The organism is Phragmitibacter flavus, from assembly GCF_005780165.1.
Lineage (GTDB): Bacteria > Verrucomicrobiota > Verrucomicrobiia > Verrucomicrobiales > Verrucomicrobiaceae > Phragmitibacter > Phragmitibacter flavus.
Genome location: NZ_VAUV01000015.1, coordinates 1 through 55,787, shown reverse-complemented (window position 1 = coordinate 55,787; position 55,787 = coordinate 1). Strand labels below are relative to the sequence as shown.

General features: G+C 57.9%; 61 protein-coding genes (1 of these 61 running past the window's edge). 23 read left to right on the top strand and 38 right to left on the bottom strand.

The window, feature by feature from the left end; genetic code table 11:
- From FEM03_RS18865 to FEM03_RS18810, 12 genes are all read left to right on the top strand, one after another.
- Window positions 1-816: the 3' portion of an efflux RND transporter periplasmic adaptor subunit gene (locus FEM03_RS18865; protein ID WP_138087851.1), read on the top strand. It extends 264 nt beyond the left edge of the window; only the last 816 of its 1,080 coding nucleotides appear in the window; its start codon lies beyond the left edge, outside the window; it ends in the stop codon at window positions 814-816.
- A gap of 45 nt (window positions 817-861) precedes the next feature.
- A complete protein-coding gene (locus FEM03_RS18860) occupies window positions 862-4,023 on the top strand; it encodes an efflux RND transporter permease subunit (protein WP_138087850.1) in 3,162 nt (1,053 codons plus the stop codon).
- A gap of 152 nt (window positions 4,024-4,175) precedes the next feature.
- On the top strand, window positions 4,176-6,512 hold the full coding sequence (locus FEM03_RS18855) for a putative monovalent cation/H+ antiporter subunit A (protein ID WP_138087849.1): 2,337 nt from the start codon (window positions 4,176-4,178) through the stop codon (window positions 6,510-6,512).
- A gap of 8 nt (window positions 6,513-6,520) precedes the next feature.
- Window positions 6,521-6,976, top strand: coding sequence for a Na+/H+ antiporter subunit B (locus tag FEM03_RS18850; protein WP_138087848.1), 456 nt, complete (start codon window positions 6,521-6,523; stop codon window positions 6,974-6,976).
- Between the two features lie 6 nt (window positions 6,977-6,982).
- Window positions 6,983-7,330, top strand: coding sequence for a Na+/H+ antiporter subunit C (locus FEM03_RS18845; protein ID WP_138087847.1), 348 nt, complete (start codon window positions 6,983-6,985; stop codon window positions 7,328-7,330).
- A complete protein-coding gene (locus FEM03_RS18840) occupies window positions 7,327-8,850 on the top strand; it encodes a Na+/H+ antiporter subunit D (protein ID WP_206171077.1) in 1,524 nt (507 codons plus the stop codon). The genes FEM03_RS18845 and FEM03_RS18840 overlap by 4 nt, the downstream gene beginning before the upstream one ends.
- A complete protein-coding gene (locus tag FEM03_RS18835) occupies window positions 8,847-9,182 on the top strand; it encodes a Na+/H+ antiporter subunit E (protein ID WP_138087846.1) in 336 nt (111 codons plus the stop codon). Before FEM03_RS18840 ends, FEM03_RS18835 begins: the two co-directional genes overlap by 4 nt.
- 41 nt (window positions 9,183-9,223) lie before the next feature.
- Window positions 9,224-9,499: an MrpF/PhaF family protein gene (locus FEM03_RS18830; RefSeq protein ID WP_138087845.1), complete on the top strand. Its 276-nt coding sequence runs from the start codon at window positions 9,224-9,226 to the stop codon at window positions 9,497-9,499.
- A complete protein-coding gene (gene mnhG, locus FEM03_RS18825) occupies window positions 9,492-9,842 on the top strand; it encodes a monovalent cation/H(+) antiporter subunit G (protein ID WP_138087844.1) in 351 nt (116 codons plus the stop codon). Before FEM03_RS18830 ends, mnhG begins: the two co-directional genes overlap by 8 nt.
- A 45-nt stretch (window positions 9,843-9,887) precedes the next feature.
- Window positions 9,888-10,310, top strand: coding sequence for a hypothetical protein (locus FEM03_RS18820; protein ID WP_138087843.1), 423 nt, complete (start codon window positions 9,888-9,890; stop codon window positions 10,308-10,310).
- A gap of 150 nt (window positions 10,311-10,460) precedes the next feature.
- Window positions 10,461-12,623, top strand: coding sequence for a TonB-dependent receptor family protein (locus FEM03_RS18815; RefSeq protein ID WP_138087842.1), 2,163 nt, complete (start codon window positions 10,461-10,463; stop codon window positions 12,621-12,623).
- Between the two features lie 97 nt (window positions 12,624-12,720).
- Window positions 12,721-13,923 (top strand): sialidase family protein, encoded by a 1,203-nt coding sequence (locus FEM03_RS18810; protein ID WP_138087841.1) that lies wholly within the window; start codon window positions 12,721-12,723, stop codon window positions 13,921-13,923.
- 62 nt (window positions 13,924-13,985) lie between these two features.
- Here the strand turns inward: FEM03_RS18810 and FEM03_RS18805 are convergent, their stop codons facing one another.
- A complete protein-coding gene (locus tag FEM03_RS18805; RefSeq protein ID WP_166442994.1) occupies window positions 13,986-14,867 on the bottom strand; it encodes a peptidylprolyl isomerase in 882 nt (293 codons plus the stop codon).
- 116 nt (window positions 14,868-14,983) lie between these two features.
- Between FEM03_RS18805 and FEM03_RS18800 the strand changes: the two genes are divergently transcribed.
- Complete coding sequence (locus FEM03_RS18800) at window positions 14,984-15,958, top strand: D-alanyl-D-alanine carboxypeptidase family protein (protein ID WP_138087839.1); 975 nt, start codon at window positions 14,984-14,986, stop codon at window positions 15,956-15,958.
- Between the two features lie 272 nt (window positions 15,959-16,230).
- On the opposite strand, the gene FEM03_RS18795 is transcribed toward FEM03_RS18800, so the two are convergent.
- On the bottom strand, window positions 16,231-16,911 hold the full coding sequence (locus FEM03_RS18795) for a YggS family pyridoxal phosphate-dependent enzyme (protein WP_138087838.1): 681 nt from the start codon (window positions 16,909-16,911) through the stop codon (window positions 16,231-16,233).
- An 88-nt stretch (window positions 16,912-16,999) separates the two neighbouring features.
- Between FEM03_RS18795 and FEM03_RS18790 the strand changes: the two genes are divergently transcribed.
- Complete coding sequence (locus FEM03_RS18790) at window positions 17,000-17,896, top strand: LysR family transcriptional regulator (RefSeq protein ID WP_138087837.1); 897 nt, start codon at window positions 17,000-17,002, stop codon at window positions 17,894-17,896.
- Window positions 17,897-17,966: 70 nt separating this feature from the next.
- On the opposite strand, the gene rtcR is transcribed toward FEM03_RS18790, so the two are convergent.
- Window positions 17,967-19,592 carry an RNA repair transcriptional activator RtcR gene (gene rtcR / locus FEM03_RS18785; RefSeq protein WP_138087836.1) on the bottom strand — a complete coding sequence of 542 codons (1,626 nt, stop codon included), beginning with the start codon at window positions 19,590-19,592 and terminating at the stop codon, window positions 17,967-17,969.
- 463 nt (window positions 19,593-20,055) lie between these two features.
- Here rtcR and FEM03_RS18780 point away from each other — a divergent pair, with 463 nt between their 5' ends.
- The 7 genes from FEM03_RS18780 to FEM03_RS18750 all read left to right on the top strand — a co-directional run bounded on the left by FEM03_RS18780 (window position 20,056) and on the right by FEM03_RS18750 (window position 25,960).
- Entirely contained in the window at window positions 20,056-20,781 is a 726-nt protein-coding gene (locus FEM03_RS18780) for a slipin family protein (protein ID WP_138087835.1), read from the top strand.
- Window positions 20,782-20,793: 12 nt separating this feature from the next.
- Complete coding sequence (locus FEM03_RS18775) at window positions 20,794-21,492, top strand: hypothetical protein (RefSeq protein WP_138087834.1); 699 nt, start codon at window positions 20,794-20,796, stop codon at window positions 21,490-21,492.
- On the top strand, window positions 21,489-22,985 hold the full coding sequence (locus FEM03_RS18770) for an RtcB family protein (protein ID WP_138087833.1): 1,497 nt from the start codon (window positions 21,489-21,491) through the stop codon (window positions 22,983-22,985). Before FEM03_RS18775 ends, FEM03_RS18770 begins: the two co-directional genes overlap by 4 nt.
- A gap of 16 nt (window positions 22,986-23,001) precedes the next feature.
- Window positions 23,002-24,027, top strand: coding sequence for an RNA 3'-terminal phosphate cyclase (gene rtcA / locus FEM03_RS18765; RefSeq protein WP_138087832.1), 1,026 nt, complete (start codon window positions 23,002-23,004; stop codon window positions 24,025-24,027).
- 47 nt (window positions 24,028-24,074) lie between these two features.
- The gene (gene rsgA / locus FEM03_RS18760; RefSeq protein WP_138087831.1) at window positions 24,075-25,163 is read left to right on the top strand and encodes a ribosome small subunit-dependent GTPase A; all 1,089 of its coding nucleotides are present in this window, start codon (window positions 24,075-24,077) and stop codon (window positions 25,161-25,163) included.
- Between the two features lie 102 nt (window positions 25,164-25,265).
- Complete coding sequence (locus FEM03_RS18755; RefSeq protein ID WP_138087830.1) at window positions 25,266-25,553, top strand: ribbon-helix-helix domain-containing protein; 288 nt, start codon at window positions 25,266-25,268, stop codon at window positions 25,551-25,553.
- Between the two features lie 17 nt (window positions 25,554-25,570).
- Window positions 25,571-25,960, top strand: coding sequence for a type II toxin-antitoxin system VapC family toxin (locus FEM03_RS18750; protein ID WP_138087829.1), 390 nt, complete (start codon window positions 25,571-25,573; stop codon window positions 25,958-25,960).
- Between the two features lie 68 nt (window positions 25,961-26,028).
- Here FEM03_RS18750 and FEM03_RS18745 read toward each other — a convergent pair whose 3' ends face one another.
- From FEM03_RS18745 to rpsL, 27 genes are all read right to left on the bottom strand, one after another.
- Entirely contained in the window at window positions 26,029-28,173 is a 2,145-nt protein-coding gene (locus FEM03_RS18745; protein ID WP_138087828.1) for a RecQ family ATP-dependent DNA helicase, read from the bottom strand.
- A gap of 70 nt (window positions 28,174-28,243) precedes the next feature.
- Entirely contained in the window at window positions 28,244-29,344 is a 1,101-nt protein-coding gene (gene ald, locus FEM03_RS18740; RefSeq protein WP_138087827.1) for an alanine dehydrogenase, read from the bottom strand.
- A 145-nt stretch (window positions 29,345-29,489) separates the two neighbouring features.
- A complete protein-coding gene (gene map, locus FEM03_RS18735; RefSeq protein WP_138087826.1) occupies window positions 29,490-30,317 on the bottom strand; it encodes a type I methionyl aminopeptidase in 828 nt (275 codons plus the stop codon).
- A gap of 29 nt (window positions 30,318-30,346) precedes the next feature.
- Entirely contained in the window at window positions 30,347-31,846 is a 1,500-nt protein-coding gene (gene secY / locus FEM03_RS18730; protein ID WP_138087825.1) for a preprotein translocase subunit SecY, read from the bottom strand.
- A gap of 86 nt (window positions 31,847-31,932) precedes the next feature.
- Window positions 31,933-32,385 (bottom strand): 50S ribosomal protein L15, encoded by a 453-nt coding sequence (rplO, locus tag FEM03_RS18725; RefSeq protein ID WP_138087824.1) that lies wholly within the window; start codon window positions 32,383-32,385, stop codon window positions 31,933-31,935.
- Window positions 32,386-32,424: 39 nt separating this feature from the next.
- Window positions 32,425-32,952: a 30S ribosomal protein S5 gene (gene rpsE / locus FEM03_RS18720; RefSeq protein ID WP_138087823.1), complete on the bottom strand. Its 528-nt coding sequence runs from the start codon at window positions 32,950-32,952 to the stop codon at window positions 32,425-32,427.
- Between the two features lie 17 nt (window positions 32,953-32,969).
- Window positions 32,970-33,326, bottom strand: a complete 357-nt coding sequence (gene rplR / locus FEM03_RS18715) for a 50S ribosomal protein L18 (protein ID WP_276609663.1) — start codon at window positions 33,324-33,326, stop codon at window positions 32,970-32,972.
- A 31-nt stretch (window positions 33,327-33,357) separates the two neighbouring features.
- Window positions 33,358-33,897 carry a 50S ribosomal protein L6 gene (gene rplF / locus FEM03_RS18710; RefSeq protein ID WP_138087821.1) on the bottom strand — a complete coding sequence of 180 codons (540 nt, stop codon included), beginning with the start codon at window positions 33,895-33,897 and terminating at the stop codon, window positions 33,358-33,360.
- A gap of 18 nt (window positions 33,898-33,915) precedes the next feature.
- On the bottom strand, window positions 33,916-34,314 hold the full coding sequence (gene rpsH / locus FEM03_RS18705; RefSeq protein ID WP_138087820.1) for a 30S ribosomal protein S8: 399 nt from the start codon (window positions 34,312-34,314) through the stop codon (window positions 33,916-33,918).
- 41 nt (window positions 34,315-34,355) lie between these two features.
- Window positions 34,356-34,943, bottom strand: a complete 588-nt coding sequence (gene rplE / locus FEM03_RS18700; RefSeq protein ID WP_138087819.1) for a 50S ribosomal protein L5 — start codon at window positions 34,941-34,943, stop codon at window positions 34,356-34,358.
- Between the two features lie 70 nt (window positions 34,944-35,013).
- Complete coding sequence (gene rplX / locus FEM03_RS18695) at window positions 35,014-35,277, bottom strand: 50S ribosomal protein L24 (protein WP_138087818.1); 264 nt, start codon at window positions 35,275-35,277, stop codon at window positions 35,014-35,016.
- A gap of 148 nt (window positions 35,278-35,425) precedes the next feature.
- Window positions 35,426-35,794, bottom strand: coding sequence for a 50S ribosomal protein L14 (gene rplN / locus FEM03_RS18690; RefSeq protein ID WP_138087817.1), 369 nt, complete (start codon window positions 35,792-35,794; stop codon window positions 35,426-35,428).
- A gap of 73 nt (window positions 35,795-35,867) precedes the next feature.
- The gene (rpsQ, locus tag FEM03_RS18685; RefSeq protein ID WP_138087816.1) at window positions 35,868-36,173 is read right to left on the bottom strand and encodes a 30S ribosomal protein S17; all 306 of its coding nucleotides are present in this window, start codon (window positions 36,171-36,173) and stop codon (window positions 35,868-35,870) included.
- Window positions 36,174-36,207: 34 nt separating this feature from the next.
- A complete protein-coding gene (gene rpmC, locus FEM03_RS18680; RefSeq protein WP_138087815.1) occupies window positions 36,208-36,537 on the bottom strand; it encodes a 50S ribosomal protein L29 in 330 nt (109 codons plus the stop codon).
- Window positions 36,538-36,585: 48 nt separating this feature from the next.
- Window positions 36,586-37,008 (bottom strand): 50S ribosomal protein L16, encoded by a 423-nt coding sequence (gene rplP / locus FEM03_RS18675; RefSeq protein WP_166442993.1) that lies wholly within the window; start codon window positions 37,006-37,008, stop codon window positions 36,586-36,588.
- Window positions 37,009-37,055: 47 nt separating this feature from the next.
- Window positions 37,056-37,859, bottom strand: a complete 804-nt coding sequence (rpsC, locus tag FEM03_RS18670) for a 30S ribosomal protein S3 (protein ID WP_138087814.1) — start codon at window positions 37,857-37,859, stop codon at window positions 37,056-37,058.
- Between the two features lie 33 nt (window positions 37,860-37,892).
- Window positions 37,893-38,333 (bottom strand): 50S ribosomal protein L22, encoded by a 441-nt coding sequence (rplV, locus tag FEM03_RS18665; protein WP_138087813.1) that lies wholly within the window; start codon window positions 38,331-38,333, stop codon window positions 37,893-37,895.
- Window positions 38,334-38,347: 14 nt separating this feature from the next.
- The gene (locus FEM03_RS18660; protein ID WP_138087812.1) at window positions 38,348-39,133 is read right to left on the bottom strand and encodes a hypothetical protein; all 786 of its coding nucleotides are present in this window, start codon (window positions 39,131-39,133) and stop codon (window positions 38,348-38,350) included.
- 42 nt (window positions 39,134-39,175) lie between these two features.
- On the bottom strand, window positions 39,176-39,454 hold the full coding sequence (gene rpsS / locus FEM03_RS18655) for a 30S ribosomal protein S19 (RefSeq protein WP_138087811.1): 279 nt from the start codon (window positions 39,452-39,454) through the stop codon (window positions 39,176-39,178).
- 52 nt (window positions 39,455-39,506) lie between these two features.
- Window positions 39,507-40,343: a 50S ribosomal protein L2 gene (gene rplB, locus FEM03_RS18650; protein ID WP_138087810.1), complete on the bottom strand. Its 837-nt coding sequence runs from the start codon at window positions 40,341-40,343 to the stop codon at window positions 39,507-39,509.
- Between the two features lie 60 nt (window positions 40,344-40,403).
- Window positions 40,404-40,688 carry a 50S ribosomal protein L23 gene (rplW, locus tag FEM03_RS18645; protein WP_138087809.1) on the bottom strand — a complete coding sequence of 95 codons (285 nt, stop codon included), beginning with the start codon at window positions 40,686-40,688 and terminating at the stop codon, window positions 40,404-40,406.
- A gap of 1 nt (window position 40,689) precedes the next feature.
- Window positions 40,690-41,298, bottom strand: coding sequence for a 50S ribosomal protein L4 (gene rplD, locus FEM03_RS18640; RefSeq protein WP_138087808.1), 609 nt, complete (start codon window positions 41,296-41,298; stop codon window positions 40,690-40,692).
- A 21-nt stretch (window positions 41,299-41,319) separates the two neighbouring features.
- Window positions 41,320-41,973, bottom strand: coding sequence for a 50S ribosomal protein L3 (rplC, locus tag FEM03_RS18635; protein WP_138087807.1), 654 nt, complete (start codon window positions 41,971-41,973; stop codon window positions 41,320-41,322).
- Window positions 41,974-42,004: 31 nt separating this feature from the next.
- Window positions 42,005-42,313 carry a 30S ribosomal protein S10 gene (rpsJ, locus tag FEM03_RS18630; protein WP_138087806.1) on the bottom strand — a complete coding sequence of 103 codons (309 nt, stop codon included), beginning with the start codon at window positions 42,311-42,313 and terminating at the stop codon, window positions 42,005-42,007.
- A gap of 37 nt (window positions 42,314-42,350) precedes the next feature.
- The gene (fusA, locus tag FEM03_RS18625) at window positions 42,351-44,507 is read right to left on the bottom strand and encodes an elongation factor G (protein WP_138087805.1); all 2,157 of its coding nucleotides are present in this window, start codon (window positions 44,505-44,507) and stop codon (window positions 42,351-42,353) included.
- Between the two features lie 63 nt (window positions 44,508-44,570).
- On the bottom strand, window positions 44,571-45,044 hold the full coding sequence (gene rpsG, locus FEM03_RS18620) for a 30S ribosomal protein S7 (protein ID WP_138087804.1): 474 nt from the start codon (window positions 45,042-45,044) through the stop codon (window positions 44,571-44,573).
- A gap of 47 nt (window positions 45,045-45,091) precedes the next feature.
- Entirely contained in the window at window positions 45,092-45,499 is a 408-nt protein-coding gene (rpsL, locus tag FEM03_RS18615) for a 30S ribosomal protein S12 (RefSeq protein ID WP_138087803.1), read from the bottom strand.
- A gap of 474 nt (window positions 45,500-45,973) precedes the next feature.
- On the opposite strand from rpsL, the gene FEM03_RS18610 reads away from it, so the two are divergent.
- A complete protein-coding gene (locus FEM03_RS18610; protein ID WP_138087802.1) occupies window positions 45,974-47,419 on the top strand; it encodes a sulfatase in 1,446 nt (481 codons plus the stop codon).
- 71 nt (window positions 47,420-47,490) lie between these two features.
- Here FEM03_RS18610 and FEM03_RS18605 read toward each other — a convergent pair whose 3' ends face one another.
- From FEM03_RS18605 to FEM03_RS18590, 4 genes are read right to left on the bottom strand one after another with little or no spacing between them, the layout of a single operon-like run.
- Window positions 47,491-49,092, bottom strand: coding sequence for an NAD(P)/FAD-dependent oxidoreductase (locus tag FEM03_RS18605; protein WP_138087801.1), 1,602 nt, complete (start codon window positions 49,090-49,092; stop codon window positions 47,491-47,493).
- Between the two features lie 17 nt (window positions 49,093-49,109).
- Complete coding sequence (locus FEM03_RS18600; RefSeq protein WP_206171076.1) at window positions 49,110-50,012, bottom strand: alpha/beta hydrolase; 903 nt, start codon at window positions 50,010-50,012, stop codon at window positions 49,110-49,112.
- 48 nt (window positions 50,013-50,060) lie between these two features.
- On the bottom strand, window positions 50,061-51,674 hold the full coding sequence (locus FEM03_RS18595) for a DUF1549 domain-containing protein (protein ID WP_138087799.1): 1,614 nt from the start codon (window positions 51,672-51,674) through the stop codon (window positions 50,061-50,063).
- 39 nt (window positions 51,675-51,713) lie between these two features.
- A complete protein-coding gene (locus tag FEM03_RS18590; protein WP_138087798.1) occupies window positions 51,714-52,418 on the bottom strand; it encodes an HAD family hydrolase in 705 nt (234 codons plus the stop codon).
- A gap of 142 nt (window positions 52,419-52,560) precedes the next feature.
- On the opposite strand from FEM03_RS18590, the gene FEM03_RS18585 reads away from it, so the two are divergent.
- Window positions 52,561-53,478 (top strand): sugar phosphate isomerase/epimerase family protein, encoded by a 918-nt coding sequence (locus FEM03_RS18585; protein ID WP_138087797.1) that lies wholly within the window; start codon window positions 52,561-52,563, stop codon window positions 53,476-53,478.
- 48 nt (window positions 53,479-53,526) lie between these two features.
- Here the strand turns inward: FEM03_RS18585 and FEM03_RS24535 are convergent, their stop codons facing one another.
- The 4 genes from FEM03_RS24535 to FEM03_RS25685 form a co-directional block, all read right to left on the bottom strand.
- The gene (locus tag FEM03_RS24535; protein ID WP_138087796.1) at window positions 53,527-53,796 is read right to left on the bottom strand and encodes a hypothetical protein; all 270 of its coding nucleotides are present in this window, start codon (window positions 53,794-53,796) and stop codon (window positions 53,527-53,529) included.
- Window positions 53,793-54,581: a DUF899 domain-containing protein gene (locus tag FEM03_RS18575; RefSeq protein WP_138087795.1), complete on the bottom strand. Its 789-nt coding sequence runs from the start codon at window positions 54,579-54,581 to the stop codon at window positions 53,793-53,795. Before FEM03_RS18575 ends, FEM03_RS24535 begins: the two co-directional genes overlap by 4 nt.
- Before the next feature lie 61 nt (window positions 54,582-54,642).
- The gene (locus tag FEM03_RS18570) at window positions 54,643-55,137 is read right to left on the bottom strand and encodes an SRPBCC family protein (RefSeq protein WP_138087794.1); all 495 of its coding nucleotides are present in this window, start codon (window positions 55,135-55,137) and stop codon (window positions 54,643-54,645) included.
- Window positions 55,115-55,504 carry an ArsR/SmtB family transcription factor gene (locus FEM03_RS25685; protein ID WP_138087793.1) on the bottom strand — a complete coding sequence of 130 codons (390 nt, stop codon included), beginning with the start codon at window positions 55,502-55,504 and terminating at the stop codon, window positions 55,115-55,117. Before FEM03_RS25685 ends, FEM03_RS18570 begins: the two co-directional genes overlap by 23 nt.
- Between the last annotated feature and the right edge of the window lie 283 nt (window positions 55,505-55,787).

The following is a 55,787-nucleotide window of genomic DNA, read 5'->3' as shown; positions in this document are numbered from 1 at the left end:
GCCCTCGCCAGCCTCGCACTTGAACGCGTCACCGTCGAAACCCAGCAAGCCCAAACCGAACTCACCGAAGCCCAACGCCTGCTCGATGAAGTCCGCGAACTCGCCAAAGTCGGTGGCTTCTCCAAATCCGAAGCCCAAACCCGCGAAACCGCCGTCCGCATCCAAACCGCCAACCTCGCCCGCGCCCAGGTCCAGCTCCGCGAACAAAAAGAGCAACTTGCCCGTCATCAACTCATCGCCCCCTTCGACGGTGTCATCCGCCAGAAACTCAGCGAAGAAGGCGAATGGGTGCAAACCGGCACCCCCGTCCTCGAACTCGTCGAAACCACCCACCTCCACCTCGACCTCCAGGCTCCCCAAGAAATCTACGCCCAGCTGAACGACAACACTGCCGTCACCGTCCACCTCGACGCCTACGCCGACACCCCGCTCAAAGCCAAAGTCGCCACCCGCGTTCCCGCCAAAGACCCCGTCTCCCGCACCTTCCTCGTCCGCCTCGACCTCACCGACCCCGAAAAACTTGCCGCCCCCGGCATGTCCGCCCGCGCCACCCTCAGCTTCCGCAGCAAAGACCAAGCCCTGCAAATTCCCCGCGACGCCATCGTCCGTTTCCCCAACGGCACCTCCAAAGTCTGGATCGTTCAAAACTCCGACGGCCCCATCGCCACCGTCCGCTCACAGCTCGTCAAAACCGGCCAGGCCCTCAACGACACCATCACCATCCTCGAAGGCCTCGAACCCGGCACCACCATCATCCTCCAAGGCAACGAATCCCTCCGCGAAGACCAGCCCGTCACCATCCTCCCAGCTCCCTGATCAATCGCATTTTTTTAGCCTTTATCCTTTATCCCTTAGCCTTTCATGCTGTCCTCCCTCCTTAACCGCGGCACCCTCGTCACCGTCGTCATGCTGATGGTCATGCTGCTCGGCATCATCGCCGCCACCCGCGTGCCCGTGCAGATGATCCCCGACCTCGACGCGCGCACCATCTCCATTGAAACCCAATGGGCCGGTGCCACGCCACAGGACGTCGAAAAAGAAATCATCATCGAACAGGAGGACTACCTGCGCAGCATCCCCAACCTCAAGCGCATGACCTCGTCGGCCTCCACCGGCAATGCCAGCATCGAACTCGAATTCCCCTTCGGCATCGACGTCAACGAAGCCCTCCTCCGCGTCAACAACGCCCTCAGCCAGGTCCCCTCCTACCCCGAAAACGTTGACGAGCCCGTCCTCTACACCAACTCCTTCTCCGAAAACGCCTTCATGAGCTTCCGGGTCGTCCCCCTTCCCGGCAACCCCATGAACCTCGACATCGACCTCATGCTCGATTTCGTCGATGACAACATCCGCACCGCCATGGAGCGCGTCCCCGGCATCTCCCAGGTCTCCATCGGTGGCGGCGCCGAACGCCAGATCCAAATCCTTGTCGACACCCCTCGCCTCGCCGAACGCGGCCTCTCACTCACCCAGCTCCGCGACGCCATCCGCGCCCGCAACATCGACCTCTCTGCCGGTGACATCGACCAGGGCAAACGCCGCTACCTCATCCGCACCATCGGCCGCTTCGACAACATCGAAGAACTCAACAACCTCATCCTCAGCCGCAGCGGCGACGCCATCACCCGCCTCCGCGACGTCGCCACCATCAAACTCGACCACTTCGAAATCCGCTCCCGCTCCTACGCCGATGGCGACTCCAACCTCCGCCTCTCGCTTTACCGACAGCCCGGATCCAATGTCATCACCATCAAATACGCGATCCTTCCTGTCGTCGAACAAATCAACCGTGACATCCTCAACCCCGCCGGCCTTCAGATGCTGCTCAGCAACGAGGACGTCAAATACGTCGAGGACTCTGTCCAAAACGTCTGGAAAAACCTCCTCATCGGCGCCGGCCTCGCCACCGCCGTCATGTTCCTTTTCCTGCGCTCCGCCTCCGCCACCCTTATCGGCATGTGCGGCATGCCCGTCTGCGTCGTTGCCAGCTTCATTGGCCTCCTTGTCATGGGCCGCACCATCAACGTCATCTCCCTCGCCGGCATCGCCTTCGCCATCGGCATGACTATCGACAACACCATCGTCGTCCTCGAAAGCATCCAGCAGGAACGTCAAAAAGGCAAAACCCGCTTCCAGGCCGCCCTCCACGGCACCCAAAACGTCTGGGCCGCCGTCCTTTCCGGCACCATGACCACCGTCCTTGTCTTCCTCCCCCTCCTCTTCGTCCAGGAAGAAGCCGGCCAGCTCTTTTCCGACATCGGCATCGCCATTTCCTTCTCCATCCTCATCTCCATGCTGGTCGCGGTCACGCTTGTCCCCGTTGCCTGTGCCAACCTCCCCGAGCGCACCCTCAACAAGCAGACCACCACCCTGCCCAAACGCCGCCAGTTCCTCCTCACCCCGCTCTACTGGCTGCTCAGCACCAAACCCCGCCGCTACGCCACCATCCTCATCACCCTTCTGCTCACCAGCTCCGCCGTCTACTTCCTCACCCCACCCGCCGAATACCTCCCCGAAGGCGAAGAAGCCAAAGCGTTTTCCAGCATGATCGCTCCTCCGGGCTACAACCTCCCGGAGATGGAAAAAATCGCCCTCCAGGTCCAGGACCAGCTGCTCCCGCTGATGAAGGACGACCCCGCCGACTTCGACAACGGCAAAACCCAAATCCCCGCCCTCTCCCGCGTCACCATCATCGCCCAACCCCAGTCCCTGCGCATCATCGCCGAAACCAAAGACCCCGGCCACATCGACGCCTACATCGAAAAGGTCAACCAGCTCTTCCGCCAATACCCCGGCATGCGCGCCTTCTCCTCGCGCGGCTCCATCATCTCCAGCAACGACGGCGGCACCCGCGCCGTCAACCTCGACATCTCCGGGCCCGAACTCCCCGCCATCTACGACGCCGCAAACACCACCTTCCGACTCGCCGGAGAAGTCCTCGAGAACCCCCAAATCAACTCCGAACCCAACTCCCTCACCCTCGGCCAGCCCCTCCTGCAGATCCAACCCAACTGGGAACGCCTCGCCGAACTCGACATCAGCGCCGAAGAACTCGGCTATGCCATCGCCGCCCAATCCGACGGCGCTTTTGTCGACGAGTTCTTCATCCAGGACGACAAAATCGACATCTTCCTCTACAGCCAGGCCATCAACCAGCAAGACCTCTCCAAACTCCCCGACCTCACCATCTTCACCCCTCGCGGCAACTTCCCCCTCAGCGCCCTCGCCACCATCACCGAAACCGTCGACTCCGCCAACATCCGCCGCGTCGACGGACGCCGCACCATCACCCTCTACATCATCCCCCCGCGCACCACCCCCCTCGAAACCGCCGTCGACCAGGTCCGCCAAAACGTTGTTCAACACCTCCGCGAAACCAACGCCCTCCCTCCCGGCGTCACCGTCGACCTCTCCGGTGCCGCCGACCAGCTCGACGCCACCCGCGATTCACTCGGCACGAACCTCTGGGTCGCTGTCGCGCTCTGCTACCTCCAGCTCGTCATCATTTACCGCCACTGGGGCGACCCCCTCATCATCCTCATCACCGTCCCCCTCGGCATCAGCGGCGGCATCGCCGGCCTCTGGCTCCTCAACTTCGTCGGTGCCCTCATGCCCTCGATCGGCCTCCCTGAAATTCGCCAGCCCTTCGACATGATCACCATGCTCGGCTTCCTCATCCTCCTCGGAACCGCCGTCAACAATCCCATCCTCATCGTCGACCGCGCCATGCACAACCACCGCATCGATGGCATGTCCGTCATCGACTCCGTCAAAGACGCCCTCCAGTCCCGGCTCCGGCCCATCATGATGACCACCTGCACCACGCTGATCGGCCTCGCCCCACCCGTCTTCCTCCCCGGCGCCGGCACCGAACTCTACCGCGGCGTCGGAGCCATCATCCTCTTCGGACTCGCCTTCACTTCTCTCATCACGCTCACCTTTCTTCCCGCCTTGCTCATCAGTTGGATGAAGATTGGCGACAAACTACGACCCGCAAAAAATCCCAGCGTCGCCGCCGCATAAAATCCCCCTCAAAACACAATATCTGCAGCTTCGACCACACCATCTCACGCAGGCTGGACTAAATTGACGATTTTCACCGATTTTCGTTGAACTGCCCTGCACGACCATGCAAGACGTTCACCGTCACCAGGCACTTCGAAAACCTTTCCTTCATGCTGCTAGCGGTCTTTTCAGCCTTCATCCTCGCCATCCTGGCCCCAACCCTCCACCGCCTCACCCGTGGTCTCTCTGGTTGGATCTTTGCATTGGTCCCCGCCGCCATCGCCGCCTTTTACGCCAGTCACTTCGGCAAGATCAGCAGCGGTGAAGTCATCACTCAAACCATCAACTGGATTCCTTCCCTCGGCATCCACCTGGCCTTCCGCCTCGACGGCCTCAGTCTCCTCTTTGGCCTGCTCATCAGTGGCATCGGTGCCCTCATCTTCATCTACGCTGGCGGCTACCTCCACGGTCACCCCCAGCTCGGCCGCTTCTTCTGCTTCCTCAGCTTCTTCATGGGAGCCATGCTCGGCCTCGTCACCTCCGACAACCTGCTGTCCCTGTTCATCTTCTGGGAACTCACCAGCCTCTCCTCCTACCTGCTGATCGGCTTCAACCACGAAAGCGAAGAATCCCGCGCCTCCGCCCTCAAAGCCCTGCTCGTCACCTTCTTCGGCGGCCAGGCCCTCATGCTCGGCCTCATCCTCATCGGCATCGCCGGCCAGACCTACTCGCTGTCCGAACTGCTCAACAACGCCGACATCGTGCGTGAATCCCCCCTCTACACCGGTGCCCTGCTGCTCGTCATTCTCGGAGCCTTCACCAAATCCGCCCAGGTCCCCTTCCACTTCTGGCTCCCCGGGGCCATGGCCGCCCCCACCCCCGTCAGCGCCTACCTCCACTCCGCCACCATGGTCACCGCAGGTGTCTTCCTGCTTGCCCGACTCCAACCCATTCTCGGCGGCTCCCCCCTCTGGCACGGCCTTCTCACCACCTTCGGTGCCGCCACCATGCTCACCGGAGCCGCCCTCGCCGTTGCCCAGACCGACCTCAAAAAACTCCTCGCCTACACCACCGTCAGCGCCCTCGGCACCCTCGTCATGCTGCTTGGCATCGGCACCCCGCTCGCCATCCAGGCCGCCGCCCTGTTCCTGATTGTCCACTCCCTCTACAAGGGCTCCCTCTTCATGGTCGCCGGCACCATCGATCACGAAACCGGCACCCGCGACGTGCGCCAGCTTGGTGGCCTCGCCAAAGCCATGCCCATCACCGCCCTCGCCGCCGGACTCGCCGCCCTCTCCATGTGCGGCTTCATCCCCGCCCTCGGTTTCATCGGCAAGGAACTCCTCTACGAAGCCGCCCTCCACGCCCCCCAACATTCCGGACTCCTCGTCATCGTCAGCGTCTTCGGCAACGCCCTGGTCGTCGCCGTCGGCCTCATCGTCGCCGTCCGTCCCTTCCTTGGCAAAGCCGGCGAAACTCCCAAACACGCCCACGAAGCCCCCCCCTCCCTGTGGCTTGGCCCCATCGTGCTCGCCACCCTTGGCCTGCTCCTCGGCCTGCTGCCCTTCCTTGCCGCCCAATACAGTGTCGGCCCCGCCGCCAGCGCCATCGCCGGCCAGACCCTTCCTACCAAACTTTCCCTCTGGCACGGCTTCAACGTCATGCTCGGCCTGAGCGCCGCCACCCTCGTCATCGGCGTCGCCCTCTACTTCTCCCGCAACTCCCTGCGCGAACTCGGAGGTCTCATGCGCCCCCTCGCCGCCTTCGGACCCGAGCAATGGTATGCCAAATCCCTCAACTCCATGGTCACCTTCGCTGGCATCCAGACCCGCATCCAGCAGCATGGTTACCTGCGCTACTACGTGATGATGGTTCTCGCCGTCACCACCCTCGCCATCGTCCTCGGACTCAGCCGTTCTGAAATCCACGCCGGTTGGGCCAACCTCGCTGACGTGCGCTTTTACGAAGTCCTCATCGGCGTCATTATCCTTGCCGCCGGACTCTACGCCGTCACCACCCGCGGCCGTCTCAGCGCCGTCGCCGGCCTCGGCGTTGTTGGATGGAGCGTCGCCCTCATCTTCGCCCTCTACGGTGCGCCCGACCTCGCCATCACCCAGTTCATGGTCGAGACCCTCAGCCTCATCCTTTTCATCCTCGTCATCTACCACCTGCCCCGCTTCAAAGAATACACCGACCGCAAAACCCGCATCCGCGACGCCATCTTGTGCAGCGCCGCCGGTGTCGCCATCGCCGTCATGGTCATGAAAGCCCTCGGCACCGACAGCGTCCAGTCCATCTCCCCCTACTACGTCGAAAACAGCCTCAACGCCCAGGGTCGCAACATCGTCAACGTCATCCTCGTCGATTTCCGCGCCCTCGACACCTTGGGCGAAATCACCGTGCTCGGCATCGCCGCCCTCGGCGTCTACGCCCTCATCAAACTGCGCCCCAAACCCGAGCCCGAGCCCGAACCTGAAACTCAATCCACCAAGGAGGAAACCAAGTAATGGTATCCATGGACTCTCTTCTGCTGCGCACTGCCGTGCGCCTGCTCCTTCCCCTCCAGTTGCTTTTCTCCGTCTTCGTCATGTTGCGTGGTCACAACGAACCCGGCGGCGGTTTTGTCGGCGGACTCATCGCCGGAGCCTCCATCGTTCTCTGGGCTCTCGCCCACGGGATGCCCAGCGCCCGTAAAAAAATGCGCGTCTCCCCCCACTTCCTCATCGCCCTCGGCCTCCTCTGCGCCGCCTCGTCCGGCATTATCGCCCTGGTCGCCGGCTACCCCTTTCTCACCGGCCTCTGGTCAGACATCGCCATCCCCACCCTCGTCATCGGCAAAATGAAACTCGGCACCCCCGTGCTTTTCGACGTTGGCGTCTACTTCCTCGTGTGCGGCATCGCCATTGCCATCATCTTTGCCCTTGGCGACGACGAAGAAACTCCCATCCAACCCAAGGACCGAAAAAACTAATCCCACATGGAGACCATCCTCGCCATCGTCATCGGCGGCATCTACGCCATGTCCTTCTACCTGATGCTCAGGCGCAGCCTCGTGAAGCTCATCCTCGGCATCATGCTTTTTGGACAAGGCGTCAACCTGCTCATCTTCACCTCCTCCGGCCTGACCCGTAGCGCAGCACCCGTCATTCCCGGCAATGCCGACCAGCTCACCGCCCCCTATGCCGACCCGCTGCCCCAGGCCCTCATCCTCACCGCCATCGTCATCGGCTTCGGCATCCTGGCCTTCTCACTCGCGCTCATGCACCGCGCCCACCAAACCCTGAAAACGGATGACCTCGACAACATGAGAGGGAGCGATCAATGATGAACTGGCTGATCATACTCCCCATCCTCCTCCCGCTGCTCACCGCCATCGTGCTGATCTTCTGCCGTGGCTCCCTGCCTCTGCAACGCATCCTCAGCACCGTCTCCGCCGCAGCCCAATTCGTCATCTCCATCCTGCTCCTCCAGCATGTCCTCAAAAACGGCATCCTCGCCGTCAACATGAGCAACTGGGAGGCCCCCTTCGGCATCACCTTCGTTGCCGACGTTCTCAGCGCCAGCATGGTCGCCGTCACCGGTTTCATGGGATTTGCCGTTGCCCTCTTCGGCCTCGCCGAGATCGACCGACCGCGCGAAAAATTCGGCTTCTACCCCCTCTACCATGTGCTTCTCATGGGCGTCTGCGGGGCTTTCCTCACCGGCGACCTCTTCAATCTTTTCGTCTGGTTCGAGGTCATGCTGATGGCCTCCTTCGTCCTCCTCGCCCTCGGCGGCGAACGCGCCCAGCTCGAAGGCTCCGTCAAATACCTCGTCCTCAACTTCCTCTCTTCCGGCATCTTCCTCACCGCCCTCGGCATCCTCTACGCCGAGGTCGGCACCCTCAACATGGCCGACATCGCCGTCAAACTCAGCGGCAACCACAGCTCCCCCCTGGCCATGACCTCTGCCATGCTGCTGCTCGTCTCCTTCGGCGTCAAAGCAGGCGTCTTCCCCGTCTTCGCCTGGCTCCCCGCCTCCTACCACACCCCGCCCGTCACCGTCTCCGCCATCTTCGCTGGACTCCTCACCAAAGTCGGCGTCTACTCCCTCATCCGGGTCTTCACCCTCATGTTCGTCGGAGACACTGCCTTCACCAGCGGGCTCATCATTTTCATCTCCGTCATGACCATGATCACCGGCGTCCTCGGCGCCGCCGCGCAGTTCGAAGTGCGCAAAATCCTCTCCTTCCACATCATCAGCCAGATCGGTTACATGACCCTCGGCCTCGGCCTCATGACCGCCTCCGCGCTCTCCGCCTCCGTCTTCTACATCATTCACCACATCATCGTCAAAACCAACCTCTTCCTCATCAGCGGAGCCATCACCCACGCACGAGGCAGCGCCGAACTCAAAAAAATCGGTGGTCTCTACCGCACCCATCCCTGGCTCGCCTTCCTCTTCCTCATCCCCGCCATGTCCCTCGGCGGCATCCCCCCCTTGTCCGGCTTCTTCGCCAAGTTCACCCTCGTCAGCGAAGCCGCCCGACTCGAAGAATACCTCCTCATCGGTGTCGCCCTCATCGTCGGCGTTCTCACCCTCTATTCCATGACCAAAATCTGGGCCGAAGCGTTTTGGAAACCCGATCCGCGCGGTCGCGAATACGAAACCAGCAAACCCATCCCCTGGCTCATGCTCCTCCCCATCGCCATGATGGCCGGCGTCACCCTGTTTATCGGATTCAACCCCGAATGGCTCCTCGGCATTGCCCGTCAGGCCGGTGAACAACTTGCCTCGCCGGATGCCTACATCCAGGCCGTTCTCGGCAGCCAGCCACCGGTAACCCCACCAGCACCAGCCCCATGAAACTGCTGCTCAAAATTCCCCTCCTTCTCGGCTACAGCCTGTTCTATCTCAAAGAACTGCTGCTCGCCAACTACACCGTTGCCAAACTGGTGCTCACCCCTGGCATGAACATCCGCCCCGCCATGTTCGCCCTGCCCCTCAGCTGCACCACCGACGCCCAGATCCTCCTCCTTGCCAACCTCATCTCCATGACCCCCGGCACGCTCAGCGTCGACGTCTCCACCGACAAAAAAACCCTCTACATCCACGTCATTGATGTCGACGATCTCGACGGTCTGCGCACCACCCTGAAAGAACAGTTCGAACGACGCGTCATCACCCTGCTCAGCTAAGCCACCCGTCCGTCACTGCCCAACGCCCACCGGTCGCCACCATGCTCCCCATCTACGTCACCTACGCCATCTTTGCCCTGCTCTTCGGCTCGCTGGGGCTCACCCTCATCCGCCTCATCCGCGGCCCCACCCTTTCCGACCGCGTCGTCGCGCTCGACCTGCTTGGCACCGTCTTCACCGCCACCATCGTCGCCAGCATTTTCCTCGGTGGCCACATCGTGTATCTCGACGCCGTTCTCGTCATGTCCGTCTTCCTCTTTTTCGGCACCACCGCCTTCGCCAAATACCTCGAAAAACGCCTGCAGGACCATGATTGAAATCATCGCCTCCATCATCGCCCTCCTCGGCGCCCTCTTCGCCCTCGTCGCCGCACTCGGCATCATCCGCCTGCCGGATGTTTATACCCGCATGCACGCCGCCTCCAAGGCCAGTTCCTTCGCCCTCGGACTGCTCCTGCTCGCCGTCATTGTCCTCCACCCCACCCTCGGCGTCATCGTCAAATCCGTCCTCTCCATCTTCTTCATCTACCTCACCGTCCCCGTCGCCGCCCACCTCATCGGCCGCGCCGCCTACCTCCATAAAGTCCCCCTCGACGCCAAGACCATCAAAGACGAACTCAAAGGCAAATACTCCGCCGATCATCAAAAACTCGACAGCTGATCCATTCTCCGTCAAAGTCGCCCTCCGCAGCCTTCCAACCTCCCCGTGCCCAACCGCTCACCCATCGCCACCTTCCTCCTCATCGTCGCGCTTCTGCGCCTCGTCGGCGGCGACTTGGCGGTCCTGCAAGTGGCCGCCTGGAGCCAGATGATCGTCACCCGCGCCCCCGTCATGGGCGTCGCCGAAGCCGTCACCACCACCTTCGACGGAGCCCATCCCTGCCAGATGTGCACCGCCATCCAACAAACCCGCGAGCACGAAAACACCCCTGATAAACCCAAACAATCTGCTCCAGAATCCCCCACCAGTCTCGCCAAACTGCTCCTCGTCGAAGCCGACGAAACCAAAATCCCCGCACCATTCCAGGATGAATTTTCCCTGACGAAAAATCAGTGGACCCTGCCCACCTTGCACGGCCAAGGCAACGGCCAGCCCCCCACGCCCCCGCCGCGAGATACTCTCGCCTGAGTCCCCCGGAAAACGCCCCAAACGGCCTTTCCCCCTCCATCAAAAAAAGATCCGTCCGATCCACCTGATCCGACAGATTCGTCCCAATCACCCGGCCCCTTCGTCAACCGGCCACCCAACACCTTTTCATATTTTTCCACTTTTTTCTCCATGAAACCATTCATCATTACCCTGCTCCTCGCCAGCCTGGCCAGCAGTCAAATCAGCGCCCAACCGGCCCCCGAAACCCTCCCCACCGTCACCGTCACCGCCGACTCCCCCTCCCTCACCGTCCCCACGGTTGAGGCCGTCCGCGAAGACCAAAAACTCACCACCGGTGCCGTCGGCGTCGTCGATGCCGAAACCTACAAAACCGGACGCTCCACCAACCTGAAAGACGCTCTCGACTTCGCCCCCGGCGTCTTCGTCCAACCCCGCTTCGGTGCCGACGAAGCCCGCATCTCCATCCGCGGCTCCGGCATCCAGCGCACCTTCCACGGTCGCGGCCTGAAACTCCTCCAGGACGGCGTCCCGCTCAACCTCGCCGACGGCGGATTCGACATGCAAGCCGTCGATCCCCTCACCGCCCAATACATCGAAGTCTACCGCGGAGCCAATGCCCTGCGTTACGGCGGCACCACCCTCGGCGGCGCCATCAATTTCGTCGCTCCCACCGGATACACCGCCGCGCCGTTCCAGGCCCGATTCGAATACGGCAGCTTCGACACCTTCCGTGGCCAGCTCGCCGCCGCCGGGGTTGAAGGAGCCTTCGACTACTACGCCTCCTTCACCCACGGTTCTAGCGACGGCTTCCGCGACCACTCCGAGCAAAGCACCCAGCGCTTCTTCAGCAACTTCGGTTTCAAGTTCAACGAAGACGTCGAAAGCCGCTTCTACCTCACCTATGTCCACACCGACTCCGAACTGCCCGGCGAACTCACCAAAGCCCAGCTTTATGCCAATCCCCGCCAGGCCGCCCGCAACGCGTTCGTAAAAATCTTCGACCGCGTCGACAGCAACTGGAAACGCGACTTCGAACTCTTCCGCATCGCCAACAAAACCACCATCAACCTCGGCGACGAAGCCCTGCTCACCTTCTCCACCTTCTACTCCTACAAAGAACTCGACCACCCCATCCTGTTCATCATCGACCAAAAATCTCACGACCTCGGCCTCGACATCAACTACGTCAATAACGCCGACTTCCTCGACCGCGAGAACCGCTTCACCATCGGCCTCAGCCCCACCTACGGCTACACCGAAGACCAGCGTTTCAACAACGTCCTCGGCGAACGAGGTTTCCGCTTCTCCAACAACGAGCAGGAATCCTTCAACCTCGATCTCTACCTCGAAAATGTTCATTACCTCACCGACCGCGTCGCTCTCTCCCTTGGTTCCCAGGTCAGCTACGCCCGTCGCGAAAACAAGGATCTCGTCGCCCCCAGCCTCACCAATCCCGACAACTCCGACACCCAGGATTGGTGGGGATTCAGCCCCAAACTCGGCGTCTTGTTTGACGTCACCGAACAAGCCCAAATCTACACCAACGTCAGCCGCAGCTTCGAACCCCCCAGCTTCGGTGAACTGAGCGCCTCCGCCACAGGAGGAGCCGGCCTCGTCGAACTCGAAGCCCAAACCGCCACCTCCGTCGAATTCGGCACCCGTGGCCAGACCAAAAACGGCCGTGTCTCTTGGGACATCGCCTATTACTACGCCTGGCTTCAGGACGAACTCCTCGAACTCACCGTCGCCCCCGGCCTCACCCAAACCATCAACGCCGGCGACACCATCCATCAGGGCGTCGAATTCGGCCTGGATGTCACGCTCTTCGAAGGCCTCTTCAACCACGGCAGCGTCGCCCCAGCCCCAGTGGCCAGCAGCAAAAACGCCAAAGCCGTCACCGCCGTTCAAGAGCCCGTCGAAAAAGACAAAATCGTCCTCCGTCAAAACTACCTGTGGAGCCGATTCAGTTATGACGGCGATCAAGAATTCGGCGACAACCGCCTCCCCGGCATTCCCGAACACTACTACCGCGTCGAACTTCTCTACACCCATCCCTGCGGATTCTACGCCGGCCCCAACCTCGAGTGGACCTTCGATGACTACTTCGTCGACTCCGCCAACACCCTCAAATCCGATGCCTACGCCCTCCTCGGTTTCAAAATTGGCTACCGCACCAAAAAAGGTGTGTCCTTCTTTGTTGAAGGCCGCAACCTGACCGACGAAACCTACGCCGCCACCACCAGCGTCGTCAGCCGCGCCAATCCCGGCAGTGCCGTCTTCCTCCCCGGCGACGGTCGTTCCTGGTTCGTCGGCCTCGAATACAAATTCTAAACTAAGAAAGTAGAAGGCTCGTCCCGAGCCTTGCCCCCCAAAGCAAGGGCCGAGACGGCCCTTCTACTTTCCTTTCTTTTCCCAACGCCTTTCCACCATGATCATCCGTTCCATTTCGATCTCCGCAGTCTTTGCCATCGGCTGCAGCTTGGCTTCCCTTCAAGCAAGCCCGCCCAAAAAGGATCGTGGTCATGGTCATGGCGAAGCCCCCGCCCTCCGCGGCACCCACGCCATCGACGTCGCCACTCAAGGCCAAAACCTCCACCTCCTCACCGCCGAATTCGACGCCCATTCCCCCAATCCAAAACTCCTTTATCTAGGCTCCACCGACCAGGGCGAAACCTGGTCCCCTCCCGTCCACATCAATCCCACCCAGTCGCATCCGCAAGGTGCCCATCGCGGCATGGACCCCCAAATCGCCGCCTCCAACACCGCTCTCATCGCCGTGTGGATGACCCCCGGCACCGGACTCTTCGGCAGCGGCCCCATGACCACCGCCATCTCCACCGACAAAGGCAAAACCTGGCAACCCGGACCCAATCCCTCCGACAATCACAACACCGACGGCGAAGGTTTTATTGATATCACCGCCGACAGCAACGGCCACTTCCACCTCGTCTGGCTCGACAATCGCAAAGACCAACGCGGCCTACGCTACAGCAAATCCACCGACAATGGCAAAACTTGGTCCCCCAACCAAACCCTTGATCCCGAAACCTGCGAGTGCTGCTGGAACACCATCATCGCCGGACCCGACAACACCCTCGCCGTCATGTATCGCGACAAGAACCCACGCGACATGGCCCTCATCATCTCCCGCGACAGTGGCAAAACCTGGGAACCCTCCCAACCCCTCGGAAAGTTCGACTGGAACTTTGAAGGCTGCCCCCACGTCGGCGGCTCCCTCGCCATCAGCGGCAACCACTGGCACGCCACCGTCTGGACCGGTGCCGCCCCCAACCCCGGCACCTACCACCTCCAATCCACCGACGCCGGCAAAACTTGGTCCACCACTCAAAAAATCGCCGACGTCACCTCCACCCACCCCACCATCGCCATCACTGAGACCGGCCTTCTCCAACTCTCCACCACTTATCAAACCGAACAAGGCCCCTCCATCCAAACCTTCACCTCCGACGACCAGGGCAAAACCTGGAGCCGCCCTCAAATTCTCAGCACCCCAGGCACAAACGCCTCCCATCCCCTGACCATCCCCCTCGGCAAAACCCTCAATCATTTCTGGACCGAAACCCCGCCCCACCAGCCCACCATCTGGCGCACGGCCATCAAAACAAAGTAGAAGGCTCGTCCCGAGCCTTTCATTCCATCCCCAGGGTCTAGGCTCGAGCCGAGCCTTCGACTTTAAACCTCCTCCCCCTCCGGCTCCGTATCCTCAATCACCGCCGCCTTCTTCAACTCCTCCACAAACTCATTGAACCGCGCATCCCGATACTCCTCCAGCATCCGCACCTTCACCACTTCCTGCACTTCATCAAACGGCTTCGGCAACGCCGCCTTCCGCTCCGCCACCTTGCAAAGGTGAAAGCCTAACTGCGTGGTAAACACCGGACTGATCTCCCCTTCCTTCATCGAGAACGCGATCGCCTCAAACTCCTCCATGAACTCCCCGCGCTTGAACCATCCCAGATCCGGCGACTGATCCCGGTTCGAATTGTGTTCCCTCCCCAACGACTCAAAATCCTCACCCGCCAGCGCTTGCTGACGAATCTCACGCATCCGATCATAGACCTCCGCGCGATTTTGAGCACCACTCAGGTTCACCGAAACATGCAGCACCCGCAGCTCCTCTTCCGACAAAAACAGTTTCACGTTGGCCGCGTAATATTCGCGCATCTCCTCCTCCGAAAACTCCGGCTCCGGCTCATAAACCGCTTGCAGCATCTTGTCCATCCGCACCCCGTTCGCTACATTGTCGCGCACCAGCGCCTCATCCTTGAAAGGCAGCCCGATGTTCGCATAAAACGCATCCTCCCCGCCCGCCTGCTCGATCAACTTGCCCAACCGTTCACTCACTTCCTCATCCGCCACTTCCGCAAAACGTCGGCGCGCCTCCTGCTGTAGCAACGAACGTGAACTCAAATTGTCCTTCGCCATCGACCGAAACTCCGGGTCGCGCTCACAGCAAGCCACCTGCAGCGCCCGCTCATACTGCCCCTTGATGTGACGAAATTCCTCCTCAATGATTTCGTCGTCGATCGATTCCCCGTTGATGATGAGCGCCATCTCACCAGTGTGTCCGGCCTCGTCATCCAGCGCAAAAAGAAAATCAACATTTGCGCAACGTCCCACCCGGTGCTCGCTATCGCAATCCCGCTTCACTCCCATCACTTTCCTCATCCATGAAACGCATCGTGCTGAAATTTTTCCCGCTTGCCCTGCTCACCCTGCTCACCACCCAGTGCGCCCAGACCAAACCCCAGCGATCCTCTCCCTACGGCAACACCTCCTATCTTCAACAGCCCGGCGGCCTTTTCCAACCCGCCTCCCCCTACGCCCCTCAGCCCCCTGCCCAATCCCCCGCCGCCCCGCCTTTCACCCCCAATCCCTACCGACCCTTCACCGGCCCGTCCAACTACGCCACGGATGCCCCGCCCATTCGCGCGGCGTCCTACATCCTCGTTGATGCCAACAACGGAAAAGTCCTCGCCGCCCGCAATGCCGACGCCATCCGCGGCCCCGCCAGCACCCAAAAAATCCTCACCGCCCTGATCGTCGCCGAAGCCGGCAACCTCGACAAACCCGTCCGCGTCGCCGCCAGCGACTGCGCCGTCGAACCCTCCAAAATGGGCGTTCGAGCAGGTGAAAGTTACACCCGTCGCCAGATGCTCATCGCTTTTCTGGTCCGCAGCTGCAACGACCTCTCCAACACCCTCGCCCGCGACAACGCCGGAAGCACCTATGCCTTCGCCCAGAAAATGACCGCCCGCGCCCGCGCCCTCGGTGCCACCAGTTCCTCCTTTGCCAACGCCCATGGACTAACCGCCTCCGGACAATACTCCACCGCCCGCGACATGGCCCGCGTCGCCGCCGTTGCTTATCGAAATCCCATCATTCGTGACGCCATCCGCCGCCGCAGCTACACCTTCCGATTCAACAGTGGTCGCGTCGTCACCCTCAAGAACACCAACGACCTCCTCACCCGCATGCCCGAGTGCAACGGCATGAAAACCGGCTATACCAATGCCGCCGGTCGTTGCCTCATTTCCACCGCCAGCCGTGGTGGACGCGATGTCATCCTCGTCCAGCTCGGCACCAAGACCTCCTTCATTTGGGATGATGGTGCTTCTCTCATGCGCTGGGGTCTTAATCAGTAAAAAAATCCTCCTCTTCCTCCTACTCCTCCTCTTCCTCCCCACAAAAAACCTCTCAAACACCCGCGCCACCACCCAAAAGAAAACGTCTTCGCGCCACCTCGTCCTCGTTCTCCTACTCCTACTCGTCCTCGACTCTCAGCGGAGGTTTGCATGCACGGGTGAAAATTTCTGAGTGGTGGTAACAACCGCCGTTTCATTTGTCTCCGCAGTTTGCTGGCAGTGCGCGGGTGTCGAGGACGAGTAGGAGAACGAGGACGATTAAAATCTCCCTTCTACCCCCTCCTCCCAAAAATCGCACTGCCAACCCTTACCACCGTCGCCCCTTCCTCCACGGCAACCGCATAATCCCCACTCATCCCCATGCTCAACCCCGGCAGCTTCACCCCGCCCCTCAGCTCCAGCCGGTCGCGCAACTCGCGCAGCTTCACAAAATAACGTCGGCTGTCCTCCGCCTCCCTTCCCACCGGCGGCACACACATCAGCCCCACCAGCTCAATCCGGTCCAGCTCAAGCAACTCCTCCAGCTCCGCCTCCACCCCTTCCGGCGTGAACCCGAACTTGCTCGCCTCCCCCGCCACATTCACCTCCAAATACACCTTCGGAAACAAGCCCAACTCCCCCGCGATCCGCTGCACATCCCGTGCAATCGCCACGCTGTCAATCCCGTGCAACGCCTCCACCACCGGCAGCACCTTGCGCACCTTGTTGGACTGCAAATGACCGATCAAATGCCACCTCAGCGAATCCGGCAACAACGGCACCTTTGCCAGCATCTCCTGCACCCGATTCTCCCCAAACAAGCGCTGCCCCGCCTCCACCACTTCTCGCACCCGATCCGCATCAAAAGTCTTGCTCACCACCAAAAGCTCGACCTCCTCCCCAAGGCGATGAGATTTCATTGCAGCTTCAGCAATTTTAAGCTGGACTTCTTTTAAATTTTCGTGGATATACATGTGTTAATTCGTTGCGATCAACGATAGCATGCAATCGACGTATCGGGAGAACGTTGTTGCTTGAATCCCCGCACCCCCAAAAATCCCCATGCAGCTGCTTACATTAAAAATATTCTGTGACTTGGTCGAAACAAAGAGCTTCAGCCAGTCAGCCCTGAGGAACAAAATCACCCAGAGTGCCGTCAGCCAGCAAATCCGATCGCTCGAAGATAAGTTCGGCGTGGTGTTTTTCGAACGTGGACGAAGAAAATTCTCCATCACCCCCGAAGGACAGCTCTTTGATCGTGCCGCCCGCTCCATTCTTGATTCCTACGAACAAATTGGACCCCGCCTTCATCAATTGAAAAACGTCGTTTCCGGCCCACTGCGCATCAGCACCGCCTACAGCATCGGCCTTCACGGACTTCCAGACATCCTGCGTTCGTTCCGCGAAACTCATAGCAACGTCGACGTTCAAGTTCAATACCGTCGCTCCCATACCGTTTATGAAGACGTGCAGCAAGGTCGCGCCGATCTCGGTCTTGTCTCCTTCCCTTCCCGCAGCAAAGGCGTCATCGCCGATGTTTTTGACGAAGACGAAATGGTGCTGATCTGTTCGCCCAACCACCCGCTCGCCCTCAAAAAGAAGGTTTTTATCTCCGACTTGCAGGATCAAAATTTCGTCTCCTACGAGGCTGACACCCCCACCGGGAAATCCATCAGCCGTGTCTTCAGGCAGCACAACATCAGCCTCGCCAACCAGCACGAGTTCGATAACCTCGAAACCGTCAAACGCGCCGTTGAAGTCGACAACGTCATCTCCATCATTCCCCTCCGCACTGCGGAAATGGAGATCGCTGAAGGCAAGCTTGTCGCCATCCACCTCGAAGACTATGCGTTCAAGCGCCCCCTCGCGGTGCTGCGCAAGCAGGGTCAAGTCACCACCTCGGCCATGCGCGAGTTCATGAACACCCTTCTGAACAAAGAAGTCCTGTCGTTCGAGTAATCAGCGGGCAAAAAGCGAAAAATCCATTCACCTGCATCCCAGCCCACGCGGCCCGAGGATGCAGGTTTTTTTACGCCTCAATCCATTCACTCTTCACTTTTCCCCAATCCAGTCCAAACCTCGCCAAATATTTCTTCAGCCGATCCGCATCATTCGCTTTTGCCTTCGTTTCCCGCGAGACCGCAAACAACTTTCTTCCCGCCACACTCAGCGACACCGACTCCCCACACACCCGCAGCACATGCTCCAACTGCACCCGATCAAACTCATCCACCTTCTCCGCTCCTTCGCTCCCTAACGCTCGTTCCACCAAAAAAGAACTCCCCTCACTTCCGGGTCGACGCCATCCTTCACGCAACCTCCCCATTTCCGCTTCCACACAATCGGTCGTGATCCTACCCCTCGGAGCCAGCGTCGCCATGCGCATCACCGCCGCATTCAAATCCCGAAAATTCGACGTCCAAAGCGCCTGCGGCCCATGCGCAAACCGCAAAAACATCTCCAACGCCTCCTTGTTGAACCGCACCTGCCGCCGTTCCACCCGCGCAAATCTTTCCAACTCAAAACCCACATTCCCCTCAATGTCCTCCCGGCGCTCCGCAAGCCCCGGCAGTGCAAACGTCCACACATTGATCCTCGCCAGCAAATCCTCCCGGAACCTCCCGCCCGCCACCTCCGCCCTCAAATCCTTGTTCGTTCCCGCAATGAACTGAAAATCACTCCCCACCATCCGGTCCGACCCCAGCGGCAAAAAGGTTTTGTCCTCCAGCGCCCGCAACAACATCGCCTGCTCATCCAAACCCAACTCCCCGATCTCATCTAAAAACAAAAGCCCCTTGTCCGCTTCCTTTAACAGTCCTGCCCGATCCGATTGCGCCCCTGTAAACGCCCCGCGCCGATGCCCAAACAACGCCGACATCGCCTGATCGCCCCGCAACGTCGCACAGTTCACCTCCACAAATCTGCCAACCAGGCCCGCCCTCTGCTTCCTCAACTCAAAAATCCTCCCAGCGAGCATCGACTTCCCTGCTCCTGTCGGACCCGTCAATAACATCGGCTGCGACGAGCGTAAACCCACCCGCTCAATCTGCTCCATCAGCGCATTGAACCCCGCGTTCTTCGTCTGAATCCCGCTCTTCAAAAAATCCACCGCCTCCTCCTGCTCCCTAGCAAAACGCGTCGCCAACCGCTCATAGCGTGACAAATCGAGGTCGATCACCTCATACCTCCCTGCTGTCGAACTCCCCCTCCCCATCTTCATAGGCGGAGGCGAAGTCTGTAGCAATCGACCCGGCACAAACCTCGCCTCGTTCAGCAAGAACCAACAGATCTGCGTCACATGCGTCCCCGTCGTCAGGTGAACCAGATAATCCTCATGGTCGACATCAAACGCATAGCCCTTCGCCCAATCAAAAAGCTTCTCATAAACTTCCTGAAAATCCCAGGCATCCCTGAACGGCATGTCAATCAGCCGCACCTCCGTCTCCGGCGACACCTGCTCCACATCCGCCTTTACCATCTCGGCCACCTCTCGCGAACGACCATCACAAAACAGCTCCAATCGGCCAACCAATAAATCCTCATGCTGACATAACCCCACCGTCGGCCTCCACTTCGACCACCTCTCAGGTCCCGCGTGCCGGTCCAGAACCGATCCCACAACTCCAAATACGACAGTTTTCCGCGAATGACTCATTTCAGGATAATTTCTTATCTCACAAGATAATCAATATCCCAATTCCTAACAAGCCAAAACGCAGCGAAAAAATATTTTAATTCACGTAAACAATTCATTGTCAAGTGCTTATGCGCCTCTGCAAGAGCCGTCAAAATCGAGTTGGCACGGCTCTGGCAATATCCCTAATCGTCAACAGATCAGTCACATGCCCTCAAGGCCATCAGCCAGCCGGACATTCATCGGATCAAGCGACTACATACGGTAATGAAATACGGGGTTCGACTCCCCGGCAGCGAGCGCTCTGGTGCCGCCGTCGTTCGCACTGGCTTCGGCCAGTGCGAACAGGCCAGCCAAATCGCTTTGCAAGACGGCTCAACGCCATGTCGGAAGTCCCGACAGAGCCGTCTTCCGCAGTTGAGCACCAGGTGGTGCCAGGCCTCGCTGCAGCATTTCAACTCTCAACTCTCTCAACACCAACCTTATGCAAATCTCCTTCCAGACCATTCATCGCGGCATTCGCTACATCGTTCAGGACCATCAAAGCGCCCTGCTCTTTCGTCATGGCCGTTTTCAACAACCACTCGCCCCCGGCGAACATCGCTTCTTCCGCAGCGGCTACACGCTCACTGTTTTCGATCAACGCGAACAACGCCTTATCCTTCAAGGTCAGGAACTTCTCAGCGCCGATCAGGTTACGCTCAAAGTCAGCTCTGTGGTGGCCTATCGCGTCATCGATCCTCTCACCACCCATCGCTCCGCCGACAATGCCTACGCCGCTTTCTACTCTGAAGCCCAGTTCGCCCTTCGCGAGATCGTGTCCGAAAACACCGCCGAGGCCTTCCTTGCCGCGAAAGCCGATCACGCCACCCAGCTTCAGAAAAATCTCGCCGACCGCACCCAGCGTTTCGGCATCCAGATCCTTCAAGCCGAAATCCGCGACATCATGCTTCCTGCCAGCCTCAAAAAAAGCTTCATGTCCGCCCTTCAGCAACGCCAGGAAAGCCAGGCCGCCCTTGAAAAAGCCCGCAGCGAAACCGCCACCCTCCGCACCCTCGCCAACGCCGCCCGCCTCATCCGCGACAACCCTGAACTCCTCCAGCTCCGCTATCTCGAAACCCTGCAAGCCCTCTCCTCCAACAGCCTCGCCAACATCCACCTCACCCCAAACATCGGCATGCTCTCCGGCTTCGACAAAGTGAAAACCTGAATCTCCCCGCCAATGCTCGATCACCAACAACTCCAGCACGCCATTGAAATCCAGCAGCAAAGTTACGACTTGCTTTGCTGGCTGGGTCAGGCCGTCAACCGCGGCTTCATCCACGCTCAACGCGCCCAGCACTACAGCCACGCGCCTCGCGCCGCCCGCGACTGGATCCAAACCCATCGCCAAAACCTTCCTCAACACTGCCGTCCCGACGAAACCTCACTCGACGACTTTGCCAACTTCTTCAGCACTTACCTAGACACCTCGTTTGAAGTTCGCCTGAAACCAGGAAGCCAGTCAAACACCACAGGAAGCTGCCGTTGTTCATTCTGCTCCCGCATCACCAACGCCTCCCATCTGGTTCTCAAAACGGTGGGTCGTCAGGACAAAAGCCACGCCGCCAAACTTCGCCTCAGAAGACTCGAACTCCTCTGCCGCGAACAAGGCCTCTCCATCAATCCCGGCAGTCTCATCGTCATCGCCAACTCGCGCCATACCCAACAAGATGTCAGCTTGTTGACTTATGGCTGGAGCCTCATCGCCCGTCTGTCCGGCATCTCCTACGGACCCGGTGTCCTCGCCATCTGGCGTGACATCGCCTGGAACGGCAAAGGATCACCCAACCGAAAGTTCAACCTCACCTCCACTCAAATCATCCAAGCCGAAAACCGTCTTGTCACCCTTCTGAAAACCCATCAAATCCAATCACAATGAACACGCTCCAACTCCAACTTCACCCCACCGCCGAAGCCGAAGCCTTTCTTCCTGCCGTCGACAACAAAGGCAAACCGATCACCGTGATCGGTAACGACGCCATCCGCCAGACCTTCGACCAGCAAACCCTCCAGCAGGCGCTCAACTCCCGCTCCGCCCCCGGCGTGACCGACGTCGTCCTCAACCCCGACGCCCATGTCGGTTACGGAGCTCCGATTGGCTGCGTGATGGCCTCGCCAACCCACATCTATCCCGGCCCGGTTGGAGTCGACATCAAATGCTCCATGAGCCTCCTCCAGCTCGACATCCCCAACGATGATCTCATCGACAAACGCGTCCGCCGCGCCCTCATCGAAGCCATCGTCGAACGCACCCCAACCGGTGCCGGTCGCGGTCAGCGCGAAGCCAAAAAATCGCGCGCCGTCTCCGCTGACCTCGGTGTCCAGGTTTGCACCCAAGGCGCAACCGCCGACGTCTGCAACGCCCTCGGCATTCCGCCCGAATGGGCTCAACGCTGCGAAGACGCCTTCCACTTCGGTCACGATGGCAACGTCTCCACCCTCGTAGATCGCCTCGAAAACATCCGTCGCTTCAACGGCATGCCCAACTTCGAATCCAAAATGCGCCAGCTCGGCTCCTACGGCGGAGGCAACCACTTCGGCGAGTGCGAAGCCGTGCAATTGCACGACGACCCCACCATGCGCCAGGCCGCCGATACCTTCGGCCTCAAAGACGGACACATCGCTTTCCTCAGTCACTGCGGATCGCGCGGATTCGGCAACATCCTCGCGCAACGCCAGTTCAAAATCCTCGAAGAACATTTCTCCAAATGGTCCACCCCCTTCCCTGCCAACGACAAACACCTCGTCTATGCCCCTCTTGGAACTCCTCAAGCCAACGACTACCTTGATGACATGGCCATGGGTGCCAACTTCGCCACCGTGAACCACCTCCTCATCAATGCCCTCGTCCTCGAAGCCTTCCAGGAAGTCCTGCCAGGCGTGAAAGGTCAACTGGTGTATTTCATCAGCCATAACATCGCCCGTCAGGAAGTGGTAAACAACCAGCTTTCCTGGGTCCATCGCAAAGGCGCCACCCGCGCCTTCCCCGCCGGACACCATGCCCTGGCCAACACCATCTATGCCAACACCGGTCACCCGATCCTCCTCCCTGGAAACCCACGCGATGGATCGGTCGTCATGGTCGCCCAACCCGGTGCCGAAAAAACCTGTTACAGCGTCAACCACGGAGCCGGACGTGCCCTCGGCCGCAAAGCTGCCATCCGCGCCCTCGATCAAAAAACCGTCGACGACGACTTCACCACTTACGACATCCTCACCAACTGCCGCCAGTATCCCAAAGACGAAGCCCCCGCCGCCTACAAAGACTTCAAAGAAGTCCTCAACAGCGTGGAATCCGCCGGCCTCGCCAAAACGGTCGCCACCTTAAAAGCCCGCTTCGTCATCAAAGACTCCAGCGAAGCCGACGATTAACTCAATCAATAACTTCATGACACAGATCCTCATCGACGGCTCCAGCGGCGGCGGCCAGCTCCTACGCTCCTCGCTCACGCTGTCCCTCATCACTGGCCAACCCTTTCGCATCACCCGCATCCGGGGCTCCCGACCCAAACCCGGTCTGATGCGCCAGCACCTCACCTGCGTCAATGCCGCCCAACAAATCAGCAACGCCCAAGTCGAAGGAGCCACCCTCGGCTCCACCGAACTCACCTTCACCCCATCCACCCTCCAGTCCGGCGATTACCACTTCAGCATTGGCACCGGCGGCAGCACCACGCTCGTGCTGCAAACCCTGCTGCCCGCGCTCCTCCACGCGAATGCCCCAAGCGCCCTGCGCATCGAAGGTGGCACCCATAACCCCATGGCCCCACCGTTTGAGTTCATCGACCAATGTTATCTCCCCCTTCTGAAACGCATGGGTGCCAAAGCCACCGTTCATCTAGAAAAACCCGGTTTCATGCAAGCCGGAGGCGGTATCATCACCGCTAACATCAACCCCCTCAAAAAGTGGAAACCTCTCCACTTACTTGACCGGGGTGAACTTATCACCACCTATGGCGCCATCTTACATGCCCACTTACACCGCTCCATTGCCGAACGCGAACTAACTTCCGCCGCCGCAATCCTTAACTGGTCGGCCGACCAGTTCACCATCACCGACCAACCCCAAAGCAGCGGCCCCGGCAGCATCCTGCTCCTCGCCGCCCAATTCGAACACATCACCGAAATCTCCTCCTCCGTCGCGCAGATGGGTCGGCGCGCCGAAGCCGTCGGCATCTCCGCCGCCAAAGGCCTCCGCAACTTTCTCGGCACCAATGCCGCCGTCGGTTACCACCTCGCCGATCAACTCCTCCTGCCCCTCTCGCTCGCTGGTAAAGGCTCCTTCACCACCTTCACCCTCAGCAAACACACCCAAACCCACATGACCCTCATCCCCCAATTCCTCCCCGTCCAGTTCACCGCCGCCGAAATCGCCCCCGGCAACCACCTCATCAAAGTCAGTAAGGCCCCATAAGCCAAACTTGGTTGGTTTTCCTCAAAACCACCGTATCATCCCCCCGCATGACTTTGGCCGACCTCGGATGGAACGACATCTTTGAAAAGGAATTCACCCCGTATTATCAAAACGGCTGGAAACCCGCGCGCCTCATCCGCGACAACAAAATCACCTACGGCGCCCTGCTCATCGACGCCAAAAAGAAGATCGACGAACGCGAGGTCATCATGAGCGGCAAAGTCTACCACGACGCCGAATGCGATGCCGACCTCCCCGCTGTCGGTGACTGGGTCGCCCTCGACCTCGGCGAAGAAAACGTTATCCGCGCCCGCCTTGCCCGACAGACCTGCTTCTCCCGCAAAGCCGCCGGCCACAGCGCCGAAGAACAGGTCATCGCCGCCAATGTCACCACCGTTATCGTCGTCACCGATGCGGGACCCGACTTCAACCTGCGCCGCATGGAGCGCTACTTCACCATCATCGCCCGCAGCGGAGCCAAACCTGTCGTTGTCGTCAACAAGTCCGACCTTTATCCCGAAAAGCAAAACCAGGAAGCTGCCGAAGCCATCCGAGCCCTCCACAAAGACGCCGAAGTGTTCGTCACCAGCGTCGAAAAACGCAAAGGAGTCCGCGCCCTCAAACCCTACTTCAAAAAAGGCCAGACCGTCGCCTTCATCGGCTCCAGCGGCGTCGGCAAATCCGCCATGATCAACCTCGTCCTCGGCGACGACTGGCAATGGACTGACGAAGTCAACGAAGTCACCGGCAAAGGCCGCCACACCACCACCGCCCGCGAACTCCTCATCCTCGACAAAGGCGGTATCATCGTCGACAACCCCGGCATTCGCGAAGTGCAGATGTGGACCGACGAACGCACCCTGCGCGAACGCTTCGCCGACATCTCCGCCCTCACCCTCAACTGTCGCTTCGACAACTGCAAACACGGCAAAGACGCCGGTTGCGCCATCCGTGACGCCGTCGAACAAAAGCAACTCGACCCCGCCCGCCACGAAAGTTTCCTCAAACTCGACGAAGAAATCGAAGCCCTGCGCCGCCAACGCAAAAAGCGCCAGATGACCATCGAGCGCATCACCAAACGCGACTACCACATCCGCCACAAAAAGCACCTCGACCGCCGCGAGCGTCACGAGTAACACGGGCTTTCAGCCGGTATGTTCGACGGACATCCTGTCCGTTCTCATCCGCCATTTCAACCAAAACTTGACCGCTGCCCTCATGTGGTCCACAATTACCACATGAGTTACCACAGCGATCTCACCCGAACCAGCATGGCTCTTGATCGCGGAACCCTCGACGCCCTCACCGATCTCGCCAAGCGCTGGGGCACCTCCAAAGCCGAAGTCATCCGCCGCTCCGTTCGCAAAGCGAAGGAAGCCGCCGACCGCGAGTCTCTCCAACCCGCCCCCCTCGAAGCTCTCGACTGGCTCCAAAACGGCGGCGGCCTCACTCTCAACGAAGCCGCTGAATTCCGCGAAGTAGTCCAGGCCGAGCGCCGAGCCAAACGCTACTGGTGGGAAGCCTGACCCTGATCGTGCCTGCCATGCTCATCCATCTCGATACCAACCTGCTGATCGACTTGGTCACCACTGGTTCTCCCCATATCGCGCTCATCCGTCAGTGGCTTAGCGAAAACAAACAGCTTGGCACCTCCTCCATTGCCTGGTCCGAGTTTTGCAACGGCCCCCACAGCAAAGCCCAAAAAGACGCCGTCTTTGCCATCCTCGAACGCCGCATCGAAGACTTCACTTGGCAACAAGCCGAAGAAGCCTCCCGTCTTTTCCACCGCAGCGGTCGTCGTCGCGGTTCCCACGCCGATTGCATGATCGCCGCCACCGCCATTTCCCTCAACCTCCCCCTCGCCACGCGCAACATCACCGATTTCCGACGCTTCACCCCCTTCGGTCTTAACCTCCTCCCCATCCCCTCCTAGCCCGAACCGAAAAACCCAAGTCTATTCCTGTGTTCTTTGTGATCCTTCGTGGCTAAAAAAAACTAACCTCACCCATTCCCCTTAATCACCTCCAAAAACTCCGCCAGATACTTCCCCGCCTTCGCCTCACCCACCCCGCGGATCTTCATTCCCTCCTCCAGCGTCTCCGGCTTCAAGCGCGTAAAAAACTCCAGCGTCTTGTTCGGAAAAATCACATACGCCGGCACACTCTCGCGCTGCGAAATCTCCAGTCGCTTCTTCTTCAACTTCTCGAACAGCACCTCATCAAATCCCAGCTCCTTCGCGGTCAAAGCTTCCCCTTCTTCACCCGCACCCGCCTTCAGCATCTCCACCGGTTTGTGCAAATCCGGCCACAACATCCGCACACTCCCCCCCTTCCGCATCACCTCAACCCCCGCGTCCGTGATCCGCATCAATGGATAATCCCCCTCCGTCACTGTCTCCACCAGCCGCAACTGTTCCATCCCCTTGAACAACTCCTGCAAAGCCGCACTCCCCAGGTGCTTCAGCAGCCCATACGTCGTCAGCTGATCCAAGCCCGCGTCCACCACATCTTTTGACCGGCTGCCTGACAACATCGCGATGATCCGACCCTTGCCAAATCGCGGCACCCAAGTTCCATCATCCGCCTTCTGACACATCCGCGCGACCCCGCTCAGCGCCTTCCTCAACATCTCCACCTCCGCACTCGTTCCCATCCGCGCACTTGCCGTCTTCCCGCCCCTACGACACACATCACAGCTCCCGCAATGATGCGCCCCGGGCTCGCCAAAATACTCAAGAATGTTCTGCTGCCGACACTTCTCCGCATAACACATTTCCACCATCGCCTTCAGCTTCGACCGGTCCCGCCGATCCTTCTCTGCAATCGCCTTCCGATCCAAATCCAGATCCCGCGCCAGCTTGTCCGGTCTCAACAAACGCGTTCCCCGAATCCGTTTCCCCGGAATATCAAAGCGCTCAATCCACCCCCCGCGACCCAGCATGCTCAACGCACTCCCCACCGCCATCCCGTTCTTCACCCCTGCGCGCGCCGCCAAATCATCAATGCTCGCCTGCACCTCATTCGCCGCATCCGCCCCGTTCAACAACGTCTGATACACATCGCGAATCATCTCAAAGGTGGGGTTGCTCCCCTCAATGAAAAAATCCTGCGTCTTGGTATCCGCGTAATTAAAAAACAACTCACAATGCGACGGTTCCCCATCCCTTCCCGCGCGACCCGCCTCCTGATAATAGGCCTCAATGCTCCCGGGAATATCGTAATGCACCACAAACCGCACATCCGAGCGGTCAATGCCCATCCCAAACGCATTGGTCGCCACCGCCACCCCCACATCGCGCTGCAAAAACCGGTTCTGCGCCCTCTCCCGTTCCCGATCATCCATCCCCCCATGATACGCCACCGCACGAATCCGCCACTCGTCCAGTAGCTCCGACACCTCCTCGACCTTCTTCCTCGTCGAACAGTAAACAATCCCCGTCTTCCAGTGCGCAATGATCGCCTTCAGCTTCTCATACTTCACCTTGGCCTTTTCGGTATGAGTAATATTTAAGCTTAGATTCGGTCGCGAAAACCCGCGCACACTCGTGAACGGATCACGCAGCCGCAGCGTCTTCAAAATATCCCCCCGCACCTCCGGCGTCGCTGTTGCCGTCAAAGCCAAAACCTGTGGCCGACCAATCTTCTCCAACACCTCCCCCAACCGCATGTAGTCCGGTCGGAAATCATGCCCCCACTGCGAAAGACAGTGCGCCTCATCCACCGCAAACAACGCAATCTCCACCGACCGCAAGGCATCCAAAAACATCCCGCTCCCAAACCTCTCCGGTGCCACATACACCAGCTTATACTCGCCCTCGCGCATCCCCCGCACCCGATCCTTCTGCTCCGACAGCGACAAACTGCTGTTGATCAACGTCGCCGCAATCCCCTTGTTCACCAGCGCATCCACCTGATCTTTCATCAACGCAATCAACGGACTCACCACCAGCGTCACCCCATCCATCACCATCGCCGGAAGCTGATAACACAACGACTTCCCGCCACCCGTCGGCATGATCACCATCACATCCTGTCCCCCCAAAACCGCCCCCATCACCGCCTCCTGACCATCCAAAAACTCGCGAAAGCCAAAATGCTTGCGCAGCGCTTCACGCGCATCATGTGTGGTGGGGGCTGGCGCTGACATCAAAAATCATCTCCTCCTCGGAACGCTAGCTATGCGCCAGTCCCGTGCCCCCATCAAGCTCGGATTCGATTCAACCATCCAGCTCCATCAACGGCAACCCATGCGCCTCCGCCACCGCCGCGTGACACACTTTTCCATCAAACAAATTTAAACCCCCGCGCAGGTTCGGATCACTTTCAAACGCCCCAGGCACCCCGTGATCCGCAATCAACTCCACATAGCGCTGAGTTACATTCGTCAGCGCCTGGGTCGCCGTCCTCGAAAACGCTGCGGGCATGTTCGCCACGCAATAATGAATCACCTCCTCCTCAACATATGTAGGCTCCTGATGCGTCGTTGGCCGTGAAGTCTCCGCACATCCTCCTTGATCAATCGCGATGTCCACAAACACACTCCCGGGCTTCATCACCTGCATCATCTCGCGATCAATCAACTTCGGTGCCTTCGCACCCGGCAACAGCACCGCGCCAATCAGCAAATCCACCTCCGGCAGCATCTCCAAAATGTGCTGCCGGTTTGAATACAAGGTGTGGGCCGTATGCAAGGTGATGTCAAGAAACCTCATCCGTTCCACATCGACATCCAAAATCGTCACATCCGCGCCCAACCCGGTCGCCATCCGCGCTGCATTCACCCCGGCCGTTCCCCCACCAATCACCACCACCTTGCCCGGCAACACCCCCGGCACTCCACCCAGCAATACTCCGCATCCCCCCATGTGCTTTTGCAGCAGCGCCCCGCCCATCAACACGCTCATTCGTCCCGCAATTTCACTCATCGGCTCCAGCAACGGAAGCCTCCGGTTCACCTCCACCGTTTCGTAAGCCAGACAGGTTGCACCTGACGCCATCAACGACCGCGTCAATTCTTCGCTGGCCGCCAGATGCAAATAGGTGAACAAAATTTGTCCTGGCTTTAACAAGGGAATCTCCTTCGGCAGCGGCTCCTTCACCTTCACAATCATGTCCGCCCGCCCAAACACCTCCTGATGGGTCACCACAATTTGTGCCCCGGCATCCGCGTATTCGGAATCCGGAAAGCCCGAACCCTCTCCGGCTCCCGCCTCCACCACCACCTCATGTCCCCGATTGATCAACTGCCAGGCTGCGCTCGGAAGCAGTCCGACCCGGTTCTCCTGCGCCTTCATCTCTTTTGGAACGCCGATAATCATTCCCTACTAAACCATTGATCATGAACCATTGGCAAGACATAAACCCCCAACAATTGTCGACAAATTTTTCCAGAAGTTGCCGTTCATTTTGACCTCCAAGACCTGGTCGGACGAGAGCCCTGCAAAAAGGCCCTAACAAGAACCGTCAGGCCACGCTGCGATCCAGCGGCTGGGTCAATGGCGCATTCATGCGCGGACGTGCGGTCAGCACTTCCGGCTCGCCTTTGGTGATCAGGACCATGTGTTCATAGTGCGCACTTGCTTTGCGATCCATGGTTACCACGGTCCAACCATCGCTGAGAATCTCCGTCGCTTCGGTGCCAAGATTGATCATCGGCTCAATCGCCAAAGTCATCCCCTCGCGCAACCGGGGTTTTGCACCTTTAACTCCGTAATTCGGGACCTGCGGCTCCTCGTGGAGTTTGCGCCCCACCCCATGTCCGACAAACTCACGCACGACGGTCAGATCAAAACGACGCACGTAGTTTTCCACAGAATGACAAAGGTCACCGAGCATCATGCCGTCGCGTGCCCAGTCGACTGCGATCTCCAATGCATCTTCTGTCGCAGCAAGCAACCGTTGCACATCAGGATCAATCGGCGCAACTGGAACGGTAAGCGCATTGTCCCCCACCCAGCCATCCTTGTAGATGCCCACATCGAGTTTGACGATATCTCCCGCCTGGATGACCCGCTTGCTGCCGATGCCATGCACGACCTCTTCATTGATGCCGATGCAGATATGTCCGGGAAACGGACGAGACTTGCCACTGCGATAGTTCAGGAAAGCACTCGTAGCCCCATTCGCCTTGATCTCAGCCGCGACAAACCGGTCCACCTCTCCGGTGGTAATCCCCGGCTGCACCATGGCAGCGGCTTTCAGCAGAATGTCTCTTGCAAGACCTGCCGCACGGCGCAACCCATCAAGAGCAGGGCCGTGGCGGGTTGGTATCCGGTCAAAAGCAAAAGCCATTTCAATCTAATGTCTTGGTCTTGCTTAACTTATTGGCCGTGGAAGATGGCAAAGGAGACACCGATCAGGGCAATGATGGCAATCACCGTCCACAAGGTCACCACCAATTTGGGATTCGCAGCATGTGAACCCGATTGCGGACGATCAAAACGACCACGAATCTTGCCCTTGCGGAGGAAACCGTCGTAGTGACGTTGCAACAAATGGGTTTCCACCTGGCGCATCATGTCGAGCACCACGCCCACCAAGATGAGAATGCTGGTGCCGCCGAAGAACTGAGAAACGGTGAAGTTGAGGTTCAGTTGTTTCTGCAACAGAATCGGGAAGACATAAATCAAAGTCAGGAAGCTCGCGCCAGCAAAAGTGAGGCGGCTCATGGTGAAGTCGAGGAATTGCGCCGTGGCTTTACCAGGCTGCTTGCCAGGAATGTAACCACCGCTCTTTTTCAAGTCTTCAGCGATTTGGTTGGGTTGGAACATGGTGGCCACCCAAAAATAACTAAAGAAGAAGATCAATGCGGCCGAAATGATCACATAAGGAGGACCTGAGGTCAGCCACTGCGCCCACTGCTGCACTTGTTGATGCTGTGGGAACATGAAACCGATAATCTGCGCAGGGAACATCAGGATCGCTTGGGCGAAAATGATCGGCATGACGCCGGCATAGTTCACCTTCAACGGCATGTATTGGGTCTGGCCACCATACATTTTGCGACCCACAATGCGCTTGGCGTATTGAATGGCGATGCGGCGTTGTGCCTGGGTCAGGGAGATGATCGCAGCGATGACGGCAATCATGAGAAGCAACAACCCGAGAAGGGTCAGCGCTTCCATTGCACCGGCACCGGGTTTGCCGATATAGACTTTCCACACCTGCACCAAAGCACCGGGCAGTTCAGCCACGATGTTGATACAGATCATCAACGAAATCCCGTTACCAATCCCGCGTTCGGTGATTTGCTCACCCAGCCACATGATGAACATGCTGCCTGCGGTCATCGTCAGCACCGCACTGATCATGAATCCCAAACCAAAACCGGGCACCAGCGGGCCGTGGGTTTTGATGATCTCCTCAAGACCAGGAAGGAAGATGTTCTGTCCTGGATTCTCCAGAGAACGTGCCAGCAGGTAACCTTGCAGAAGACACAAGGCCACCGTCACAAAACGGGTCCATTGGTTGATCTTCTGACGTCCACCGTCTTCACGCGAAAGTTTGCTGATGCTTGGAACCACCGCCGTCAACAGCTGCATCATGATGCTGGCGCTGATGTAAGGCATGATGCCCAAGGCGAAGATCGCACAGTTCTGCAAACCACCACCGGTGAAGATGTTGAGAAGAGCGGTTGCTGCTTCAAAAGGATCTTCAGAACCATCCGCCCGGGAATCGATCCATGCTTGAAGCACATCGGGGTTCACACCCGGAAGGGTAATGGCGTAGCCAATCCGCACGATGACCACCATGGCCAGGGTGAAAAAGATACGCTGACGCAGTTCAGGGATTTTGAAGATGTTGACGAAGGCGGAAATCATGATGGGAAGCGGTATATAAACAGCAAGCGACTCAGGACAAGTCTGAGCCGCTTGGAAAGAACATTAAAAGCAACAACGGAGGACTATCACGCTTTTAGCGTCACCGTTCCGCCGGCTTTCTCGACTTTTTCCTTGGCGCTCGCGCTGATCTTATCAACTTCAATGTTGAGTTTGAGCGTGAGGTCGCCATTGCCAAGAAGTTTGATGGCGTCGATTTCGCCACGAACCAGACCGCACTCGCGCAAAGTCTGCTCGTTGACCGTGGCACCGTCTTCAAAACGGATGAGGTCACGCACATTGACCGTAGCGATGGTGTCTTGGAACTGGGTGTTGTTGAAACCCTTTTTGGGAAGACGACGATGCAAGGGCATCTGGCCACCTTCAAAGCCTGGACGGATGGCGCTGCCGGAACGGGCTTTCTGGCCTTTGTGACCACGACCGGAGGTTTTACCATGGCCGGAGCTTTCGCCGCAACCGACGCGTTTGCGACGATGCTTGGAGCCCTTGGCGGTTTTGAGATTATGAAGACGAAGGCTCATGAGTTCGGAACGGGAGCAGAAGGTTGATTTTAACTTGGATTAGAGGGCCTTTTTCTCAGCCAGTTTCTTGCCGCGCATGGTGAAGATCTCATCAGGGAGGCGAAGGGAGGTGAGGGCGGCAAGGGTGGCCTTGACGACGTTGGCGTGGTTGCTGGAGCCGAGGGATTTGGCGAGAACGTCTTTGACGCCTGCTGCTTCACAAACGGCACGAACTCCACCACCAGCGATGATGCCGGTGCCCGGGCTGGCGGGCTTGAGGAGGACGCGTCCACCACCATGTTCGCCGGTCACTTCGTGAGGAATGGTGGCGTTCAGGAGGTTGACGGTAACCAGATCCTTGCGGGAAGATTCGCTGGCTTTCTTGATGGCGTCGGAAACTTCGTTGGCCTTGCCAAATCCGAAGCCCACTTTGCCTTTTTGGTCACCAGCGACGACGAGCGCGCTGAAGCTGAAACGACGTCCACCTTTGACGACCTTGGCGCAGCGGTTGATGAACACGACCTTTTCGGTCATGCCATTATCTTCTGCCGGATTGGCGTTGTCTTGTCTCCTGTTGTTGTAAGCCATGACGGTAATGATTGATATTAAAACTGAAGACCCTTGGCGCGGGCGGCGTCGGCAAGTGCTTTGACTTTGCCGGTGTAGAAGAAACCGCCGCGATCAAACACGACGTTGGTGATGTTGGCGGCAAGGGCGCGCTCGGCAATCGCTTCACCCACCTTGACGGCGTTGGCGATGTTGGCGTGAACGCCAGCGAGGGATTTCTCGGCGGTCGATGCAGCAACGATGGTGCGGCTCTCGTCATCATTGATGATCTGGGCATACACTTTCGTGTTGGAGAAATGAACGGCAAGACGGGGACGGGCGGCGGAGCCACGAAGGGTCTTGCGGATGCGATGATGCACGCGACGGCGTGTCGTTTTACGGTCAATGGTGGCCATGATATTACTCCTGAAAGGCAGATTACTGGGGTTACTTCACGCTTTTGCCTTCTTTGCGGCGAACTTGCTCACCAGCATAGCGCACACCTTTGCCCTTGTAAGGCTCTGGTGGATAATAGGAACGAACGTCAGCGGCAAACTGGCCAACCAACTGTTTGTCGACACCTTCAACACTGATCTTGGTGTTGTCAGTAACGGTCACCTTCAACTCCGCAGGAATCGGGTGAAGCAAAGGATGGGAATAACCGAGGCTGAGGTCAAGCTTGTCGCCTTTGACAGCGGCACGGAAACCAACGCCCTGGATTTCAAGGTTCCTGGTGAAGCCGGTGCTGACGCCAGTGACCATGTTGCTGATCAAACGGGCGGCGGTGCCATGAAGGGCGCGCACTTTGCGATCTTCAGAAGAACGCTCGATGTTCAGGGTGGAGTCTTCCTGCTTAAGCGAGATGCCTTCCGGCATCACGTAGCTGAGCTTGCCTTTGGGGCCCTCAACGGAGACTTTGCGTGCCTCGTCAACTTTGACGCTGACTTTAGCGGGCACTGCGATGGGTTGTTTACCTACTCGTGACATGGTGTGATTCCTCAGGTGTTACCAGACGTAAGCGAGAAGCTCGCCGCCGACGTTTGCTTTGCGCGCTTTGGCGCCGGTCATCACGCCCTTCGGCGTGGAAACGATGGAGATGCCGAGACCGCCAAGCACGCGTGGGATTTCATCCACACCAACGTATTTGCGCAAACCTGGCTTGCTGACGCGTTTGACATCGGTGATGACAGCGCGTTTGCCTTGATACTTGAGGCGCACCTTGATCTGAGGTTTGCCGTCGTTGGCTTCAACCTCGTAGTTCCAGATGTAGCCTTCTTCCTGAAGGATGCGGGCGACTTCAGCCTTGATCGCGCTGAAAGGAGCAGACAACTCCTCCTTGGCAGCACGGGACGCATTTTTGATGCGTGTCAGGAAGTCGGAAATGGGATCGGTGACTACACTCATGGGACGGATTCAGTTACAGGACGAAAAATTGCGGAAGGTTCTTAGTTGGTCTCAGCAGTCGCAAGCTTGTCTTGCTGACCGGACTTGGTGCTGCGGAATGGCATGCCCATGGAGCGAAGCAGTTCACGAGCGTGATCGTCGTTGGTGGCGCTGGTCACGAAGGTGACGTCGAAACCAAGGGAACGTTTGATTTTGTCGAGCTCGATCTCAGGGAAGATGGACTGCTCGGTGATGCCGAGGGTGTAGTTGCCACGACCGTCAAAAGCACGAGGGGTGATGCCACGGAAGTCACGAATACGTGGGATGGCGGTTTTAACCAGGCGCATCATGAAGTCATACATGCGGCGGCCACGAAGGGTCACTTTGACACCGATAGGCTCACCAGCGCGCAGCTTGAAGTTGGCGATCGCCTTCTTGCTGATGGTGATGATCGGCTTCTGGCCGGTGATGAGACTGACATCTTTAACGGCGTCTTCTACGGCCTGCTTGCGATCAGCTTCTTTACCGACGGAACAGTTGATGACGATTTTCTCAAGTTTTGGAACTTGATGAATGTTCTTGAGACCAAGCTGCTGTTGCAGGCTGGCGATCAGTTTCTCTTTGTAAAGCTGCTGTAGTTCTGGTTGCATTTTGCTGGGACCCTCTTTGGTGGCTCACCCCGCAACCCGTCATTGGGTCGCGAATCAGGGGGGCGTTCAATTAGCCTTCTTTCGTTTTCTTTTCAACTAATTTCACATTAGAAATGTGAAGAGGGGCTTCTTTTTCTTGGAAACCGCCTTGTGGACGCTCTTGGGTAGGGCGAACCGACTTCTTGATCAGGTTGACACCTTCCACGAGCACACGCAGGCCGTTGGGCGGGTTTTTCTTGATCACCTGGAGCACCGCGCCGCGAGCGCCTTTGTGGGTTCCGGTGATGACTTCGACGAGATCGCCTTTGCGAACGTGGGTCTTGATGTGGCTCATGGAATTAAGTTGAGAGTAAAAAGTTGAGAGTTGAGAGTCTGATTAAAAAAGAGATTGGGGAGGAGTTGGAACTGGAGTGAAAAGGTATTTGATTCTATTTCATGCCCTCAGCTCTCAACGATGAACTCTCAACTTCTGAGCCTGCGGCTCAGAGCACCTCTGGAGCGAGGGAGACGATTTTCATGAAGTTGCGGTCGCGCAGTTCGCGAGCCACAGGTCCGAAAATACGGCTGCCACGTGGGTTGTTGTCTTTGTCGATAATCACGATGGCGTTCTTATCGAAACGGAGGATTGAACCATCAGCGCGGCGAATCGGGGCGGCGGTGCGCACCACAACGGCGCGAACGACTTCACCTTTTTTGACGGCGGCGGTCGGGGTGGACTCACGAACGTGGGCGGTGATGATGTCACCCACACCAGCGGTGCGTTTGTTTTTCTTGCCAATGACGCCAATCATCTCGGCCATACGGGCTCCGGTGTTGTCGGCAATCGGGATTTCTGATTCCATCTGCAACATATGCGTGTCCTCCTCTTTGAAACGGTTGGTTTGGTAACTTGAAAGTGAATGTAAATCTGAGCCTGGTCCTGTCTTAGTGGGCGAGCACTTCGACGAGTTTCCAGCGCTTGAGCTTGCTCATGGGGCGGATCTCTTCGATGCGAACTTTGTCACCCAGCTTGGCTTTGCCTTCTTCGTCGTGAGCGTAGAACTTCGAGGTGCGGCGGACGATCTTTTTGAACTGGGGGTGTGGCACCCGGCGTTCAACTTCAACCACGATGGTTTTGGTCATTTTGTCGGAAACCACGGAGCCAACACGCGTCTTGCGGACGGCGGCTTTCTCCACTGCGGCAGGAGCAGCGGCTTGGGTTTCGTTTTCGATGGTGGCGTTCTCGCTCATAGGGTCAGATCCTTAAATTGGTGGGTTACTACGACTACTCAGCAGCGGCAGTGCTCGTGGCCTTCTTGGCGGCTTTCTTCGCCGCTTTTTTAGCTGGAGCTTTTTTGGCGGCCTTCTTGGCTGGGGCGGCGGCTGCAGGAGCAGACTTCGCGGAAGCTTTTTTGCCGACGGTGAGGTTCAAACGGCGCTCGCTGAGGATCGTTTCGACCCGGGCAACTTCACGGCGCAAGATTTTGATGCGGGATGGGTTCTCCAACTGGCCGCTGGCCTGCTGGATACGCATGTTGAGCATGTCATGCTTCAACTCGTTGGTGCGGCGGATCAACTCTTCGTTGGTCTGCTCTCTTAATTGCTCAATTTTCATGTCGGCTCCTTGCGTGCGGCGTGGGTGATCGGGATCGTTGTTCGGGTGTTATTTGGTCAGACTCTGACGGGTGACAAAACGGGTGCGAAGACCCAGTTTGTTGGCGGCCAGACGGCAGGCGTCACGTGCGAGTGCTTCGCTCACGCCGGCCACTTCAAAAAGCATAGTGCCTGGATAAACCACGGCCACCCAGAATTCTGGAGCCCCTTTACCTTTACCCATCCTGGTTTCAGGAGGACGTGCGGTAACTGGCTTGTGAGGGAAGATACGGATGTAAACGTTGCCCTTACGCTTGAGGTGACGGGTGATGGCAATACGGCAGGCTTCGATCTGCGTATTTTTGATCCAACCGCGATCGAGAGTCTGCAAACCGAACTCGCCGTAGCTGATTTTGTTGCCGGTGGTCGCGTTGCCAGCGCGGCTTCCGCGGTGGGTCTTGCGATGCTTAACTCTGCTTGGTAACATTGCCATGTCTAGATTCTCCTAAAAAAGTCGTTCGAGGTTGGGTTGATTGGAAGTTACTCGGCAGGAGCAGCTTCGGGAGCGGGTGCCGGCGCTTGAGCAGGCGAGTATTGAGGTGGGCGCTGTTGTCCTGGGCCTGGACCACGATAGTCACCACCACCACCGCCTGGGCGTGGTCCGCGATCACGACGCTGGTTGCGGCGATCTTGGTTGGGGTTGACGGCGGTTGCGTCAAGGTCAGCTTTTTTGTTCAACCAGCATTTGATGCCGATGATGCCATAAACAGTGTTCGCTTCGGCAAAGCCGTAGTCGATGGGGATACGAAGGGTTTGAAGAGGCACTTTGCCCTGGCGATACCATTCGGCACGGGCGATGTCAGCACCACCAAGACGACCGGCGCAGCGGATACGGATGCCGTCGGCTCCGAGGTCCATGGCGGTCTGCACAGAGCGTTTCATGGCTCGGCGGAAAGAAATACGGCGCTCAAGCTGGGTGGCGACGGCCTCGGCGACCAACTGGGCATCAAGCTCAGGTTGTTTGATCTCGATGATGTCGATCTTGACCTGCTTGTTGTTGCACATCTTGGAGATCTCGCCGCTCATGACTTCGATTTCCTGACCTTTACGGCCGATCACCAAACCCGGACGGGCGGTGTGAAGGGTGACGCGAACAAGGTTCCACGCACGCTCGATGACGATCTTGGCGACGGATGCGCTGGAGAGTTTCTTTTTGAGATACTCGCGGATGGCAAGGTCGCTGTGAAGGAAATCAGCGAACTCTTTGTCCGGTGCATACCATTTGGAACGCCAGTCTTTACTGACTGCGAGACGGAAACCGATTGGATTGACTTTCTGGCCCATGATGTTGTGAGTCGTAGATTAGCAGTGCCGGGGTTATTCCTGAGTGGCGGAAGCTGGTGCTGGTTCGGGAGCTGGTGCAGGAGCGGCGGCTTTCTTGGCCTTCTCCTTTTTGGCGACTGGCGCCTTTTTCGTTTCGTCGGCTTCGCGCTGGGCAAGCACGACGGTGATGTGGCTCATGCGCTTTTTGATGGCTCCGGCTGAACCGCGGGCACGTGGCATGATGCGCTTTTGCATTCCGCCTTTGGAGGAGGTGGCGCTTTTGATGAAGAGTTCGTCGGCGTCGAGTTCGTGATTGTTCTCGGCGTTGGCGATGGCTGCCTGAAGGGTCTTGCCAACCAACTTCGCGGCTTTCTTCGGAGTGAAGGCCAGGACGTTGATAGCTTGCGAGACTGGCATGCCGGTGACAGCACGGGTGACTTCGCGGACTTTTTGGTCCGACATGCGTGCGTATTTATAGATGGATCTAACTTCCATGACGTTTCTTTTGATTAACCTTTAAATTCCGCCTCCACCTTGCCGACATCGCCAACTTTGACGCGGTCGTTAGGGTTGACGAGTTCCTGGACAATGGCTCCACTCACCCCGCTGCGGACATCCACAACAAGAGCACGTGCGACAGGCTTGTCCTGACGATAAATGGCGAAGGGCATCCCTGGATGAACCCCATGTTTGCTGCCGACGTTGAGGACGGCGATGCCGAGCTCGTCTTTCAAGCTGACGATGCTGGCGTTTTGAAGATTGCCCGAGGAGTTTTCCTCGGCGCTGCCGCGCAGACTGACGAGAGCTTTCTCTGCATCGGCGAGACGTTGTTCGAGTGACTGGCGGGCCGCTGGATCACCTTGCGCATTGGCATGAGTGAGGGCGGATTCGGACAAACCAAGAAGGGCATCGGCGAGATTGCGCTTCTGTTGTTCGAGGATGCGCAGGTCGCTCAATGCGGTGAGCAAGGTCTGCTGCAATTCCACTCCGGAGGGATCGATGGCGGCGACGCCCAATCCTTCCATCTGCACGCGAAGTTTGTCATGCGCTTCGCGGGTCTGCTCCAACTCATTGTTGGCGGCAGCCAGGCTGTCGCTGTAAGCGGTGGCTTGGGATTTGTATTTCGCCACGGACTCTTCCAATTCCGCGATGCGGGCATTGGAGTATTCCAAGGCGGTCTTCGCTTCCATCAACTCGATCGCCGGATTGCTCTGTCCAAGCACCGTCGCATGCACCAGGCAGACCAGCGCGAGAGGCGCGGCAAGCTGGGTAAGACGATGGATGGAACGGATCATGACGATGTTAAAGATAGTAGAGAAAGAAGACGACTTAGTTACTTACTTGGAGACTTTGGCGGTGTGGTTGCCGTGAGTTTTGAAAACGCGGGTCGGTGAAAATTCACCGAGGCGGTGGCCAACCATGTTTTCCGTCACGTAAACACTGAGGAAGTCTTTCCCGTTGTGAACGAGGAAGGTGTGACCGACAAAATCAGGGGTGATCATGGAGGCACGAGCCCAGGTTTTGATCGGGCGCTTCGCCTTGGTTTCATTGAGCTGGTCAATTTTGTAGAGCAGCTTCTGATTAACAAAGGGGCCTTTTTTAAGTGAGCGGGACATGGTGGGAAATGAGTTTAACGAGTGGCGTTACGATTCAGGCAGTTTCAAAAAATTACTTCTTCTTGCGGCCCTGCACGATGAGCTTGTTGGAAGCCTTCTTCTTGTCGCGGGTCTTCTGACCTTTGGCGTGGCCCCATGGGCTGAGAAGGTGCTGACGACCACCACCGGATTTGGAACGACCTTCACCACCACCGTTCGGGTGATCGATCGGGTTCATACACATACCGCGGACGGTTGGGCGGACACCAAGCCAGCGGGTGCGTCCGGCTTTGCCGCTGACGACATTCATGTGCTCGACGTTGCCGACTTGACCGATGGTTGCGTAGCAGGTGGCAAGAATCTTGCGGATCTCACCGGAAGGAAGACGCACCAGGGCGTATTTCTCTTCGCGGTTGGAAAGGATCGCTGCCTGACCGGCGGCACGGGCGAGAACGCCGCCTTTTCCTGGGATCAACTCGATGTTGTGGATCTGCGTGCCGAGAGGGATTTTGCCAAGAGGAAGGGCGTTGCCGACTTCATGGGTGGCTTTTTCACCGGCCATCACTTTCGAGCCGACTTTGAGTCCGACTGGAGCGATGATGTAGTTCTTCACGCCGTCTTTGAACTGGATCAAAGCAATGCGGGCGGAACGGTTTGGATCGTATTCGATGCCGACCACGTTGGCTGCTTCATCGCGGCGATCGCGTTTGAAGTCGATCAAACGATAGCGACGTTTGTGACCACCACCGATGTGACGGCAGGTGATGCGGCCCGTGTTGTTACGACCACCGGACTTGCGGAGTGCGACCGTAAGGCTGCGCTCTGGGGTGTCCTTGGTGATCTCGTCAAAGCTAGGAAGCTGCTTGTAACGATTCGAGGGCGTGTTGGGCTTGAAAGTTTTGAGAGCCATGACGCGAAGATTTTGAAAAGGTTAAACGGAAAAGAGAGACGGTGAACGGGCGGGGCGGGCTTAGACGAGGTCGATGCTCTCGCCAGCTTTGAGTTTGACGATGGCCTTCTTCCAATGATTGGTGCGGCCGAAATCAGCGCGACGTTCGCGCTTCTTCTTGCCTGCGTAATTCATGGTGCGGACATCGAGAACGGTTTTGCCAAAGAGCTTTTCAACCGCTTGTTTGATCTCGATTTTGTTGGCCCGAGGGTCGACGACAAAGACGTATTCGTTGTTGCGCTCGCCAAGGATGGTCGCACGCTCACTGAGACGGATGGTCTTGATGACTTGGTAAAGATCTTTCATTTCAGGCGGTTCTACGGGCAAGGGTTTCAAGGGCATCGCTCACGAGGATGATCTTGTCGCAGTTAAGGAGGTGCTCGGCATTCAACTCAGCGGCGGACATCAACAGAACGCTTTGAACGTTGCGTGCGCTGCGGAAGGTGACTTCGTCGAATTTCTCGGAGACGATCAAAACCTTTTTGGCATCGCTAAGGGCGGCGACGGCGCTGATGAAGCTTTTGGTTTTGCCGTCGGTGATGGCAAAGCTGTCAACGTTGATGACGTCGGCGCTGGCGATGCGATCCGTAAGAGCGGTGCGGAAAGCAAGGGCCTTGACCTTCTTTGGAGTTTTGATGGACCAGTCGCGGGTCTTGGGACCCCAGACAACGCCACCGCCACTCCAGATGGGGGAACGGGCGGAGCCCATACGAGCGCGGCCGGTGCCTTTTTGCTTCCAAAGCTTCTTATTCGATCCAGCAACTTCGGCGCGGGATTTGGTATTGGCATTGCCCTGGCGACGGTTCGCACGGTAGGCAGTGATGGTGTCGTGAAGCGCTTGCAAACCTTTACCTTCTTCTTCGACGAGACGAAGATTGGCGGTTTTGGCGGCTTCTAATGTGAATGTGGTGGCCATGATGTCTGTTTCCTTCCTTCTTTACTTGGCGGCCTTGGCCTTCTTCTGCTTGACTGAGTGACGAACAATGACGTAGGCGCCGTTGAATCCAGCGACCGCTCCACTGACGAGAATCACACCGTCTTCAGGACGGCTTTGGATGACTTTCAAATTCTGCGTGGTGGCACGCTCGGAACCGTAATGCCCTGGCATTTTCTGGTTTTTCCAAACGCGACCTGGGGTCAGACGGCAACCGATGGAACCGGTCCGGCGGTGCATCATGTGACCGTGGGAGGCAGGCTGACCGCTGAAGTTCCAGCGTTTCATGGCGCCGGTGAAACCGCGACCTTTGGTGGTGCCGATGACGTCGACATAAGCGCCAACTTCGAATTTCTCCGCACCAAGCTCAGTGCCGGTGGCCGGGATTTCTTCGCCTTCAGCAGTGCGGAACTCACGCAGCACATACTTGGCGCTGGCGCTGTTCTTCTTGAAGTGACCAAGCATCGGCTTGGTAACGCGGGACTCTTTCTTGTCGTTGAATCCAAGCTGCACAGCGCTGTAACCGTCGTTCTCGACCGTTTTAACCTGAATCACCTGGTTCTTCGCCACCTCAATCACGGTCACCGCGATTGCGTTCCCGTCTTCGGTGTAAACCTGGGTCATGCCCAATTTTTTGCCTATCAATCCAATGCTCATGGCGGTTGTTCCTAAAGGTGCGGGGTTAAAACTAGATGCGGATGGTGATGTCCACGCCGGAAGGGAGGTTGAGCTTTTTCAGCTCATCGACGGTGCGGGCAGTAGGGTCCACGATGTCAAGAAGACGTTTGTGGGTGCGGATTTCGAACTGGTCCATGGACTTCTTGTCCACGTGCGGGGAACGGTTCACGGTGAATTTCTCGATTCTCGTGGGCAAGGGGATCGGGCCAGCCACTTTCGCGCCGGTGCGCTTGGCGGTTTCCACGATCTCGGCAGTGCTCTTGTCGAGCACGCGATAGTCATAAGCCCGGAGGCGGATTCTGATGCGTTGGCTTTGCATGATAGGTTCTCCCGTAGTGTCGTAAAAGGGTTTCTAATTAGGCTTTCTTGCCGCCGCGCTGCTCGACGATTTGATCAACGATTTGTTGCGGCACCTGTTCGAAATGGGAAGGCTGCATGGAGTAGTTGGCGCGTCCGCTGGAAAGGGTGCGGATGGTGGTGCTGTAACCGAACATCTCAGCAAGAGGCACTTCAGCCTTCACGATGTTGACGTTGTTACGGCTGTCGATGGCGGTGATTTTGCCACGGCGACGGTTAAGGTCACCCATGATGTCGCCTTGATACTCTTCCGGCATGGTCACCTCGACGGCCATCACTGGCTCCATCATGATGCACTTGGCCTTTTTGAGGGCGTCTTTAACTGCGAAGATCGCAGCCATCTTGAAAGCGTTTTCGTTGGAGTCAACGTCGTGGCTGGAACCGTCGATGATGTCCACGTGGATGTCGACCACTTCATACCCGGCGATGATGCCGTTGTGCATCGCTTCAGCAACACCGGACTTACAAGCGTTGATGTATTCCTTTGGAATGGTGCCGCCGACGACTTTGTTCTCAATGGTGATGCCTTTGCCACGCTCGTTCGGCATGGCCTTGAGGATCACGTGACCGTATTGACCACGACCACCGGACTGCTTGACCAGCTTGCCTTCGCCATCGGCAGGAAGGGTAAGAGTTTCGCGGTAAGCGATTTGTGGCTTGCCAGCGTTGGTGTCGCACTTGAACTCGCGAAGCATACGGTCGCGAAGGATCTCAAGGTGGAGCTCGCCCATCCCAGCGATGATGGTCTGGCCGGTTTCTTCATCGGTGCGAACCACGAAGGTTGGATCTTCATCGGAGAGGCGCTGAAGGGCCATTGCCATTTTCTCCTGGTCGCCTTTGGCTTTTGGCTCAACGGCCATGCTGATCACTGGCTCAGGGAAGGAAGGTGGCTCGAGAAGAACATCGTAATCGTCTTCTGCAAGGGTATCACCGGTGGTGATGTTTTTGATGCCGACCATGGCGGCGATGTCACCGGAGTAACAGCAATCGATGTCGGTGTGCTGGTTGGCTTGAATCTGAATCAATCGGCCAACGCGCTCGGATTTGCGGGTGCGTGGATTGTAAACCACGTCGCCTTTTTTGACGCAACCGGAGTAAACGCGGAAGAACACCAACTTACCAACGAACTTATCACTCCAAAGTTTGAACGCGAGGCTCACGAACTTACCATTGTCATCAGGACGAGCTTCGATTTTGATGCTGTCATCAAGAGCGCTCTGACCTTGGGCAGCAGGAATGTCGAGAGGACCAGGAAGATAATCAACCACGGCGTCAACGAGATACTGGACACCTTTGTTCTTGAAGGCGGAACCGCCTGCCATCGGGACGATTTTCAAACCAATAACCGCGCGGCGCAGGGCGGCCTTGACGTCCTGGATGCTGATTGGCATTTCCTCGAGGAACATCATGCCGATTTCTTCGTCCACGTTGCAAAGCTCTTCGACGAGACCGTCATAAGCTTCTTTGGCGGTGGTGATTTCGTCACCTTCAAGGTCACGAGTGGAGTAGGTGGAACCAAGCTTGTCGTTATCGTGATAGATAACCGCTTTTTGGTTCACGACGTCGATTTGACCTTTGAGGTTATCTTCAGCGCCGATCGGGATCAAGATAGGCCAGGCATTGGCGCCAAGCTTCTTGCGGACATCGTCAACGACGCGAGCAAAGTCGGCACCGGTGCGGTCCATCTTATTAACGAAAGCGATACGAGGCACACCATACTTCTCAGCTTGGCGGTAAACGGTCTCGGACTGGGGCTGCACACCGGCAACGCCGCAAAGCACGAAGATGGCGCCGTCAAGAACACGAAGGGAACGTTCAACTTCAGCGGTGAAGTCCACGTGACCAGGGGTGTCAATGATGTTGACGCGAATGTCCTGACCTTCGAAACCTTTGTAGATGTCCTTCTCAGGGATCTGCTTCCACTTGGTGGTCACCGCAGCGGAGGTGATGGTGATCCCGCGCTCTTTTTCCTGCTCCATCCAGTCGGTGGTGGCGGCGCCATCATGCACTTCACCAATGCGGTGAATCATCCCGGTATAAAACAGGATACGCTCTGTGAGCGTAGTCTTGCCCGCATCGATGTGCGCGCAAATCCCAATATTGCGCGTGCGCTCAAGAGGATATTCACGATTGGCAGAGTTCAAATTGGCGGACATGGAAAAAAGCGGAGTGAGGAAAGCGAAGTCGGAAAGGAGAAAAGGGAAACCAACGCGAGTTGATTAGAAGCGGAAGTGAGCAAATGCACGGTTGGCCTGAGCCATCTTGTGAACGTCATCACGCTTGCGGATGGCGTTGCCCTGGTTGCCAGCGGCGTCACGAAGTTCGTTGGCAAGAGCGCGATGCATCGGGGTGCCTTTGCGTTTGCGGGCAAAACCCACCAACCAGCGCATGGCAAGCGACTCGGAACGGGCAGGAGCCACTTCAAGAGGAACCTGATAGGTGGCACCACCAACACGGCGGGATTTCACTTCAACGCGAGGTTTGGCGTTTTCGATGGCGCGGTTAAGCAACTCAAGAGGATCAACAGCGTCGCTCTTTTCATTCAAGGAGTCGATGGCAGCATACACGATGCGTTCAGCCAAGGACTTCTTGCCACCGAGCATGATGCGGTTGATCAAATGACCAACGATCTCGCTGTCATAACGCGAATCCTTGACCGTTGGCTTTTCGAAAACTCTTTTTCTGCGGGACATAACCTAGTGAATTGAAAGTTGAAGTAGGGTGCGAAGAGTGGACTTACTTATTTCTTCTTCTTGCCGGTATCAGCGACCTGACCTGGCTTTGGACGTTTGGCACCGTATTTGGAGCGTCCACGACGACGTTTATCAACGCCAAGGCAGTCAAGGGTGCCGCGCACAATGTGGTAGCGAACACCTGGCAAATCTTTCACCCTGCCGCCGCGAACGAGGACGATGGAGTGCTCCTGGAGGTTGTGACCTTCACCGCCGATATAAGCGATGACTTCATGCCCGTTGGTCAATCTGACCTTGGCCACTTTACGCAACGCTGAGTTGGGTTTCTTCGGCGTGCGGGTCATCACTTGCAGACAAACGCCACGACGTTGTGGACAGTTGGCAAGCGCTGGTGACTTTGATTTAACCGCTTTGTCTTTGCGGCCAAAACGCACGAGTTGGTTGATGGTGGGCATGAGTGGGATGTCAAAGATTCACGTTTCGCATCGGTTCGCGAGACGGAGAGACACGCCACCCTTGGGTGAACGCGCATTTATCCGGTGCCGCTGCCGATAGAAAGCCCGTTTTAGCGGGCTGAGAACCACGTTTCAATCTGCAAGCAGGGTGAATCGTGGGGCGTGGAGATTACCTTTTCTGTCGAGATGCGCAACTTGTTTTTTAACTTTTTCACATCCAAGATCAGCATTTAAGAAGGGTTTAGTATTTTGTCCGACTGACTTTTAAAAAGTCGATGCGCCTTCGCCAGCGATAGCGGGCGCCCTGGATTCCCACTCTCCCTAGGCACTCCCAGCATGTGCCTGACATTCCTCGAGGGCCAATGACCTTTGTTGAGAGATCCTGCCAACCTCCGCGTTTCTCGATCGGTCCTTATGAATTGTTTCATTCTCGCCTTCTTTGCCCTCTGCTTTTTCGCTCTTTGGACACAGCCAATGGCCGCGGCTGAAACCACGAAGTTGAAGCCCAATGTCCTTTTTGTCGCAGTGGACGACCTCAAGCCACTGCTCGGATGTTACGGGGATGCCTTGGCGAAGACTCCTCATATCGACCGCCTCGCCGCGCGAGGCACCGTTTTCACCCGCGCTTACTGCATGCAGGCGGTTTGTTCCCCGTCCCGCAACTCCGTGATGACCGGTCTGCGCCCGGAAGTGCTGCAAATCTACGACCTCCCCACGCACTTCCGCCTGCGCACTCCCGACGTCGTCACGCTCCCACAACATTTCAAGAACAACGGATGGAAGTCCCACGGACTGGGCAAAATCTATCACGTCGGACACGGCAATATCGACGATGCCCAAACTTGGAGTGTTCCCCACTTTCAACCCCGAGGCGGTGCTTACGTGCTTCCTGAAAATACAGTCAAAAAAAAGCCCCAGCCCCCTAAACCAAAATCCCAAATGGGTCGCGGCCCCAAAGATGGACCCGCCTTTGAAGCCGCTGACGTTCCCGACAACGCTTATGCCGATGGCAAAATCGCCGCCAAAGCCATTGATCGACTTCGTTCCTTCAAGTCGTCCAACGAGCCATTCTTTCTGGCCGTCGGATTCCTCAAACCCCACCTCCCCTTCAATGCCCCGCAGATATACTGGGACATGCACGATCCATCAAAACTCCCTCTGGCGGATCGAGATTCACCGCCCGATGGTGCCCCGCCTTTTGCGCCCCAGTCAGGTGGGGAACTGCGCAACTATGTCGGCATTCCGAAGTCCGGCCCCCTTCCCGCCGACCTTCAGCGCAAACTCATTCACGGTTATTATGCTGCCACCAGCTACATGGACGCGCAGGTCGGCCGTATTTTGGATGAACTCGATGCTCTCGGATTGAGCGAAAATACCATCATCGTCCTCTGGGGCGACCACGGCTGGCATCTCGGGGATCACGGCATCTGGTGCAAACATACCAATTATGAACAAGCGACCCGTTCACCCCTGATCATGGCCGCCCCCGGCAAATCAGGCGGACAAAAATCCGCTGCGCTCACCGAATTCGTCGACATCTATCCCACTCTTTGCGATCTCGCCAACCTACCGAAACCCACTCATCTCCGCGGCGACAGTTTCGTCACCGTGCTCGACAAGCCCGACACCTCCATCAAAGACGCCGCCTTCCAGGTTTACCCCAGGCACACCAAAGACACCGGACCTCTGCTTGGTCATGCCGTCCGCACCGAAAGCTGGCGTTATGTCGAATGGCGACGCACGAAAGATCAATCCGTGGTTGCCACCGAACTCTACGACATGCAAAACGATCCTGGCGAAACCCGCAATCTCGCCAATGAGCCCGCCCAAGCCAAAACCATCGCCAACCACCGCTCCCTGCTCGAAAAACGCCTTGCCATCCCAGCTCCCTCCGATCTCAAGCTGCTTCCTTTAAAATAGAAGAGCAACGTAGAAGGTCCGTCCCGGGCCTTTCAATATCATGCAAGGCTCGGGACGAGCCTTCTACTTTCTCAACCGACCGGCACCGAAACCGGCTCGGGTTTCAACTCCGATTTCTCCCTGGCTGCTCCAGCAGACCTGGCCACCTCCGGCTCGCGGCCCCAACTCTTCCAACCCTCCTTCAGTTCCAGCACCGCCCACTGCCTCAGCAATCCCAGAATCTGCCACATGTCGCTGCGCGCCAGGGTGTATCCCTTCAACAAGAATCGATTCCCCTTGTTGGCCTTGCCCAACATGCCCAGTCGACGACGTCGACGCGCAATCTTCGCAAAGCGCGCATTGTAGGTGCTCATCAACGCTGCAAACAAACGACCACTCGGAGGAGAAAACGGCGGCATCGTCAATGCCTCAATCCCCTCGTTAAATGGCGGCTCCACAACCCCCTGATAATACAAACCGAGATCCATCCGAAATGCCAGTTTCAGCAAATCATACTCTCCGATGTAATCATACTTGTCCTTGTAGAGCGACCTGAACCAGCGGTCGTAGCACACCCGGAAATCGCGATTGTGCTTCACAATCAATTCCGTCATCGGCTTGCCATTGCGCTGCTGGGCGATCAACCTCGCCGCACTCGTTGCAGAAAACGAGATCCAGTCCATCCCCGGACTATAAAACGGATCCAAAAACGCCGCTGCATCCCCCACCAAAACGAATCCGTCCCCCGAAAAGGTCGTCGAACAATACGGCAAATTGCGCCTCCAGAGCACATCCTCCTCCACGTATTCCGCATCCGCCAGCATCTCCCGCCCCACTGGATGCTCCATCAAAAATGACTTGATGCGATCCCCCAGCTTGCCGCCCTCCGGCCACTTCACCAGACGCTGATCAAAGACCACCCCCACACTCACATCCCCACCCTTGAGCGGAATCCACCAGCTCCACCAGCCATCGCCAATCACGTGGTTCGTCGCCGTTCCTCGGATCCCATAAGAAACCGAGGCCCACTCTGGAAACTTCTTCGCCAACTCCAGTCCGTCCCAGTCCTTCACACCCTTCCAACGCGACCAGGCCGAAGCCGTCGGATGCTCCTCATTCGCCCGCCACCAGCCATTTTTCCGCGCCAACAATGCCGCCATTCCCGACGCATCGACCACCCACCGGGCTTTCACCGAAAACGTCTCATCTCCCCGCCTCACCTCCAGCTTCTGCATCCCCCCTTCATTCAATTCCACCTCCCGCACCGTTGCGGGACGGATCACCGTTGCCCCCGCCTGCGCCGCGCGACGCAGCACCTCCTCATCAAACGTCGAACGATCCAATTGAAACGATGCCAGTCTCGCCAGATAGCGTGGACCGATCTCGCTCGCCTGATCCAGCGACTCCACCTCATCATTCGCAAACCAAAACCGCAGCCCCTGCTTGGCGATGTGATTTTCGTTCAGATACTGCGTCATCCCCAGCACCCGGCAGATGAAAAACGCGCTCACCTCCACCGTCGCTTCACCTACTTTGCGCGACATCTTTTCCGACCGCTCCACGATCAGCACGCGAATTCCCGGATTATCACGCATCAACAAAATCGCCGTCGCCGCCCCTGACAAAGCCCCGCCAATCACGGCCACGTCATAATCATGTTCAGCATTGATGCCACCCGCTGCGTCAAAAATCATGGCCCATCATGCGTCGGTCAGCGGGAAAAATCAACCTCAGCCCCACTTTTGGTGATCTCCTCATCCTCCAGCTTGAATTCCGACGGTGCCTTCAAAAACCGCAACACTGCGCGACCACCCACATCATCGGCCGCGCTCAGCTTCTTAAAAATGCTGCCGTGATCCCGGTCCGCCACCTTCAGCAGATGCGCCGCCTCGTGACCAGCCACCCGGCACAACGCAACGAAATACGCATTCTCCTCCAAACGCGCCGGCCAGTCCTTGTCCCCCATCAGCAACAACATCGGCGGCCCCTCCTTCCCCGCGAAATGCACCGGAGCCGCCTCATCCGCCACCGTCCGGTTCTTGTCCTGACCCCGCTCCACCCGCACCGTGAAATGGGTCATCGTCTGCCCGCTCACCGGCACCAATCCCGCCAAGTCCTTCAACCCCAGCCCCACTCCGGCAAGATGGCGCTCATCCAGACCAATCATCAACGCCATGTATGCCCCCGCCGAATGCCCGCCTACAAAAATCCGGTTCACATCCGCCCCACGCGCTCCCAGGTGATCCTTCGCCCACTTCACCGCCGCCGCCCCATCCTCAAGATAGGTGGGAAACTTCACCTTCGGGCTCAACCGATAATTTGCCACCACCACGGCCACCCCCGCCTTCGCCAAGCTGCCCGCCACCTCCGGCATGTTGTCCTTTGTCTTGTCGCCTCCCGTCAGCCCACCTCCGTGAAACCAAACCATCACCGGAAAATTCGTCCCCGTCGTCGGCAGATACACATCCACCTTGCAACGCTCCTTCTCATATTCCGTCAGTCCGTCCCCTGACTTGTAAGGCACATCCTCCAACACTTTTATCGCAGGCACCTCCCCCCAAGCACACTGGGCCACCACCGCAAACACCCAACCCAACACTAAAACTCTCGACATCATTCCCACCATACGTCCTTGCAGCAGCCATCCTTGCCTCACCCACGTTTACCGCAAAAACCAGAACTCCCCTGTATTCAGCAACGCCCACACCACATCCTGCATTCCATCCCCGCCATTCGCCTGCACCACAGCCTCGGCCATCTGGCTCTCTCCCGTCGTCGGCATCCGGCCCAAGATCTCTATAAAAAAATCCTCAACCCCACGAATTTTCCCCCAAACCGGCGAATCGGTCGCCCGTTTTATCAAATCCCCACTCATCATGAATCGCGCCACAGCGTGCGACATCAAGCCCCCATCCGAATCCGACCACGCCCTGCCGCCTCGACCCAAAATCCGCAACGGATGCCCGTGAGGCAACACTTCTGGCAACAGCCACGCCTGTTTCTCCCCCGCCCAACCCGCCAGGGCATCCCACACCACCTCGGCCGGCAATCTCCGCAGCACCGGCGCAGGCAAAAATCGATTTAGCTCGATCGAGTCACCCGAAGGCACCCAAACCTCCCGTTGATAAGCACGCGTATGGGCCAGCACCCGTTGAAACTCCCCCATTCGCCGCCCACACCGATCCCATTGCCTTCGCAGCAGCGTCCAAAATTCTTTATGCGCATCACTTGTGCCCCAATCGATGTCCATCGGCGACCGCAATCCCCTCCCCAGAGTCTCACAATGGTTCATCGTCCCCACCAACTCATCCGGCGTTTCCGCCGCCATCCCTCGATGCACCGAATTGTAAACCCTCAGTGGCTGCCCAAACATCCACTGCCAAACCCGAAACACCGCCACCTCCTGAAAGCGCTCATTGTTCTCCCCCGCCATCCACTCGCTCAACGCCACACGCACCCCGTCCTTCCACTCGCCCCCCGTCAACTTGTCCCCAAAGTGCGAAACCGGCAGCGCCGCAATCTTCACCAGCTCACCCGGGCTTCCATTTCGATACTGGTAGTTTTCCGGCAGCCGCGTTGGCACCGGCTCCTCCGCCAGCTTCTTTCCGCCATCCCCCTCCACCACCCGGTTGAACGCACCCGCCAACTCGTAAAACTGCCGCTGTGACGCGTCGCCAAACGGATCATCGTGACACGCCGCACACTGGACATCCATCCCCAGCAATGCCCGCATCGACTCCGCCACCGTCTGCCTGACCTCCCCCGCATCACTCAGCAAATACCCCGCCGCCGGATCTTCCTTCATCGACCCCTTGGCCAATAGCAACCGCTTCACCAAACCGTCATAAGGCACATCCTCCACTACTTCACCCTTCAACCACTCCACATACGGTCGCAAAGAAACGCCATCGACCTCATCCTTCACCCTCAAGGCATCCGCCAGCCGACGAAACCGCCAGCGATGCGCCTCCGGCAACGCCGCCACCTTGTCGATCCAAATCGCCCTCTTGTCCGCATCGACATCTTCCAAAAACTCCCGCACCTCCGACCCCGTCGGCAATCTTCCCGCCACATCCACCATCAATCGCCGCAAAAAATCTTCATCCGCTGCCTCAACCGGCATCTTCAAGATCCCCCTCTCCCCCTCCATCCGCATCACCTTCTCCAAACCCGCGTCAATCTCCGCCGCCGCCTCATCGACCTCCTCCCGCGAAAGTCCCCTCACCTCCGCTGCCCACCCACTTCCGACGAAAAATAGAATCAGGAAGCAACGCATCCCTCTCAAACGCCCCAGTTGAGAAAACCTTAGTGGATCTCATTCCTCATCCATCGCCGGCCGCACCCCCACCTCATTCAAGTGCGCCAAAAGATCCGCCGGATCCGCATATACCCGATACGCCCCCGCCCTCTCCAGTTCATCCTGACCATACCCACCCGATAGCAAACCCACCCCCAACGCCTTCGCCCGTCTCGCCGCCAGCAAATCCCACACACTGTCCCCAATCACCACCGAATTCTGAATGTCCACCCCCAGCTTCGCCGCCGCCGCGAGGAACAAGTCCGGATCAGGCTTCGCATGCCGAACCATGTCGCGCGTCACCACCGGCACATCATCTCCGATCCCCAAAATCTTCAAATTCGGCCCCGCCGTCTCCAACCGACCACTCGTCGCCACCGCCCAAGGCACCTTCATCTCCGTCAAATACGCCAACAACTCCTTCGCCCCCGGCAACGGCCTCACCTGCGACACCAGCCTCTGATACGCCGCTGCATGTCCGCGCTGCAATTTCTCCACCTGCTCCCGCTCCAGCTTGATCCCCGTCTCCTGCATCAACGCATTCAAAAACAACCCGCCACTCATGCCAACCCGACGGTGAATCCGCCACACCGAAAGCTCAATGTTCGACTCCTCCAGCGCCTCCCGCCACGCCAGCACATGCTGATAAACACTGTCCACCAACGTCCCATCCAGATCGAACAAAAACGCCGGTGGTGGACTTGAAGTAATCGAATCACTCATCAAACACCATACGTTTGCCGCTCCGCATCCGTTCTGCTCTTATTCGATCAACCTTCACTCCAAATCTCAAAACTCTTGCACCGTCGCCATCCAGCGCCAACACTTCCCCTCCTTTCCACCCTTCTCCTTATCCCGACCCACCATGATCAAACTTACCGGCATCTCCGACGAAGCAGGCGCACCTCTCGAAGTGCAAATCAAAATCCACCAGGAACTCGGCTGGGATAGCATCGAAGCCCGCAACATCGAAATCGACGGCATCAAAGGCAACCTCCACGAAGTTCCCGAACCCATTTTCGACAAAGCCTGCGAAATGCTCGCCGCCGCCAACATGAAAGTCGCCGGCTTCGGCTCCGTCATCGGCAACTGGGCCCACAAAATCGAAGACCCCTTCTCCATCACCGAAGCTGAAATCGCCCGCGCCATTCCGCGCATGCAAAAACTCGGCACCCAGCTCATCCGCATCATGAGCTACGCCGTCTGCAAAGACGCCGATGGCAACGATCTCCCCGACCAATTCGACGACGAACGCATCAAACGCGTCGCTGAAATTAAGAAACGTTTCGACGACGCCGGCCTCACCGTCATCCATGAAAACTGCATGAACTGGGGCGGCATGAGCCCTACCTACGTCCAGCGCATGAACGACGCCGTTCCCGGCCTCAAATGGGTCTTCGACACCGGCAACCCCGTCATCATTGCCGATCGCGACAAACCCGGCCAGCAGCAGGACTCATGGGAAATGTATCAGGCCATCAAACCCCACATCGCCCACGTCCACATCAAAGACGCCTTCTACAATCCCACCAAAAAAGACGGGGATTATCAATATCCCGGTGAAGGCGCCGGTCAGGTCGAAAAAATCTGTGCCGACCTCATCGCCAGCGGTTACGACGGCTACATCAGCATCGAACCCCACGTCGCCGTCGTCTTCCACGGAGCCGGTGCCGCCGACGACCTCTCCCCCGAAGCCAAAGCCAAGGAGCAATACGACAGCTACCTCAAATACGGTCAAAAGATGGAAGCCCTGCTCAAAAAGCTCAACGCCCCCCTCGGCTAACTTGACTTCTGGTCATAGGTAATTTCATGGGTCCTTTGTGGGCGAGCGTCACGCTCGCCCTCTTTTTGCCCGCATCGCTCTCGCCAACAAAACCCCCAACGCCACCAAACAAACCCCCACCAAAACTGACCGCAAAAAAGCCGCCATCGGCAGCGAAATTCCGATCCCGGTCGCCAGCGCCACATAACCCACCACACAAGCCGGACACTTCGGCACCAACGCCAGCACCACACCTGGCACCAGCCATCCGACCCAACCCAGTCGCGATGCAGGCCGCCGGACCTGGATTCGCGACTGACAGCACGCACGCATTTTCACGCGCAGGCCTCCACTGCTCCAGAACCACAACTTTTCGCACGAGCAGCGCCCCCATCAAGATCATACCGATCATGGTAGCGAACCCATTCCATCGAGAAGCTTAGTCCGTCCTCATCCCGACCCTTCGGCACCAAGTCAAGAATTCGATAAGTGCCCATCAAAGACTCCACCCCACGCCCATACGCCGAGTAAGTATGGTAAACGTCACCGGCAGCATCCTTGCAAAAAACACTCACCCCCGGAGCCTCTGCACTCGGAAACTCCTGCAGCTTGTAATTGTAGTTCACCCTGCCCTGCTCCCGATCCTCGTCATCAAATGACACGCGGAAGTCACCATTAAAATCCCCGCCAAAAGACGACACCCACGGAAACTCCCAACCCATCCGTTCCTTGAACCCCTCAATCTTGGCCAACGGCGCACGCGACACCGCCACCAAACTCACATTGCGTGCCGCCAAATGCGCCAGCGTTCCATCGAAGTGATCCGACACAAACGAACAACTCGGACACCCCTCCTGCCATTCAGGTCCGAACATAAAATGATACACCACCAACTGCTCGCGACCCGCAAACAGATCCGCCAGCGACCTCTTGCCATCAGCAGTATCAAAAACATAATCCTTTTCTACCTTCACCCACGGCAGCCGTCGCCGTGCTTCACTCAATTCATCCATCGACCGCGAGGATGCCTTCTCCTTTTCCAACAGCTCCTTGCGGGCCGCGATCCATTGATCCTGCGATACCACAGGATGCTTCTGCTCATCAATCATGGTTCTGGTGCTCATCTCATTTCTTCCTTTCGTTTCATTTCAGTTATCTTGAAAAATCTCCGCAACTCACAGGCCGTCACTTCTTCTCCAAAAACTCCGCCAACGTCTCCACGATCCTGCTCCATCCGCCTGCGTGACTGTCCCTCGATTCCACCGTGGCAAATCGTGTATGCATCAGCACCAGCTCTGTGCGATCCCCCCGGCGCAAAAACTCCACCGTGATCAATGACGTCTTGCCCTCCACCTCACCGAACTCCTCCCCGCTGCCATCCTTCTCCCAATCCCACGTATAAACCAGCCGCTCCGGCACCTGCACCTCCCGGAACTCGCCCACCGCCGTGAAATACTCCCCTTCCTCATTCTGCATCTGAATACGGAACTTCCCACCCACCCGCACATCCATCATCGCCCAAGGAATCACCATCCCCGGCTCCGGCCGCATCCAATGCTTCACATGCTCTGCCGAAGTCCACGCTTCAAACGCCAGCTCCGGCGATGCATTCAATACCCGCCTCACGATCAAGGTCGCGTTGTCCGGTTTCTCCACTTCATTTTTGGTGATCAAGTTCATCTGGTGTTTCTGGTTTCTCGTTGGTTTTCTGATTTTTAAGTGTCTCCAAATAGTCTTCAAACTGGTCGAGATTCGCCTCCCAGAATCTCCGGTAACGATCAACCCACCCCAGCGCCTCCTGCATCGGCTTGGCGCCCAACGCCAGCGAATGCACCCGCCCCAAACGCTCGCGCTTCACCAGCCCCGCCTTCTCCAACACCCCCAGATGTTTCGACACCGCCGCCAGCGACATCGCATGAGCATGCGACCGCGCCAGATCCGTCACGCACTCATCCCCGTTCGCCAGCTGCGCCAGAATCTGCCGGCGCGTCGGATCAGCCAACGCCGCAAAAGTCCGATCCAACAGTTCTGAGTCATATTCAACCATTTGGTTGAATATTAGAGCCAAAAGAATTGCCTGCAAATAAAAATTGAAACTCGCCAGCTTTTCTGGCCTTGATGACCACAAAGTGCCGCCATGGCAGGGTCATGTCCGTGCCGGTGTCAGGCTACTGGTAGTCCGACGCAACGTCGGCTCTCCATCATAGGGGTAGGGACGGCGCATTGGTTTGCGCCGCCCCTCCCTCCGAACCGGACTGGCGGGTTTCCCGCATCCGGCTCTCCGATTGTTGAGTGCTGACAGTGGTTTCCCACTTGCGTCAGGTTTCAGG

What these genes read in the sequence shown, in the direction of transcription:
- FEM03_RS18860 (WP_138087850.1), top strand. Translation starts at nt 862, where the DNA reads ATGCTGTCCTCCCTCCTTAACCGCGGCACCCTCGTCACCGTCGTCATG.
- FEM03_RS18855 (WP_138087849.1), top strand. Translation starts at nt 4,176, where the DNA reads ATGCTGCTAGCGGTCTTTTCAGCCTTCATCCTCGCCATCCTGGCCCCA.
- FEM03_RS18850 (WP_138087848.1), top strand. Translation starts at nt 6,521, where the DNA reads ATGGACTCTCTTCTGCTGCGCACTGCCGTGCGCCTGCTCCTTCCCCTC.
- FEM03_RS18845 (WP_138087847.1), top strand. Translation starts at nt 6,983, where the DNA reads ATGGAGACCATCCTCGCCATCGTCATCGGCGGCATCTACGCCATGTCC.
- FEM03_RS18840 (WP_206171077.1), top strand. Translation starts at nt 7,327, where the DNA reads ATGATGAACTGGCTGATCATACTCCCCATCCTCCTCCCGCTGCTCACC.
- FEM03_RS18835 (WP_138087846.1), top strand. Translation starts at nt 8,847, where the DNA reads ATGAAACTGCTGCTCAAAATTCCCCTCCTTCTCGGCTACAGCCTGTTC.
- FEM03_RS18830 (WP_138087845.1), top strand. Translation starts at nt 9,224, where the DNA reads ATGCTCCCCATCTACGTCACCTACGCCATCTTTGCCCTGCTCTTCGGC.
- mnhG (WP_138087844.1), top strand. Translation starts at nt 9,492, where the DNA reads ATGATTGAAATCATCGCCTCCATCATCGCCCTCCTCGGCGCCCTCTTC.
- FEM03_RS18815 (WP_138087842.1), top strand. Translation starts at nt 10,461, where the DNA reads ATGAAACCATTCATCATTACCCTGCTCCTCGCCAGCCTGGCCAGCAGT.
- FEM03_RS18810 (WP_138087841.1), top strand. Translation starts at nt 12,721, where the DNA reads ATGATCATCCGTTCCATTTCGATCTCCGCAGTCTTTGCCATCGGCTGC.
- FEM03_RS18805 (WP_166442994.1), bottom strand. Translation starts at nt 14,867, where the DNA reads ATGGCGCTCATCATCAACGGGGAATCGATCGACGACGAAATCATTGAG.
- FEM03_RS18800 (WP_138087839.1), top strand. Translation starts at nt 14,984, where the DNA reads ATGAAACGCATCGTGCTGAAATTTTTCCCGCTTGCCCTGCTCACCCTG.
- FEM03_RS18795 (WP_138087838.1), bottom strand. Translation starts at nt 16,911, where the DNA reads ATGTATATCCACGAAAATTTAAAAGAAGTCCAGCTTAAAATTGCTGAA.
- FEM03_RS18790 (WP_138087837.1), top strand. Translation starts at nt 17,000, where the DNA reads ATGCAGCTGCTTACATTAAAAATATTCTGTGACTTGGTCGAAACAAAG.
- rtcR (WP_138087836.1), bottom strand. Translation starts at nt 19,592, where the DNA reads ATGAGTCATTCGCGGAAAACTGTCGTATTTGGAGTTGTGGGATCGGTT.
- FEM03_RS18780 (WP_138087835.1), top strand. Translation starts at nt 20,056, where the DNA reads ATGCAAATCTCCTTCCAGACCATTCATCGCGGCATTCGCTACATCGTT.
- FEM03_RS18775 (WP_138087834.1), top strand. Translation starts at nt 20,794, where the DNA reads ATGCTCGATCACCAACAACTCCAGCACGCCATTGAAATCCAGCAGCAA.
- FEM03_RS18770 (WP_138087833.1), top strand. Translation starts at nt 21,489, where the DNA reads ATGAACACGCTCCAACTCCAACTTCACCCCACCGCCGAAGCCGAAGCC.
- rtcA (WP_138087832.1), top strand. Translation starts at nt 23,002, where the DNA reads ATGACACAGATCCTCATCGACGGCTCCAGCGGCGGCGGCCAGCTCCTA.
- rsgA (WP_138087831.1), top strand. Translation starts at nt 24,075, where the DNA reads ATGACTTTGGCCGACCTCGGATGGAACGACATCTTTGAAAAGGAATTC.
- FEM03_RS18755 (WP_138087830.1), top strand. Translation starts at nt 25,266, where the DNA reads ATGAGTTACCACAGCGATCTCACCCGAACCAGCATGGCTCTTGATCGC.
- FEM03_RS18750 (WP_138087829.1), top strand. Translation starts at nt 25,571, where the DNA reads ATGCTCATCCATCTCGATACCAACCTGCTGATCGACTTGGTCACCACT.
- FEM03_RS18745 (WP_138087828.1), bottom strand. Translation starts at nt 28,173, where the DNA reads ATGTCAGCGCCAGCCCCCACCACACATGATGCGCGTGAAGCGCTGCGC.
- ald (WP_138087827.1), bottom strand. Translation starts at nt 29,344, where the DNA reads ATGATTATCGGCGTTCCAAAAGAGATGAAGGCGCAGGAGAACCGGGTC.
- map (WP_138087826.1), bottom strand. Translation starts at nt 30,317, where the DNA reads ATGGCTTTTGCTTTTGACCGGATACCAACCCGCCACGGCCCTGCTCTT.
- secY (WP_138087825.1), bottom strand. Translation starts at nt 31,846, where the DNA reads ATGATTTCCGCCTTCGTCAACATCTTCAAAATCCCTGAACTGCGTCAG.
- rplO (WP_138087824.1), bottom strand. Translation starts at nt 32,385, where the DNA reads ATGAGCCTTCGTCTTCATAATCTCAAAACCGCCAAGGGCTCCAAGCAT.
- rpsE (WP_138087823.1), bottom strand. Translation starts at nt 32,952, where the DNA reads ATGGCTTACAACAACAGGAGACAAGACAACGCCAATCCGGCAGAAGAT.
- rplR (WP_276609663.1), bottom strand. Translation starts at nt 33,326, where the DNA reads ATGGCCACCATTGACCGTAAAACGACACGCCGTCGCGTGCATCATCGC.
- rplF (WP_138087821.1), bottom strand. Translation starts at nt 33,897, where the DNA reads ATGTCACGAGTAGGTAAACAACCCATCGCAGTGCCCGCTAAAGTCAGC.
- rpsH (WP_138087820.1), bottom strand. Translation starts at nt 34,314, where the DNA reads ATGAGTGTAGTCACCGATCCCATTTCCGACTTCCTGACACGCATCAAA.
- rplE (WP_138087819.1), bottom strand. Translation starts at nt 34,943, where the DNA reads ATGCAACCAGAACTACAGCAGCTTTACAAAGAGAAACTGATCGCCAGC.
- rplX (WP_138087818.1), bottom strand. Translation starts at nt 35,277, where the DNA reads ATGAGCCACATCAAGACCCACGTTCGCAAAGGCGATCTCGTCGAAGTC.
- rplN (WP_138087817.1), bottom strand. Translation starts at nt 35,794, where the DNA reads ATGTTGCAGATGGAATCAGAAATCCCGATTGCCGACAACACCGGAGCC.
- rpsQ (WP_138087816.1), bottom strand. Translation starts at nt 36,173, where the DNA reads ATGAGCGAGAACGCCACCATCGAAAACGAAACCCAAGCCGCTGCTCCT.
- rpmC (WP_138087815.1), bottom strand. Translation starts at nt 36,537, where the DNA reads ATGAAAATTGAGCAATTAAGAGAGCAGACCAACGAAGAGTTGATCCGC.
- rplP (WP_166442993.1), bottom strand. Translation starts at nt 37,008, where the DNA reads ATGGCAATGTTACCAAGCAGAGTTAAGCATCGCAAGACCCACCGCGGA.
- rpsC (WP_138087814.1), bottom strand. Translation starts at nt 37,859, where the DNA reads ATGGGCCAGAAAGTCAATCCAATCGGTTTCCGTCTCGCAGTCAGTAAA.
- rplV (WP_138087813.1), bottom strand. Translation starts at nt 38,333, where the DNA reads ATGGAAGTTAGATCCATCTATAAATACGCACGCATGTCGGACCAAAAA.
- FEM03_RS18660 (WP_138087812.1), bottom strand. Translation starts at nt 39,133, where the DNA reads ATGATCCGTTCCATCCATCGTCTTACCCAGCTTGCCGCGCCTCTCGCG.
- rpsS (WP_138087811.1), bottom strand. Translation starts at nt 39,454, where the DNA reads ATGTCCCGCTCACTTAAAAAAGGCCCCTTTGTTAATCAGAAGCTGCTC.
- rplB (WP_138087810.1), bottom strand. Translation starts at nt 40,343, where the DNA reads ATGGCTCTCAAAACTTTCAAGCCCAACACGCCCTCGAATCGTTACAAG.
- rplW (WP_138087809.1), bottom strand. Translation starts at nt 40,688, where the DNA reads ATGAAAGATCTTTACCAAGTCATCAAGACCATCCGTCTCAGTGAGCGT.
- rplD (WP_138087808.1), bottom strand. Translation starts at nt 41,298, where the DNA reads ATGGCCACCACATTCACATTAGAAGCCGCCAAAACCGCCAATCTTCGT.
- rplC (WP_138087807.1), bottom strand. Translation starts at nt 41,973, where the DNA reads ATGAGCATTGGATTGATAGGCAAAAAATTGGGCATGACCCAGGTTTAC.
- rpsJ (WP_138087806.1), bottom strand. Translation starts at nt 42,313, where the DNA reads ATGCAAAGCCAACGCATCAGAATCCGCCTCCGGGCTTATGACTATCGC.
- fusA (WP_138087805.1), bottom strand. Translation starts at nt 44,507, where the DNA reads ATGTCCGCCAATTTGAACTCTGCCAATCGTGAATATCCTCTTGAGCGC.
- rpsG (WP_138087804.1), bottom strand. Translation starts at nt 45,044, where the DNA reads ATGTCCCGCAGAAAAAGAGTTTTCGAAAAGCCAACGGTCAAGGATTCG.
- rpsL (WP_138087803.1), bottom strand. Translation starts at nt 45,499, where the DNA reads ATGCCCACCATCAACCAACTCGTGCGTTTTGGCCGCAAAGACAAAGCG.
- FEM03_RS18610 (WP_138087802.1), top strand. Translation starts at nt 45,974, where the DNA reads ATGGCCGCGGCTGAAACCACGAAGTTGAAGCCCAATGTCCTTTTTGTC.
- FEM03_RS18605 (WP_138087801.1), bottom strand. Translation starts at nt 49,092, where the DNA reads ATGATTTTTGACGCAGCGGGTGGCATCAATGCTGAACATGATTATGAC.
- FEM03_RS18600 (WP_206171076.1), bottom strand. Translation starts at nt 50,012, where the DNA reads ATGTCGAGAGTTTTAGTGTTGGGTTGGGTGTTTGCGGTGGTGGCCCAG.
- FEM03_RS18595 (WP_138087799.1), bottom strand. Translation starts at nt 51,674, where the DNA reads ATGCGTTGCTTCCTGATTCTATTTTTCGTCGGAAGTGGGTGGGCAGCG.
- FEM03_RS18590 (WP_138087798.1), bottom strand. Translation starts at nt 52,418, where the DNA reads ATGAGTGATTCGATTACTTCAAGTCCACCACCGGCGTTTTTGTTCGAT.
- FEM03_RS18585 (WP_138087797.1), top strand. Translation starts at nt 52,561, where the DNA reads ATGATCAAACTTACCGGCATCTCCGACGAAGCAGGCGCACCTCTCGAA.
- FEM03_RS18575 (WP_138087795.1), bottom strand. Translation starts at nt 54,581, where the DNA reads ATGAGCACCAGAACCATGATTGATGAGCAGAAGCATCCTGTGGTATCG.
- FEM03_RS18570 (WP_138087794.1), bottom strand. Translation starts at nt 55,137, where the DNA reads ATGAACTTGATCACCAAAAATGAAGTGGAGAAACCGGACAACGCGACC.
- FEM03_RS25685 (WP_138087793.1), bottom strand. Translation starts at nt 55,504, where the DNA reads ATGGTTGAATATGACTCAGAACTGTTGGATCGGACTTTTGCGGCGTTG.